Genomic DNA, 57,671 nt, shown 5'->3' with positions numbered 1-57,671 from the left:
GAGGCCAGTTGAATAAAGTTTCTCCTTGATGACATATAGATAATTTTCGATTTACATGTTATACCTTCGGTTCCCAGCCAGGTTCATACTCGCGCCCCCATAATTTCATCGCCTCTTTATCTTGCAGAATATGACCATTCTGCTGGTCGATATGGAGGGTATGCCCCACCCGCTGGGCGATATTACCTAACTGTACCCATAATGTGCTTTTAAATCCCTTTGTAACATCTGCATTGACAGGAGTATTCTGCCTGATGGCGTTTAAAAAATTGTCAATATGTACTGCGTCGAGTCCTTCATTGGGGCTGGCGGTATTACGACCATCTACAACTGCATTTGATTTTATTTCTTTCAACACATTTCCTTTTTCATCAAAAACGGTGTAGCCATCATGCCCCGTGAGCATTACACCTTTGGTACCATAAAACAACACCCCACGGTCGGCATCCTGCACCTTGTAAGGACTGCAGCTTCTTCCTTCCCATAAAACGGTCGCCTCCTTACATTGATACGTAATGAGCTGCGTATCGGGCGTTTGCCAGTCATCGGTAAAGAAATAGCGGCCTCCGGTAGAGTTCACCGTTAACGGATAATCAAGTCCCAGCCCCCAACGCGCCACATCAATTTCATGCGTACCATTATTTAAAGCTTCTCCTGTGCCCCAATGCCAGAACCAGTGCCAATTATAATGGATCAGGTTGTCCTGGTATGGTTTGCGGGGAGCAGGGCCCTGCCAAAGCTCGTAATCCAGTCCGGGCATTACCGCCGTTTGTTTACCTATACCAATGGATTTCCTGTTATTGGTATACCAGCATTTGACCATATAGATCTTCCCAATAGCGCCTGCGTGCAACTGCTCAATACCTTCAGAAAGCAATTTCCACGACCTTCTTTGTGTACCCACCTGGAAAATCCGTTTATACTTTGCTGCTGCTGCAACAGCCAATTCGCCTTCCCGGGGATTGTGCGAAAGGGGTTTTTCACAATACACGTGTTTACCGGCAGCGCAGCTTAAGATAGAGGCAGGTGCATGCCAGTGATCGGGCGTGGCAATGTAAACAGCATCTACATTTTTGTCAGTCAACATCTTTCGGAAATCATTCTCACCCTTAGGGGCCTGCTTTCCAGCTTTTACAACCTCATTGATCCCCTTTTGACGGGCCTTTTCTTCCACATCGCACATATACGCCACATTGGTAAGCGGCTGTTTGGCAAAGATGGCCGCCATACCTGCTCCCCGGCCATTACAGCCAATCACTGCCATTTGAACCGTGTCATTAGCCCCGATAATTCTGCGATAACTTTTGGCCGTAAAACTGCTGGTAATACTCCCTGCAGTCAGCGCAGCTGCAGTGCCTGCCATATTTTTTATAAACTTTCTACGGGATGATTTCATCTCTTTTCGCATAATAGTTCATTATTTTTTTCGCAAAGTCACTACAATATAATCTTTTAGCAGATAGGTCGGCCTGACAATTACAGAATTACCGGGTGTATTATGAGCCCTGTCACAGATGAGTTCCGCATTGTAATTTAATTAACGTTATTTGCTGTAACTTGCGCCCCGATAGATTTTGTGTATTACTTTTTTATTTTCACTCCGGCTTATCAGCGCTTTAGAAATGAAATCAGTTTTCCGCATGTTCTATTTCAAAAATTAACACTATGTGGATGCTGATCATTTTTATTATCATCTGGTATTCTTCTCTTTTTTGTCAAACCTTTTTTCAACACAGGTATGCCGCTCACCAGGCATTTACCATGAATAAATTCTGGGAAAGGGCGTTTTTTATTTTTACTTACCTGACACAAGGCTCATCTTATCTGAGTCCCCGGGCCTATGCTGTCATGCACCGGATGCACCATGCCTATACTGATACCGAAAAAGACCCCCATTCGCCGGAGTATTCAAAAAATATGTTGGAAATGATGGTGCGCACCAGGCAGATCTATAGCAGTATCTATAAAAATGAATATGAAGTAGAAGAGCAGTTTCTTCGTAATCTGCCCGATTGGCCGGCATTTGATAAATGGGCCCACTCTACTTTTTCCCGTGTAATCTGGATACTTGGTTATACAGCATTATTTCTTTGGCTAAGCCCATCCCTCTGGTGGTTGCTGTTATTACCTATTGTAATTGTTATGGGGCCGCTTCATGGCGCTATCATCAACTGGTTTGCCCATAAATATGGGTATACCAATTTCAAACTAAAGAACACCTCCCAAAACCTGTTTTCCGTTGACTTTCTTATGCTTGGCGAATCCTATCATAATAATCATCACAAAAGCCCTACTGCTATTAACTTTGGTAAACGCTGGCATGAAGTAGATCCCGTTTATCCCGTAATCCGGTTATTGGCATCGCTACGGATCATTACTTTACGTGGTGACAAGCATAAAGCAAAAAAAACTTCCGAAGCCAACTAACATCACTATCCCGGTTTTTGCATTTAGCGTACTTGTTGATCTTGGAATTTTATTGGCAAAATACCTTCAGACCCTATGGATTTGAAGGTATTTTAGTTTATTGCCTTAATTCTTTTGTCTTAATTGTAACAAGCACTGACGCCAATGTAAGTAATAACTTATCCCACCTTTGTGACAGGAAACTTTATGCCTGCGCTGTACTTGTTAGCGGCCCATAATAAAGAATAACTGCACCACCGCTAAACGTTTTGGTCTTTATGAGTTTAAGGGTAATTTTTTCGCTGATGTTTTTAAATAACGGTAACCCACTTCCAGCAACAACAGGGTGAACACAAAGCTGGTATTCGTCTATTAAATTAAGTTTCGTTAAAGCTACAATCAAACTCGGACTGCACACAAAAATGTCTTTACCCGATTGTTGTTTGAGTTCCAAAACTTCTTTCTCAAGGTCCTGGCTTGCTAATTTCGCGCTTTTCCAATCTACGCTTTTCAGTGTATGGGAAAAAACAATCTTTGGGGTGTTGTCTATTGCGACAGCAAAGTCGTCCATTGCTTTATCGCCGGTGGGATTTTCCAGCACGGTTCGCCAAAATTCCATAAGCTGATAGGTTATCCTGCCATATAAGGCGGTGCCGGCACTTCTCAACAGGTCAGCGTAATGTTGATGGATCTCTTCGTCAGGGACACCTGAGGTATGGTCACAAAACCCGTCAATCGTCATGTTGATTGCTGCAATTACTTTTTTCATATTTTATTTTTTATCAGGCTGTTTCCTGGGTTGACCTACATAGCATGCAAATAAATAAATTAACAACTGAAGCCAGCCACTACAGCCATTAACATAAAATTAAAGATCGGCCCAAATTTTCGAGCTGTTTCATTTTTAGATCGCCTTCCTTTCGCCGGTGGGTTAGGCAGGCCTGAAGGACTGTCGGATGGTTATTATGTAAATCCAACAGTTTTCTGCGGCGTAACCAATAACATGACGATTGCCCGGGAAGAAATTTTTGGTCCTGTACTGTCGATCATTACATATCGAACTGAAGAAGAAGCTATCTCTATCGCCAACGATACCGTCTATGGCCTTCATGCCTATGTGAGTTCTTCCAATATAGAGCGTGCTAACCAGGTTGCCGCACAGATCAATGCCGGCAGGGTGGCTATCAATACGATTTACCATGATGCATTGGCTCCTTTTGGAGGGTTCAAACAATCAGGGATCGGCAGAGAAGGAGGAATTTATGGGCTGGAAGAGCAATTGGAGACAAAAGTTATTATCGGTTAATGCCTGGCGTTCTTAATGAAAAAGCCTTGAAATTTATATATAAGAATTTCAGGGCTTTTTTAGCCTGCATTAATGTTCATACCCTTCGCCAATCAATCCTCCATTTTCATTGTCCGGTCTTATTTAGACAAAAAATTTCCTGGAAGCCGCAAGCCTTCTTCACTCGACACGACTTTACTCATAACTTTTTGAAGCCCCTTGGGAATCAGGTCGATTTCCAGCTGAGTAAGCGGCTGAAGCAGTTCAATGAATTCATCCTCGTCATCATAGTATCCAAACCACAATACCCATTTGTCATCAGATAGCAGGCGTATCGCCATCTCCTTGTCCTCTTCATAAACATGCACTTTTATTACTGCCCACTGTTCGTCGTCCTCATCTTCAAAGTAAACCTCAACGGTATCTCTGCTCACTACTTCTGTCACGATCTTCTCCACGAGGGAGCCAGGATGCTTTTTTACGAGTTCTTCGTATGTCATTTTGTTTGCCATAGATGCCGCAAAGATAATGCGTGTTGGGCAAATAATATTTTTGATCCATTGTAAGTTCAATTCATCTATCAATAAGAAAACCCCTGAAAATCAGGGGCTTAAATTTCGTGGAGTCGAGGGAGTTCAGCCGAACCCTCTTAGAACGAATACTGCAAACCCAACTGCAGTTGGTGCCTGCTTCCCAGATAATCTACCGAGTATGGCTTTCCTGGCGACAGGAACGTATAAACCGGGTATACCTAAAAAAGAAATGCACCAACCCGAAAGCTGGTGCAGTATTGAAATATTATGGCCGGATTTTAATAATGCCTATAATAACGTGATGGCTCATGGTGTCTATAATGATGATCGTGATAACCTCTTTCCCTGGTTATAATACATCCCGGTAACAGAGATATGCTAATGGCAGCAACAAATAGTATTTTCAAAATTTTTATATTCATAATTACCGTTTTTATATGTACAGTATTTAAAATTAATACCAACATATATAAGACCTTTGTTTGGGGAATAAGTAAAAGGTGGTGCAGTTAAAATAATGTAAAAGGGTTGAATGTGCTAACCGAGGGAGTTCTAAACCAACCTCTCTTACAGTTTCATCAATTTCAAAGGTTGGGAAGTATCACCCCCAGTAAAATGTCCTATGCATGACTGCGCGTTCCCGGTTTGAGAATAGCCCTCTGATGGCATTTTCATTGGCAGGTTTTAGAAAAGGAAGTTATATTTACAAGAATATGGATGAAATAAAAGACAGACGATACATAAAAGAAATAATTAGGGAATATGCTACCCGCTTTGTTTCCTGGGGAGCACCGGAGAGCTGGGACCTGGATCAATTCAAGACACTGGAGAATATGATCCTTGAGTCTACCGATGTTACGGTAAATGCTAATACACTTAAAAGATTTTTTCAACAGCGTACAGGCAATCCCCAACTGGCCACCAGGGATGCCCTTTGTCGCTTTTTAGGATATGCCGGATATACTGATTTTGTGATCAAAAAGACCCGCATAGAAGAGGCAGCTACGGTCACCACTGAAATTAACATACCAGAGCAGGCAACCGGACAAAAAGAAGAGATTACAACTCCCATTTTCAATTCAATACAAACGCCAGCCCAAAAATCGAACAAGATATATATCTACCTGCTTTCCGTGTTGTTATTAATCCTTTCGGGATATCTTTTGTATACTTTGAAGATCAAAGAAATTTATACAAACTACCTGTTGTCGAAAATAAGTTTTACAGCGGCAAATCCCAAAGGTGTCAACCCCCTGACAGTCACATTTTCGTATAGCATTCCTTCATCTTTACTGAAAGATATCAAGCTGGTTTATGAAGAAGCAAATGGCGATACTGCGGAAAAACAATTAAGCAGGCCTGTGGGAAAAGTAAATGCTACTTACATCAATGAGGGAGATGGATATTGCCAGGTACAATACAAAGGACGCACTATAAAAAGCATACTTATTGAAAACCGAAAATCCGGCTGGTCTATTTTCACCCGTAACGAACGAAAAGGTATTTTCAGAACATTGCCTATCTATGAGGCGTATAAAAAAGAAGGATATGTGAGCCTGCCCCTGGATAGTGTAGTACCGGAAGCGCGCCCCGGTCATTTATTTGTGAGTTATGTTTACTATAAAGACAAGCTGGTGGATGGTGATAATTTTATGTTTGAGGCCAGGGTTCGTAATTCGGTAAAAGACTTCGCCATTCCTCGCTCAGACGTTATGATGTACATTCTTTCCAATACAGGCAGACATGGTTTTGCATTGAATGAAGCAGGTTATGCGTATATCAAATTCATCAGCGGTGAAAAGAATATCAAGGGCGACGATTATAATCTGAGCAAATTCAATTTTAACGCTTCCGACTGGCATGTGATGGGTATCAGAGTAGAAAATAAAAGATCCACCTTCTATCTCGATGGACAAAAGATCTACAACATCGATTACACGCAACCCATAGGGTCAGCCAATGAATTGATCCTGCGATTCAAGGGCTGTGGCGCCGTGGATTACGTAAAAGTGAGTAAGCTTAATGGCCAGGTTGTATACGAACAGGACTTCGACTCCCTGCTGCAATAATTATATTTATTGTAGTTCTTCCGGCGTTATCAATGAATGATACAGGGCCGTATAGAAAATTGTTTTGATCTTTTCTGACGCATTGATCCTTATTTTGGCTAATTCCTGTTGCCATTTTAACTGCGTTTGGGTGAGTGTTTCGTTAAAATCCCAATGCGGAATTTCGGTCAACAGGTTCTCCAGCGCATTTTCGATACTTACAGGCGATATACCCACCTTCACCAGCACCATTTCGTTTTTCGACGTCTCAAAATTCAATATGGCTTTTACATTTCTGCCGGCTGCTGTTTTCCCTTTGATAAAATTTTCATCCACTGCAATAGAAGCGTTAAATGGCTTCGACACTTTTATTGCATAAAACAATTGTTGGTGAGCCCGGTATTTTTCACCCGGTTCCCCCCAGCCTTTTGTTTTTCTTTCGCCGGTAATAGTGCAGCTATCCAGCACATTCAGTGTGGTGTATTGCACCGAATCGGTAGCATAATGACGAGAATGGTCCAACACGATATGGGAGGTTGTACTGGCTGGAAAAGTATAACGATGAAAACCGCAACGGGGAGAAACCGTTAATTCAGCAGTAATATCATAGTCCTTCAGTTTTACTTTGTAATAACCAGGTGAGGCAGTTTCTTCATCGTGCGAAAATCGCGAACGGTATCCGTCACCGGGTTTTGAGCTGGTGCCCGCATTCAATTTTATTTTTCCTACAGCAGGCATCAGCATTACATCCATCAGGTCGGAACGTCCAATAGCGGAAAGATGCGTGAGAGAAAAGCCTGTTATGGAACTGTCTGAATAATGATAACCCGAACACCTGTCCCACCCTTCGAGGCCGGTATCGGGGCTCAGTTGTACCATGCCCGAGGGATAAGCGGCGCCTGGAAAGGTGTGGCCATGGCTGCCTGTGCCAATGAATGGGTTCACAAAGGCCAGCACATCTGCATTGTTTTGCTGATCATTTGCCGTCGCACCACACCCCATCACGAAGGGGATGAACAGGATTGAAACTATATATCTGATCATGGTTTGTATTATTTTTCTACACCAAATTCTACTTCATTGGCCCAGTGTTCTTTCCAGTCGGGATGAAAAGCCCGGGAATTTACTTTTGAAACGCTGCGGTCACGGGCCAGCTCCATACAGGCAGCACCGGCAGCATCATCATTGATCCTGGCGGAGAATTTTATTTTCCCGCCCTGGTCAATGATCCGTTTCACGTCGGGAATTTCACTCCAGGGAATGGCGCATTCCGTATACAGTGTATTGCCTTTTCGAACGGTTATCAGTTTGCCATTCTTTACAGCGCCATCAAACGGCGATTTGGGCTGACGCGGGAAGAAGTGTTTACGGGGCATACCGGGCACCAACATTCGCCAGATCTCAAAACCACCGCCATATTCTTCGGCAACTGTGTTTAAAGCATATTCATAGTCGGTGCACTTATAACCGGTATAACGCGGCATTGTGCCTTTTGCAGCCGCCTCCATTCCATCTTCACCAATGGGGATCACGTTGAACGCGATCAGGATGTTGTCAAATTTTTCACCGATCATTCCATCGGGCAGCGTACCTGTTTTGCGATAGGAAAAACGCCGCACTCCTTTGGGCCATACCAGGGGCACCAGGTCGTCTTGTGAAACGGGGGTGCATTGCATGTTTGCGGGTAATGTGGTGGCTGACCCCGGCAGGTAATACCCTGCTTTCCCATAAATACCTATCCAGTTGCCCTGGGTATCGAAATCTTTTGTCACCAGTATGGCTGATGCATTTTTGTTAGTTGTATCGATAAGTTCATTGGTAGTGTCGAAGAAAATGCCTGCCAGCTTTGTAGTATTTCTCCAGCTATCCCAACTTGTAGCGGAACAGCGGATACGCAGCTTTCCAGTCAAATTGAGGTTCAGGTAAGCTCCGTTCCAACAATTCTCAATGGTGGTATTCAATATTTCCTTTCCGCTTTCCCGGTCGTAGATAGTTATTAAAACATTTCTTTGGTTGATGCCGGGAAAATAGAATGCGGTCCGGGTATACCTGTCAACCGGCAGATCGAGATCCATGCCGATAGCACGTGTGGTAGCCGTGTTCTCAAAATAATTCAGCACCCGGCCACCAGCGGGCAATTGCAACGCGCCTTTATTATCAGCCTCAACCGGTTGCTTGATCAATGCCGATCCCATCGCATACATAGTTTGCATGTAGGCGGTATCTGGATAAAAGTATTGGTCATCATCACGGAATTCAAACCGGGGCGCACCCTTGTTCGGAGTATTATCGGCTACCCGGGCAGCAAAATAAAAATAGTTGTCATCATAGGCCATGTAGGTATTGGCCAGTCCTTCAGCTACCCTATCCATCTTTTCATACGGATGCCAGGCCGCGTCTGTCAATGAAATACTGGCTTTGCCTGCTCCTTTTATTGTTTGCGGAATAACACCGGTCCAGTCGTTTAACACGCCATCTACATTAATAGTCTTTTTGGCAATGTAGTTTACGTGCATCTCTTCATAGTGTTGGGCAAAGCCATCATTCCCCGCATCGAAATGTACCTGCAGGGGATAGCTGTTGTCATTACTGGCAGCGCCGCTCTTTACTGTAACGGCGATGGTTTTGCTCTCATTCGGTTTAAACGTAACTGTTTGCGGATAGTTTAATTCCAGGTTCCCAATGGTAACATGTAATTTACCCTTTATGGGCCGGTTTAAAATATTCGTCAATTGCAATTGCATGCCCGGCTTTGTATCAACAGGGGCTGTAAAATCTTTTGGAATGATCTCCAGTGGTTCGTATCCTTCTATTCTTGCATGGCTGACAGCTGCTACCAGTTTGTCGAATGCGCCGCTGCTGCCATTTGCCCGAATAAAATAGCCCTGGTAATTCAGCGGTATGGTAAAGAACCCAATTTGCGGCGCCACCTGGTTACCATAAAAATCATACAGCGAAAAAGAGGGATCGGCTTTCACCGTCATTTTACCATCGGTGATGGGATAATATTGCCCCAGTTCGCCTTCTATATTTTTTCGTGCGGCATCATCCGTTGTAGTTTTTAACTGGTTGAACAAAACCTGTCTTCTTTTGGCTTCGGTGAGGCTTCGCACATTGCGGAAAAGGACATGGGTGGCGCCAAATGCGTCGCCCAGATCGCCGGCGATAACCAGGGTGCCATCTTCTTTGTTATTGTTGTATCCATCAAACACCATTACCCAGGGAAGGCCATTTTGAAACAACAGGCGGTTGAATCCGCGCTCACCGATCAGGTTTTGCACAGCACCCATGGCAGCAGCAGTAGACCAGGTGTTGTGTAATTTCGGGACCGTTTCTGTTCCATTCTTCGTTCTAACCCCCATGCTTTGCACTGAGCGGTGCGGATCGCCGGAATACATATAACCGCCATAAACACCCATTGACCGGTCGTAGCCTGTCGAACGGTTCGCAGCCACTACCAGCCCTATACGATCATCTGTATTACCCACCCAGCTTTCCGTATCCCAGATCTTCACTTTTCCTTTATACTCTTTGCGGTTGTTCCATTCGGGATACAATACCGGCGATTCCATTCCCTGATAGTGGATGGAAAGGAAATCAAAAATGGGCAACATTTTCAAAGTACCATCGGAAAAGAACTTATCCCATACATTGGAATTGGAATCACCGCCGCCTACCAGCACATCCCTGTTTTCCTTTCGTGCTTCCAGTACAGCTTCGGCCATTTTAGTATAGATCTCGCGATACCGGAGCATATCTGCCTGCCAGCCGGAGATTGAAGTACCTTCCCAGGGTTCATTCCACAAACAGACCGCGGTAACCGGTCCATTGGGCCAGCCATAATCGAGGCATAACTCTTTTACATATTTTTTGAAATCCGCATCCATGTCCGGCATCCAGGCAAGGTCCTGTTTGGTGCGAAGCATTTTTCCGCTGCTGTCAAGGTGTGGCCGGCTAATGCCAAGCGGCATGGATTGCGCAGTTTGTCCCTCCCCAAACATCAGCATTACCGTAATGTTGTTGTCCTTAAAGTTCTTCATCTGGCGCTTCAACTCCTGCATATATGTTTGGTAGTTCGGATTGGTGGTTGCGATATAGGGCACCCCAAAACGAATGGCCTGCACCCCTACCCGCCGCAGGAAATCAACCCCCAGGTAATCGAGCGATTGTTTGGGATATTGCATTTTCACCGGCGAAGGTTTCATGCTCAGCACAAAGCTGGTGCCCAGCCTGCGCCCGTACTTACCCAGATCAAAAACTACGGCATAGCCGCCATATTCTTTAATATCATCAATGGTCAAATCAGTATTGAGGTAGCCGTTAGCCGCAATATTCAGGGTAACAGGCACCGCCTTTTGATAATCCAGTTTTACCATTTTGGGTAGCCAGGTATCGTTGGGGATCCCTTTTGTTCCATAACGGATCACATACATCTTCCCTTCCACCCCGATGGGCTGGTTAGTATTATTGATCAACTGAAATTTCAACCGGATCTTATCGCCCGGCCAGAATACGTTGGCCGGCGCCGATGACTCAATCAGGTTCACCTCATAGTTATAACTTCTCAATCCGTTCTTTACACCCAGTACTTCTTCGTAACCTGCCCAGTCCTGCGGCTCTTTCATTTGGCTGATGGCCAGCTGCGCACACAAAAGGGATAAGACGCCCAGTATAAAATGTTTTACCTGCATAATTATTTAGGATCGGTTTCGAAATCGTTTTTTATTCTGAATTCATCGTTTGGCCTTTTCAGGGCACGAACTGCCAGACCACTACCCGATAACCGGAGATAGTTGCTATCTGTAGTTGCCGTTATCTCCGGCACTTTTGATTCTTCTTTACCAGTTAACACAGAAAGGAATAACCCGGTTACTGCTTCCTGCATGGCAGCCAGGTTGACTATTTTTTTACTGCCCGAATAAATGACATAGTCTGCCCATTTCTTATCTGCCGAACCGCCCAGTTCCCAATGTCCCTGCAGTTCACCCCAATTACTATAAGGAATTTGAATTGCCATGCTGATTGGACCAGAGGTGAACAATAATTCATTTTTCTTTTTATCGATGATTGAAAAAACAGCAGTACTAATATCACCACCGGTCTCTATGCGCAGGCGCAGATCGGCAGCAGTAATGGCTGAATCCTTTATACGATCAATATTCGGGTGCTTATCGCCGCCGTTATATGCTACATTCAGAATGGATAGTACGTTTTCAGCATCCTGCACGCTCTTAATGTGTACGGCAGAAAAGTCATACAGATCGTGCAAAAAACGCACGCGCAAATAAGAAGGTGTTTCCGGTGTGCCCCAATGCGCTATCAATGGCCGGCATTGGTTCCAGCAATAACCCTGGTTAACAGAGGCAAGCGCATATTGAGGATGTGCATATAATTTCCCTACAATATCTTTTGCCTGCCTGTCTCCATCACCATACCCCGCATGATCCCGGGCCAGGTAATTTCCTGCAATAAAGGTGTCGATTGTTATACGGGGTAAAGTTTGATGTAGGAATTGGGGAATTATATTGGAAGGGATCTCATGCGGCTCCAGTACATGCGGTTCTCTTGGATAAACGCCAGGCAGCTCAATCTGACCGTGGGAGGCATAATAAAATAATTGTTTCAGTTCCGGTGTCAGCAGGTCATTGTAGGCCCTCAGGTTAGGGCCGCACCATTGGCCGGAAGGCTGGTGAAAATGCCGCGCGATCATGCTCCAGCACAGCGCATACAATTCATCAACCATTTTCTTATCCATGGGGTTGATGATTGCCTGTTTCATTCGCAGCAGTTCATTCATGGCCACTACGGTGTAGGTGGGGCTGTTGTATTCGGTGAAACCCTTGCTGTTCTTTGTATAATTATAAAAATAATGCAGCTTATTCATTCCATACCTGCCTATGTCCGGCACCTCATATAAATTCCCCACCACATAACAAACATAGGTGCCCATGATGCAGATATTGGTATAGTCTGCTTTCACATCTCTTTTCATGATGGAGCGTGCCGCAAGAATAAGGGCTTCTTTTATTTGCGCTTTCAGTGCTGCATTAAGATGCGCTGGTGCAGTCAGTAAGATATCAATTAAGTATACCGATATAAAATCGGCCCAGTTGTAATCAACGGGTGCTTTACGGCCTTTTAACGGGTCTTCGGGATAATATGGCCATACCCCGCAATATGGTTGACTTGTATCCTTTTCCTGCAAGGGCAATATTGCTTTTACAATATCAATTCCACGTTGTATGCACGCCGCATCGTCGGTATGCATCAACGCAGCCGCATATTGTATGGAGCTGCGCGTGTCATGCACTTTTACCCCGCTGTCCAGGTCGCTGTGGTAATGCTTTTCCTTTGTGATGGACCAGATCATTTTTTTGCCATCATCATATTTCGCTTCGCTTGCAACCAGTTCTTTTTTAAGCAAAGCAATTGCTTCTTTATTTAAACGGGATGGCCTTGTTTGAATGTTGCTGTTGTGCGTACTACATCCAACCCAAAATAAAAAGCAGGTGGTTGCAACAACCAGGATCGTTAGTTTTTTCAATTGTTCACTTTTTTTGCTGGTCCAACATTTTCTGTACTTCCATCCCTGCAAAGATCACGGCAAAAGAGCCGTGGGTATCGTCGTCATAAAATGGCCGTGTCATATAGTAGTTCACATCTTCTGAGCACATAGTGCCTACACAGATCTTATGCACAGTACCGTCGTCTTCAATTTCAGAAGCGGTGGCCTTCCATCCTTTTTCAACAATGGGGGTGAACTTTTTTGCATCCAGCCAGCCGAGTCGTACCCCTCTTGCCATTGCCATGGTAAAGATGGCTGTACCAGACACTTCTACGGGCGAATCGTCGCGGTTGATCACGTTGTGCCAAAATCCCTCGGGACTTTGGTAACGGGACAATGAATTGGAAAAATCGCGGTAGAGGTTCAGAATGGCTTTGTATTTGGGATGGTCGTTGGGCAACGCCATCAACACCTCGGTCATGGCCCAAATAGCCCAGCCATTGGCCCGAGACCAGTAAGGCAATTTCACCTGTGGGCGCGATGAATAACTGGCATGCATGAAAAGCCGTGCCTCCCTATCCCACACATGTTTTGAAAAATCCAGGATCTGGCTGGCAGCATCATCAAAAAATAATTTCCTTTGTTCGGGATCACTGGTATATAACCCTGCCTGCATTAAGAATGGAATACCCATAAACATATCATCCACCCATACGGTGTATTCCTCCGGTGTGGTGCGCGTGTAGTTCGTATAGCCTTTACTTCTTATCTGGCCAACCCGCGCATACTCCATCATCCTATCGATGTAGGTTTTATAGATGGATTCATTTTTAAAGTTCTTTTCTTTTCGCAGGCGATAGATAAGTGGTAATGAAGGGGCCAATGTAAAATCAAGAAGCCTGGAATTGATGACCATGGCATTTGCCGAGTTATACGACCTGAGTTTATTTACCTGGTAATCAACAAAAGGCATTCCTTCCATTTGGAAATCGCAGAAATTGCCGGCCCACTGATCGTATTTTTTTTCGCCGGTCAGCTCGCTCAGTTGTTCCATTGCCCAGGCTACGCCGCCATTGTGATAATTCCATTGGTACGTGGTACCCCAAGCTTTGGCATCAATAACATCGCCCAGCACTTCTGTTTTGGGAACCGTCCAGGTTATGGGGCCGGCAAGCCCGGGATACATGGTGCCGAACCGGCATTCCTTTTCCGGCTCATGTTCAGTATCTATGCCCGCTGCAAATGGACCGATCACCAGCCAGTTACTGAGGGAGGCCACACTGCTGTCTACATGCTGTACGTGTTTCAATCCTATTGCCGGATACGCGCGCGGGCCATCGAGCACGGCATCTTTTTCGCTGGGCGGCTGTAAAAACACACACCATTCTTTTCCTGTGGTAGCTGATTTTATTAAAAGACTGTTGCTTCCCTTTTTGAGGTGTACGGGAAAAGCAGCCGACATGCTCATGCTTCTTTCATCCCGTTTTATTTCAATATCCCGTCCCCCTTTTTTCTCGTACACAAGCGTTCCATTGCACCAGACCTTGCAGGCATCATTGTGCGCTATTTCTATGGTGAACAGGGTATCTTTTAAAACTGTCAGCTGCGTAAAGCCATAAGCTACGGCTTCTTTTCCTTTGCCGAACGTTCTTCCAAAATCAACAAAGTTCAGTCCATTGAACACCTGAGTATGTATTGGCAATATCAGCTTGTAGGCAAAAGGTGTTTCGCGGATCAGTTTATCGCCGATCTTTTTTATTTTATTTACAGGTTGAAGGTCATCTTTACCTGTCTGGGCTTCACTGTTGGTGATCAATAAAAGAACAAAGAACAATACACTTATACATTTCTTCCTTATCACTATCATGTCTGTTAATCTTTTTAATGCTACCTGCCTGGTTAATTTCCTGAAAGTGCCTGCAGCCACTTCGTCAATGCGGCCGTCCATTCTTTTTTAAAGAGAAAGTTGTCGTTCAACGCCCAGCCATGCCCGCCTTTTGGATATACATGCAGCTCGGCCGGTACTTTATTTTTATGTAATGCTTCATAATAGTAAATACTGTTAAGAGAGGATACCGTTTTATCGTCATCGCTCACCACTATGAATGCCCGCGGCGTTTGTTCTGTTACCTGCAATTCATTGGAATATTCCTTTACCAGGCGGCGCTTTGGTTTTTCGCCCAACAGCGATTTGCGCGAACCGGGATGCGTAAGCCCTTCTTTCATGGAGATAACCGGGTAGAGCAGGATCTGGAAAGCGGGTCGCTCACTGGCGGCCCCATGCGTACTTAAGGTGGCAGCCAAATGCCCCCCTGCAGAGGCACCCATGATGCCCAGTTTATTGGTATCTATATGCCATTCCGCCGCATGTTCCTTTACCAGTTGCATGGCTTTTTTTGCATCACTCAACGGAACGGTGGTACGGCCTTTGGGCAACCGGTACTTCAATACAATACAGGCAATTCCCTGTTCATTGAACCAGGGCCCAAATTTTGTTCCTTCTTTTTCCAGGGCCAACCCGGAATACCCCCCACCCGGACAAGCGATCACCGCCACCCCATTTCCTTTCTCGGGTATAAACACTTTAAGCAATGCATCGGCATAATCTTCCACCCCGGCTTTTTCGGGCCATAAGGGTAACTCTCTGTACTGCTGGCCTATGGCGAGTGTAACGGAGGTGCTTGCCAGCAAGAACAATAGGGCTGCTTTAAAACAGAGCTGGTTCTTCATGTTAATCGACAGGTTTAATTTTCATAAATAATACGCCATGCGAGGGTACCTGGGCATCATAGCTGTTTTCATGTACGCCTTCATCAATTTGTTTCCATAGGTTACGGATTGTTTGCGGGCCCCTGATACCTAATTGATCCCACGCAATGGTGATCTCCTGTTTGTTGTCTGACAAATTGAACAACCCAACAGCCAGGGAGCCATCGTGTAAAGGTTTGGCCCATATTTCGGTTTTTCTTTCTTTATCGTAACTGATCCTTTTTCCCTGTATGCCTGCCGGGTCCTGGTCAACCGCAATCACTTCGTTGTTGGTTAACAGGCGTAGGGTGAATGAGTCTACCTGTTTCAGATCGCAGCCGATCAATAATGGTGCGGCCAGTATGCTCCAAAGGGTGACGTGTGTATACTGTTCATCAGGTGAAAGATGGGTGGCATGAAGGTCTTTTCCCCACCCTACTTTTCCAACAACCAGCATATCCGGATCGTTCCAGCTACCCGGTTTGGCATATGGCTGCCATTTGCTTTGCATGAATCCGATCGTGGTCATGCTGCACCAGGAGTCGTGAATGTCGCCGGTGGTGCGCCAGGCATTGGTAAGGCGGCTCCAGTCTGCAGCCCCTTCAAACGGGGCTGCATTGGAAATACTGTATACGATATCCCTGCCCGAATTTTGCAACAGGTAATTGAGCTCTGCGGTATGGGCAATATCATTGGTAACCCAATCATATTTTACATAATCGAAGCCCCATTCGGCCCATTGCTGCACATCATTCTTTACAAAAGAAAAGGCGCCATATCTGCGTGAGGAATTGATCACCTTTCCATCTCTTGTATCTGCCCCGCCGCCAATATAACCAGCATAGGTTTGTACCCAGGGTGATGAATAGATCCCGATCCTGATGCCCTTGCTGTGTACATAATTCACGAGGGCTTTCATGTCAGGAAACTTTTCATTCGGCATAATGGCATTGAATTGTCCGCCACGCTGGCCCTGCCACCCATCATCGATATTAATATAGGCATAGCCGTAATTGATCAGGCCCAGGTTTACCATGGCATCTGCCATGTCCCGGATCTTTTTATCATCGATGCCGGCGCCAAAAACATTCCAGCTGTTCCAACCCATCGGTGGGGTGAGCGCTATTGTCTCTCCTATTACCAGATCCAGTTCTTTTGTATCGGATCCATATTTGTTTTGTACGGTGATGGCTACTTTATAGGTTCCGTTCTTTATGGCTTTACCTGTGATAGTGCCTGTGTGGTTATCTATCACCAATCCTTCTGGCAAACCGGTTGCATTAACAACGATAGGGCGTTCACCTGCTACCGGAACGGTAAACAAAAAAGGATGGCCTGCACGGGCGCCATATACATAGGGGGCGTTGATCACCGGCATCTTTGCAGGTGCAGGCGTTGTTATGTAGGCAGCCTCGCTTGTTCTTTTTGTGGAAACAGGGTCGGCACCTTCCACTTCAAAGCAGGCATTTACCCAATCCGCACGATCGCCTGCAATTCCATCACCGGTATGGTCTACGCGTAAAATGAGTGATCTTATCCCCTTCGTTGAAACGGTTACCTGCTTTGCTTTTTCATTTCCATGCATGATACCACTACGCCAGAGGAGTTTACCATCACCGGTGATGATAAACTCGGCGCTTGCCTGCTTCCATTCATGTTCGGGTGGCGAATCATCCAAACCTACACGGGCTTTGAATGAAATGGTCTTTCCATCGAGATCTATTCTGAATACGCTTTCGGCATGTGTACCAACACCCCTGTTGAATTTCTCCCCGGAAATTGACAGGGGTGTCTTCCACATTGACTGATTAGCCATTGCTTTCCCTGCCGACTGGTCTACGTTGGATAGATCCAGTTCATCGAGCCATACAATGCGGGTGGTAGCCCGATAGCCCAAACAAAGCAGGGTCAGCAGCATGGCTGCCATCAGCATCAGTATACTAGTAACCCTTATTCTGTACACAATTGGCATTCCTGTCTCTTTCGGTTTGATAAATCGGTAATGCATATTGGTTATCGGAGTTCCAGGTAATGGCTCCGGCCCTGCTCGTTTCATATGACTTTGCCTCATTTGGCCCAAGCCCCCATCTTCTTACATTGAACCACCATTTTGCTTCGCCAAATGTTTCGGCCCATGTTTCATAATACAGCGCATTCAATGCCAGTTGGTCCTGGAAAGCAGGATCGGATGTATTGGGATGGAGTGCTGCTTTGGTGATCTTTGCGGCTGATGACACTACAGTATAATCCACGCCCGGTTGAACCGCGCCATTTGGCAGGTTCCATGCCCTGCGATGTACCTTGTTGATATACTCCAGTGCATTCGCATCTGCATTATTGCCGGTCAATTTCCAATAACATTCGGCCAGGTTCAGGTATACTTCAGGCAGGCGGGTAAAATAAAAATCAGCACCATGCATACGCGGGTTCTGGCTTGCCTGCACATCATATAAATTGAATTTCCGGAGCGTCCAGCCATGTTTGATGATGTCGCTGCTTTGCGGCGCATTTACCTGGTATTCTGTTTCAGTTGTAGCGCCATAAGGTAATACAGCGACTTTAGCGGCACCGTTCATTACAGAATCTACCCAGGGTTGGTAAGCACCTACCCATAAGCGGGGATCAGGATCTACGTCATACCGTTTCAACGTTTTCATATGGCGGCATGAATCGATATAGGACGTTTCAACAGTGCGGCCGGCTGTACCCAGGTTCTTCATAACCGGGTAATAATTTTGCGGGAATCCAAACCGGCCCAAATTTCTATCGTGCATATACATATTGCCATAGCCCGGGGTGGCGCCGCCAGGTATGCCATTGTCAAAGAAGGGTGTAAAGATCAGGCTTACGGCTGAAGCCGTTGAGGGGCCGGCCATGGCATTGTCGCCCGATCGTACGATCGTGATCTGGTGCAGTGCTTCTGTATTGTTGTTCTCGGTATAGGCATATTGCGGATTGCCGTTCCACATATTATAATAGTCCTGGAAGTTCATCAATGATTTACCTCCGTTTTGAACAATGTCCAGGAAAGCATCGCGGGCTTCATCCCAACGTTCTTCATACATCAATACCCGGCCCAGCAATGCTTCAACGGCAAAATAATCGATGCGGCCTTTGTCTACACCGGTCCAGCTTTTTTTGGCGCCGGTAGCCGGTTCTGTCAATTGTGCCATGGCAGTTTTCAGATCGGCTATTACATAATCCCAGCATTGTTTTACGGTACTGCGTGGCCGCATTTCATCCTGGCGGTCACCGATCTTTACATCCGACGTGTACAGGATAACACCTGGCTCCGTATTATCGCCGTTTCCTTTCACTACCACTTCCTGTGCATATAAATTCATGAGAAAGAAATAATGCCAGGCACGCAGGTAATACGCTTCACCGAGTTTATATCTCAATGCCAGGGTATCGGCTGCAGCTATGGCAGCGCCCTTCTTTTCTTTGAAGTTGGGAACTATCTGGTCGATGAAGGTGCGCGCCTGTTGCACCCCCCGGTACAACCCTCTCCAGGGTGCGCCTGAATAACTGTTAGCCGAATTTATCCGCAGTACCTGCAATTCATTCCACTCGCTGGTACCCAGCCAGGCCACATCACCGGTATGATCGATGTTATAAAAGAACCGGCCCAAGCCTGAAAAGCCAAACAATTCCAGGCAATGCGTGTTGGCATAGGGTGAGTTGAGGAAGTAATCCACCTGAGCCATGGTCTCCGGAAAAATATCCGGGTTCAATACATTGTATGGCTTTGAGTCGTCTACAAAATCTTTCTTACATCCAAAAAGCGAAACGCTTAAACCCAGGATGATGGAAAACTTTATAATGTTTCGTTTCATTAATTGTAATTTTTTGTTTGAAAGAATGATCAGAACCCGAATTCAATTCCGAATGAATGCAATCTTGTTTTCGGATACACTTCGGCAGAAATAATTCCCTGCGACAGGGCGCTGTTGTTGGCACCGGCATATCCAACTTCGGGATCAACATTTTTCACTTTCGTCAGCACAAATAAATTCTGTCCGCTGTAGTATACTCTCACGTGTGACATTTTGAGTCGGTTCAACAATTTTTCAGGAAGGTTGTAACCGATCTGTAAATTCTGCAGACGCAGGAATGATCCTTTCTGGATATGATAATCGGAGATCCTTTTATAGTTGCCATTGGGATCATACTGGAAGGCATTATTACTTAAATAACCCCACCTGGGTTGACCGGTAAGTCCGTTGCCATACATAAAGGAACTGTTGAATACCTGCGACGTTGTATTGAAATCGTTATATACACTCCCATAATAACCGTTCATTCCATTGTATACATCATTACCATATACTCCATTGAATAAACAGGCCAGGTCAAAGTTTTCATAGGACAGCCCAATGTTAAAACCATAGGTCATTTTGGGAAGCGGGTTGCCGATAACGGTCCGGTCCAGATCATTGATCACATTATCACCATTAATATCTGCATACCAGATATCGCCAGGCCCCGTTCCACTTGCATAATAGAATGCATTGCCGCTGCTTTGGGCTTTTGCGTTCAGCTCATCGATGGTTTTCTGATCGGGTATCAGTCCGTTTGTTTTAAATCCATAGAATTGAGAAATGGGTGAGTTCAGTTGCGTACGGGCAACTGTGCCTGACCAGTATTCGCCGGCGGTACCTGCATCCAATGGCAGTTGTTCGCCACCGAAAGACAGTATTTTATTGCGGTTGAAGGCTGCATTAAATCCGAGTTCTACGCCCAGTTTTCCAAAATTATCCTTGTAGTTAACAGTCAGTTCCAGCCCTTTATTCCGCATTTTACCCAGGTTCATATCAAGGGCATAGGTGTCAGAAGCAGAGTGGCCGCCGCCCATACCCGAGCTCAGTGGCAGCTTACGTTGATACAGCATGTCTTTTGTATCACGGATATAATAATCCACGGTAAGGCCCAGTTTGTTCTTGAACAGGCCAACATCCAAACCAATGTTAGCGGTGGTTACCGTTTCCCACTTAATGCTTTCATTGGCAACGCGGCCAATGCCCCAGCCATTTACAGTACCCGTTCCCGGCAATTCGTTGAATTGTGTTTTATCATAGTTTGCGAGCGAAGGAATGTATACATAGCTGCCTACTCCGTCATTGCCCAGGCTTCCATAGGAAACCCGCAGTTTAAGATCAGACAGCTGGCTTATTTTATCTTTAATGAAATCTTCTTCTATCATTCGCCAGCCTACTGCAGCAGAAGGGAAATTGCCTTTTCGGTAACGGGGTGCAAAGCGGTCGCTTATATCCTGGCGAAGATTGGCCTCTAACAGGTATTTATTTTTAAAAGCGTAGTTAATTCTGCCAAAATAACTTTCCATGCGGGAGATGCCATAGTTCATATCAGAACTACGTCCGCTGGTATTTGCCGGTACGTTGCTCAATGCAGCTGATTCTGAAAAACCAACAGGGAAGGCATCGGAAATAACCGGAACAGAATAGGCAGAGTTCACGGCATAGATCGATCCGGAAAGGTCATCTGAAGAAGATTTTCTTCCTTCCATCCCGGCCAGCAATTTAAACTCATGCTCACCGATCTTTTTATCATAGGAAGCCACAATGTTCCCAACATAAGCCATCGTAAGGTTGCTTTGTTTGCGAAGATTGTCCTGCGGTTGATTGGATTGACCAGATACATACCATTTGGGTTCAAACTGACGGGCCATGCTGGTACTCCAGTTTCCGCCACCCGTAGCGCGTACATGTAATCCGGTGAGGGGTTCAACATCTATGTACAGGTTTCCTTCGGCTTCCAGTGAATTGTATCTTCTGTTGGTGGTGTTTACATAAGCAGCCCAGTTGCCACCATTGTAATTGCCCGGTGAAGGCAGGCCGCCCCAGGTGCCATCGTCGTTTTTAGGCCGCATCATAGGCGACGATCTGAAGGGCAACGCATAGGCATTGGCCGCTGCGCCGGTGATCACCGGTGGATTATCCGAATAATTATACAGGTTAAGTCGTTCACCCACCTTTATTCTTTTTCCCAGATCGTAATCACTGTTTACACGCAGGCTGTATCTTTCTGACCAGGTATTGGTAACAATCCCATCTACACGCCGGTAGCCGGCTGAAATGTAATAGTTCTGCTTTTGACTTCCGCCGCTGATAGAAGCGGTGTAGTTCTGCTCTTTTCCGGTGCGGTATAAATAATCTATCCAATCGGTATTTACCGATTCATCCCAATTAACAGCGGAGGGAATAATTGCAGACCATGCTCTTTTATAATCGGGCGTTCCCAATAATTTGGGCAGAAAAGTACCGTTGCTGAATCCCTGCATCCCAGAGATATCGATAGCCATTTTTTCTTTACGAGCGCCTTTTTTTGTAGTGATAAGAATAACACCGCCTGCTGCCCGGGACCCGTAAATTGCGGCAGAGGAGGCATCGCGTAACACCTGGATGTCTGCAATATCACGGGGGTTGATATTGAAACCTGTATTTCCAACGGCGGGCACGCCATCGATCACATATAATGGCGACATGCCACGGATGTTCCCCACACCCCTGATCACCACCGTTCCGGTATTTCGCGGATCACCGCTGGCATTGGTAACCTGCACACCGGCTGCACGTCCCTGTAGCATGTTGGCAACACCGGTAACCGCCATTTTGGAAATGTCTTTGGTGTTTACAGATGAAACGGCGCCTAACAGATTGGCTTTTTTCTGCACACTGTAACCGATCACCACCACATCATTCAGTTGTTTTGATGTGGACGTTAATATTACCTGAATGGAGGTGGTTTGACTGTTGACAGTAAGTGTGCGGTCTAAATACCCGACACTGCTGACAGTGAGTTTTGATGAGGATTTGATCAGGTTAATAGAAAACTTTCCGTTGGCATCCGTGATCGCCACGTTTTGGGTCCCGCTCTCGGTGGCGGTAGCGCCAGCCAGTGGTTCGTTTTGATCCGACACAACCACTCCTTTTACTGATGTGTTTTGTGCATCCACTTCCTGCACCCTGGCAAAAAGGGTCATCAGAAGCAATACAATACTAAAGAATTGCTGCATTTTCATATGACTTGCAATAAATTTTGGTTTTAAAATATCGACGTAAATGTATTGGTACTGTACCAATGACACTAATTAAAATCCGATAATAACAGGAACAATTCGTGAACAAACTGCCCACAAGATTTAATTCCCCCATTCATAGGCGCCCATCGTTGGGTTTTGTGCGTTGGAAACCAGGTTTCCGAAGAAATCCTTTCCACCGTTATTATTTATCAAAAGCCCTGCGTGGATAGCCGGAGAAGTGGCCGGTACTTTATATCCATCCACGGTATTGATGCCATCCCCGCCAGTACCTGGTCCTGCCAGCAAGGGATTTGTTACCAGCGCATTGTTATCACTGGCTGCTTTTTGTCCCTGGTAATAGGCGTTGTGGTCATATACGATATTGGCCTGATCATCGAACTGGAAGCTGGTTGCATAGAAAAGATTATTGTGGAATTCGATGCCGGGATGAACACCCGTTCCCCCGTCTCTATCCAGCACGCCGATCTTTGTATCGTCATAGAAGGTGTTGTTATAAATAGAAATGGGAACTATTTTTCCATTGGGGTGGCTATGCAATTCAAACGTTCTGTTACCAAAAGCATGTCCATCGTTTTGACTGATGTTGTAACGTACAATTCCATAAGTAAAATCAGGGCCAGGATCGCCCATGTGCAGAAAGAACCCGCCTTCATTATCGTGAGAATAATTGTATTGAATAATCGTATAGCCGGGGCTGCCGAGATCGATATCGAAAGCTTCGGAATCCATAGAGGAATAAGGACTCGGGTTGGTGAGTTTCGTATAGGCAACCTCATTGTATTGAATGATCATGTTCTTTCCTCTGCCCCATAAACCCGCCAGCACAATATTCATATTCACGCCAAGCGTGTAAGCACCTGCGTTTAAAACCTTGTTGTACTCTATGAGCACATTCTTTGAAGTATAAACAATGATGCCTTCCAAAGCTGTTCTGTTGATCGTATTGCTTCGGATGATCACATTATTATTATAGTAGGTGGTATCCTTATTGCTGCCGTCGCCCATCATAATGCCCCGTGACGAACAACGTTCCAGTTTGTTTCCTTCGATCAGCAGACTATCGAAATAAGCTTGCGCCGAATTAGAACGCACAAAAATGCCAGCCTGCAAATGCCGGTTGGTGATGGGCGTGCCTTCTACATCGTGCACATCGTTATTTTTTATAGCTATGCCGGGATAAACGCCGGTGGTGGCCAGGGCAACATAAATTCCGCATAAAGATCTGTCGGGTGGACGCACCGCGCGCGGATTGCTTACATCAAAGTTTTCAAATGTCAGGTACCTGGTATCCTGGATCAATACCGCTGAAAGGGTGCTGTTGTCACCGACAATTTTGGGTTTATCACCCGATCCATAGGTTCCAAACGTAATTCTTGCCGAAGCGGAACCCGAACTTTTGATCACCAGGGTGCCCGTCCAGGAATTCCCTCTTTTGAACAATATAGAATCGCCAGGCTGAAAGGTTACCGAATTTACTTTAGCGAGCGACTTCCAGGCAGTTGCCGGCGTTAGGCCATTGGCCGAGTCGGACCCGTCGTTGTCGATATAATACCGGGTAGTGGTAACCACGGGGTCGGCAGGATGATGTGGATCATGGGGGTTATTTACAGGTAGTTCTTTGCAGCAGGAACTGAAAAAGCCGATTTGCAGGAACATAATTCCAAGCAGGAAAGACAGCTCCTTAAGACCGGACGGCTTACATTTTTTCATATAGCAATAGTTGAGGTTAACTGAATACAATCGTTCCGGTCAAAAATATTTGGAGCCACAGGCAGGAGCAAGATAAACCATTAAAAAAGCAGGAACAAAGTGGAAACAAAGTACGATCAAAATTGTAATATGCTACAATTCAACTAGATATACTAAGTACACAACTAATAAGATATTGATTAGACAAAAAAAGCGAATGATCAGATCTGACCATTCGCTTTAGCGGCGGTGAATTCTAATTTGAAAAATGGAATTGTAACCCTTAATTAAGGTTGCGGTAATCGCTCGGCGAGTAGCCTGTCTTTTGCCTGAACAACCGGGTAAAATGCGGCGGATTTTCAAAGCCAAGCATATAAGCGATCTCACTCACCGGTTTATCCGTACTCCAAAGTAATGCTTTCGCCTTGTTGATCAGATGCAAATGGATGTGTTCCTGCGTTGTCTTACCGGTAAATTTTTGCAGCAGATCGGAAAGATAATTGGGTGACAGGTTCAACTGTTCAGCAAACTTTTTCACTCCGGGAAGGCCGCTGTTGATCAACGTATCCTGGGCGAAATGATCCTTCAGCAATTTTTCAAAAGCCTGCACAACATCGGTGTTGACTTTGGCACGGGTATAAAACTGACGATCGTAAAACCGGCTGCAATAATTCAGCAGCAATTCTATATTGTTTTGAATGAGGGTTTTTGTGTGCTTGTCTACGTTTTGACCACATTCCTGTTCGATCTTTCTGACACAATCATACAAGGCGAGTTTTTCCTCTTCTGAAACATGCAGCGCTTCGTTCGATTCGTAATTAAAATAGGAATACTGACCTATCGTTTGACCTAAGGTAGAATGATGGATCAGGTCAGGATGAAAAAACAGCGCCCAGCCTTCTTCCAGTGATGGTGCTGGCGTAGGCGTGGTGGCCTGGCCGGGTGCAGTAAACATGAGCGAACCCTCGCTAAAGTCATAATATGACCGACCATAACGTAGTACACCATTGAATTTTTTGCAGAAAATTGTATAAAAGTTGAGCCGGTAGGAAAGTCCATTCCTGTCCCCACGAAAATGATACTTGGTGAGGTCGATCACCGCCACCAATGGGTGCCGCGGTTTACCGCAATCCCATAATTCGTGTATTTCGCCGATGGTTTCAATATCAACATACTTTTTCTGTGTCATAACTCAATTTGTCCGCAAGTCGATAACCATTTACTAATTTACGAACCGGTCACGCATTATTTTTACAAATTCAGAATCGCTATTTTCATATTTGGTATCAATGTAAAACTGGGCATCCTTACCGATAACGTAGCGCAATTGTGCTTTGTTGTCGGTTGCAGCATCGTAAATTGTTTGCGCAACATCCCCAGGTGTGGCTTTGGGTAAATGTGCGGTCGTTGACTGATAACGCCCGAAGAAGCCGCCCATGATCGGGTTATATTCCGGTACTCCGTTTTGGATCATTTCTATCCCATTTCTGAAATTGGTGTTAACACCGCCAGGTTCAATGACCTTTACAAATATCCCAAATGAGGAAACCTCATGAGATAACGATTCCGAAAAGCCTTCCACTGCAAACTTGCTGCTATTGTATAAACTGCCGAAAGGTAAACCTACCTGGCCTCCGAAAGATGAAATGTTGATGATTGTACCATGCCCCTGCTTACGCATTATAGGTAATACCGCACTGGTAACATTCATCAAACCGAATACATTCACTTCGTATTGCTTGCGGATCTGTTCAGGTTTGGCAGACTCGAAGACACCCATCAGACCGAAGCCTGCATTATTCACCAATACGTCGATACTGCCGAAGTGGCCAATCGCCGCTTCTACAGCATGCTGGATAGAATCAGAATCCTGCACATCCAAACGCGTAACCAGTACATTTTCCAGTTCTGTCAGTTCCTGCTCTTTTCCAGGTGAACGCATCGTTGCAACAACGTTCCATCCTTCTTTTTGAAATATTTTAGCCGTTTCCCTGCCGAAGCCTGATGAGGCCCCTGTGATAATTACTGTTTTGCTCATTTGATATACCTTTTATTGATACAAAGGTGCGGTCAATGCGTAAATTGGACTTACCCGATTCTACGGATCACTTACCAGTTTTACGGATTATCATTTTGTTGGAATAAGCAAAAACTTTACCCGTATTTATCTTTCGTTGGGCGAGGTGTTTTAAGCAGCTTTCAATCTATGACCCTTTTTAAGTTCAGGTTGGCAAGGCATTTAAAGATGGGCGCAAAATATTAATTATGCTTTATTTGGCCGATTTTTTTACTTTATTATCCATTGTTATTTCAAACCTGTAAGGTATATATAGCTCGACACCTGTTGTGTCACGTCCCATATATCTAGCTTTGATCTCAGCTCCACTCTTATTAATCTGAATTAAATATTCCGGCGTACTTAATCTGTCATTGTCTGGCTTTTTCTTTTCTTCTTCAGGATTTGAATGTTTAAGAAGGAACCTATTTGATATCAGCACATCATCAAGGCCGGATCTATCAAGCTCTATAATACTATCGTATAAATGGTATTTCCCATAGAAGTGTTTCTTTGAACCCCAGGAACCACTCCTGATAAAATAAGTTCCATTAGTTTTAAAATCAGCATAAACGCCGTGCCTATCGGCTTGCAAAAGTGAAGGCACATTCAGCCTGGATTCAAAATAATTAAAAATAATGATCGCCGGAACTAAAGAAAATAAACTAATGAAAGTTTTCCAAAAGCTAAGAAACTTGCGTTTTGTTCTATAGTTAATAACACCTTCTTTAATTATCTTTCCAAAACAATAAAGCCAAATTGCACCCAAAATGCAATAAAGAATCAGGGCAAAAATATTATCCCGCTGATAAGAATTATATAGAACTTTAGAGATGAAATAACTGCAAACAATCAGTATTATAAATTCCCGATATTTAACCATTCGTATTGTCGTTTATTGAATCAATTGAAAGTGTAACCATATCGGCTTTAAACTGCTTTTCTGCTTTTTCCAGATCCCCACTTACACTCTCAATCAAAACTAAGCCATCACAAAGCCCAATGGGAATTCGTTGCCGCAGGATTATTAATTTATTTTTATATATCTCGTTCATTTTCAAAGGAACATTAACGTTCGTTTGTAATTATATGAAAAATAGCTCAATTTGAATACCTAACCCACACTACTAAATTATGACGACAAATTGTAAAAATGTGTTCAATGGGTCGGCTGATTTGAGGTTTTCTTAACAATCTCGTTCTTATATTTATTGCCACTGTAACCCGCACCCTATGAATGAAGTAAAATTCATTGAAAAAGAATTTGCAGACAGGTTCGAATACCACTTACCTGCCACGCATACAAGATTTTTAAATAAGTCTGTATTTGATGATAGTTTTGAAATGGAAGAACCGTTACTAGAGGATTTCGGTACCTTTTTAAAAAAGAATGGGGTATTATCGTTGGCGTCCCGCGAAAACTCGCTTTTATATTATCTTATCTTAAATAGTCTCTCCCTGAACAATACGTGTTATCTGATTTATTTTGACCATGAGCATGCCGCACAACTTTTAACCCCTGGCGTACAGGCAAATAAATGTGAATGGCGATACTCAATTGAGTACGTAAAAGATAACGAGCTTTGTACTGTATTTGGCTTTCAAAACCCCATCGAATTTTTAGAAGCTGTTAATTATTCAAATCAAGATCTGTCAAACAGGTATTTTTATATTGTTGAAATTAACCAGGCCAACCTGATCAAATATGTAAATTTATATTCGAGCGATGTAACCAATTGGAGCTTTGCATTTTGCCCTTTGGAAAGCAGGGAAATAGTATTACAATTATTCACTGATCCTGCTCCTTCCACACAAGCGCCTGTTGGCAAAACCATCTGGTTGCAGGGTAACACAGGTCAGTATGTGAGCTCTAAAGGCGGTGTGAATCCTATGTTCTGTAACGCGACTGTTGTAGCGGGCTGGAACCAATTCCTGGTGGTAGATGCCGGTAATGGTAAAATTGCGCTGCAGAATGGCGGTTTGTATGTATCCTCAGAAAACGGTACACAGGCTATGACCTGTAACCGTTTTGCTTTCCAGGGCTGGGAAACTTTTGACTGGATTGTGAACAGCAATGGTACTGTTTCACTGCGTGGCAGCAATGGCGACTATATGTCTTCTGAAAATGCAGCACAGGCTATGACCTGTAACAGGCCTGCGGCACAGGGTTGGGAGCAGTTTAATTATGGTATTGTATCCAGTGCGTCGTTGGCAGCAAGAAGCGTTGCGGCAGAAACAGCCATAGTGCAACCGGTAAAATCATTGGTTGTTTATCCGAATCCTGTAACCGGTAACACCCTGCAGTTAGCAATCAACGCTGGCAGCAACGCTAAACTGGTGATTGCCTTGGTAGATGCACAAACCGGTCGTGTGGCTGCACAGCAGGTGTATCAACCCACCGGCAAACACCCGCAGCAGGTACATCTGAATATCAGTCGTGTACCGGAAGGGGTATTTATTCTGAAAGTGAACAGTGAGCATGGAGAGCAGCTAGGTACTACCAAGGTGGTAAGAGCAAAATAGTTGTAATCTTAATTCTAATTTTATCCTCGCGTCTCCTGGCGCGAGGATTTTTTATTAATAGGAAAAATTAGAAAAGCCTTGAATAAGCAAAAGCTTTACCCGTATTTATCTTTCGTTGGGCGAGGTGTTTTAAGCAGCTTTCAATCAGTCACCCTTTTTAAGTTCAGGTCAAGGTTGCCGTTGGTACCCAAAACACCTTTCTCAGAAAATTGCCAGATGTGCCATTGGTTCCAACCTTTGGCCGGTACTGCGTTGTTTTGATCGTCTGTATACCTTGACAGCCATAATTTATACCGGGTGCCCAGTGTATGAGTGGGTGGTAATTTTCTTTCCAGGTATTCTTTTCTGCTATAGATCAATGGATTTGTGGAAGGATTAGCAGGATCAAAGAAAAAACTCAGGAATGTTTCAACCCATGTCAGGTATTCATTGGGTGCCAATGACGAATCAAAACTGGTGGTATCTTCCAGATCGAGCATTAGAGGTAGATCGGCAGCTGGTAAATCTGTGAGCAGGATTTTAACTTCTGCGGCTTCGGCGGTAGCATCAAGCTCAATGGTGTTGTCATTCTTTTTATCGGGTCTTCCAAAATGATAATACCCTATTTGAAGCCCATTTTCTTTGGCAGCAAGCGCATTCGCTTTTGCCTTTTCATCGGGGGTACCTACGCCTTCAGAGATTTTTATATATACGAACTGTACATTAGCTTTTTTTATCGCAGTCCAATCGGTAATGGCATTATAATGCGAGATATCAATTCCCCTGATAAAATTTGCCGGGCTGCCAGGAACATTCCGAAGATCATCAAAGTGGTTGGGTTGTGTTGCGGTGAGTGTAGGAGGTGAAACAGGCATTGTTGCACGAAGACGGGTTACTAGATCAATATTTTTTTTCATGGCGTGTAAGCTAAATAATTTTTATTAGAAAAGTCTTCCGAACATATTACATTACTGGAGTGAAAATTGCCGAGGGGAGTTCTATCGAACCCCTACTCTCCTTTTTTGTCGTTTTATCCAATCAATTAAATATATCTAAAAGGTATAATTATGCGTTCCCCTTTATTTGGAGAATTGTCCTGTCCTGTCGCCGCCTTATAAAAATGAAGCAGAATTAATGTTTTTACAAGAATATGGCCTCTAATCATTTTGTTTGGGTGCCAGGGATAGCAGTAATTGTTCTACATTTATTGTAGCTTAAAGAATATATGGAATTATGACACCGATCTTCGTATTAATAATAATTGCCTTGGTTGTAGTTGTTTTGGCATTGTATAAAGGTCCGATTAAGAAGGCCGATCTGCCAGCCGACTATAAAAAAATCTTGTCTGAGCACGTTGCTTTTTACCGCACACTTGATGATAAAGGGAAAATTCGTTTTGAAGAAAAAATAAAAGAGTTCCTTGGCTATATCCGTATTACAGGGGTTGATACAAATGTAGATGACCTTGATACCTTGTTAGTTGCCTCCAGTGGAGTAATTCCAATATTTGGGTTTCCCGAATGGCGTTATTATAACTTGAGTGAAGTGCTTCTTTATCCTAATTCTTTTAATGAAATTAGTTTTCTATCAAAAGGTGCAGATCGTCATGTATTAGGAATGGTTGGAGATGGGGCTATGCAAAGGACTATGATTTTGTCTAAACTCGCATTACGCAACGGTTTTGCAAATGTATCTGGAAAAGAAAACACCGGCATTCATGAATTTGTTCATTTACTTGATAAAGAAGATGGCGCTGTTGATGGAATACCGGAGGCCTTGCTGAATAGACAATTCACTATACCCTGGCTACAATTGATTGCAAAAAATATTGTAGCAATCAAAGCCGGCAAATCAGATATTAATATTTATGGCTCAAAAAATAAAGCTGAGTTTTTTGCTGTCGCATCTGAATACTTTTTCGAAGATCCTGAAAGGTTTAAGCAAAAACATCCCGAATTGTATAATCTAATGACACAGATGTTTCAACAGTCGCCTGCACATTAAAATATTCAATAAAATTCCTGCTCCTGACATGGAGCATGTTCCGTATCAACCAAATAAAAAAGCGCATGATCAGATCTGACCATTCGCAATTATCTTAGTTCGTTTGCATGAAAGCGACAGCAATAGGCGCAGCCGTTTATTTGAGAAACCCGTAATTCTGCTAGTACAATCAGTGAATTATCTAGTCCTGATTGTCTGATACTGCTGTGCGACTGGTATAAGAAGTCAATTACTTCTCCGGAAATTTTTTTGAAATCCATATGTTTATCTGCTTATTGTTTTTGTTGTATGCTGGTTGTTTGCCGGATTGCAAAACTTGATAATCTGCCGGGAAATAAGCGGTAATAAAATGGGTAAAACCAGTAATATTATTGGATGAAGGCCATAGAGGGAGCAAGAGCCTTTTCGTTATATGGCAGCTCGTTATACAGGCTTACTAATTTACAACTTTCTATTGCAAGCTATGAGATATCCAAATTAAACAATCGAAAAAAGCAAGCTATCCTGTACTATTCTGAAAGGGAGGCTGAACTTAATAAAAAGAATATATATACATCATACTTACTAATACTTAAATTTATGTTGAACAAAAAAGCCCTCTCCTTTTTTCCATTGAACCATGCCGCTCCTGTTGAGATATTTGTACGCGCGAAATACAGTGGCTCTCGACAAGCCTAACGTCCGGTTACATCTATAAACCGACGGCAGTGGTTTATTACAATCAAATTGCCCATCCTCTATTCCCTGCTGCAGTTGAATGGCTAATTGGAGATAAACGGGTGTAACATCCCCCGCATTGATACTGAACTTTTCAATTTCGATGTCAAGGCGACTGGCGTATTGGCGGGGCTTATCCTCAAGGGTCAGACCTGGGTACATACTTAGTGTTTATTTTAATAGAAGACCCAATATTGAGGCAGACATGGGGGTGGGAAAATAAAAAATTATTTGGCCCAATACCTCATCACCTGGGTTATACCTATTCTATACAACAGCATAGTGCAGGATACAACAGGAAGGTAATTTTGCATAATTATTGTTATAATTGTATAACAAACAATTGCAAGCCAATGATGCCTAAAACGCTTATGAAAGAGCATAGCCTTATAATGCTCTTTATTCTATTAACTACTGTTACTGCATTTGCTCAAAAGAAAACTAAACTTCCACAGGAAAAAAATATGGCCGCCTACCTGATGGTTTATTTCAGAGATGCCGATCACGATCTGCATTTCGCCTTGAGTAAGGATGGTTATAGCTTTACGGATGTAAACAACGGACAGGCGGTAATTAAAGGCGATACCATTGCGGAACAAAAAGGCATTCGTGACCCCTACATTTTTCGTGCACCTGATGGCATGTTCTATATGGCACTGACCGACCTGCACATTTATGCACAGCAGGCGGGTTATCGCACAACGGAATGGGAACGGGAAAAAAACAAGTTCGGCTGGGGAAACAACCGTGGCCTGGTGCTCATGAAATCCAAAGACCTGGTGCATTGGTCACATACAGTATTACGTGTGGACCAGGTTTCGCCTGAATTGGCCGACATTGGCTGTGCCTGGGCTCCTGAGTTGATCTATGATGAGCAGCAAAATAAGACTATGATCTATTTTAGTATGCGGCATGGCACCGAAAAGGAACAGGTTTATTATGCTTATATGAATCCGGATTTCACCCAAATGGAAACTGCACCTAAAGTGTTGTTCGCTTATCCTCGCCCGGCTGCTTACATCGATGCAGATATTACCAAAGTGGGAAATAAATTTCATTTGTTCTTTGCATCTCACGACGGTGGATCACATATCGAACATGCGGTTTCGGATTCTATCAATACAGGTTATCAATACGAAGGTCGCCGCATAGACCCCGAACCGCGTGGCTGCGAAGCACCAACTATTTATAAGCTGATTGGCGAAAACAAATGGATATTGGTCTATGACATTTACAGTATCAAGCCACATAACTTCGGTTTCAGTGAAACGACTGATTTTGTCAAATTCACTAACCTGGGACATTTTAACGAAGGCATAATGAAGGCTACCAATTTTACAATACCTAAACATCCAGGCATTATACAGATCACAAAAAAAGAAGCGCAACGTATTGCTGACAACTGGAAAATGTCGATGATTTTTTAAATCCTTACCTATGAAGCAACTGATCTATCAAATAAGCGCCTTGTGTGGTTTGTTTTTTTATTTTACCGATTGCGTAGGACAGACTTATCCAAAAGTAGCTTTGGCTGGCGATTATCCTGATCCTACTATTGTCAGGGATGGCAAAGACTATTACATGACTCACTCGCCATTCCTAAATGCGCCGGGTCTGCTCATCTGGCACTCCACAGACCTGGAGCATTGGGAACCGGTTTGTCGCGCCCTGCCAGATGTACCAGGACTAGGTTATGCGCCCGACCTGGTGGAATATAAAGGACGTTTCTATATTTACTTCCCGGCCTCGGGTACGAATTACGTGATTTGGGCTGATAAGATCACCGGTCCCTGGAGCAAGCCCATCGACCTGAAGGTAGGCAAAATAGATCCTGGCCATGCTGTTGGTGAAGACGGCAAACGTTACCTGTTTTCATCTGGCGGTAACCGTATTAAATTAACGGATGACGGTTTGGCTACAGAGGGTATTATGGAAAATGTTTATACAGGTTGGGATTTTCCTAAAAAGTGGCAAACAGAAGGGAAATGGCTGGAATCACCAAAAATCATAAAGCATGGCGAATACTTTTACCTAACCTGCGCTGAGGGTGGCACAGCCGGGCCGCCAACCAGTCATATGGTAATATCGGCCCGCTCCAAAAACATAAATGGCCCCTGGGAAAATTCACCCTACAATCCTATTGTGCATACTTATTCTGCTGATGAGCCGTGGTGGTCAAAAGGACACGGCACCCTCATTGACGATGTAAACGGAAATTGGTGGATCGTTTACCATGCTTATAAAAAGGGATTTTATACGCTTGGAAGATATACGTTAGTGGAACCGATTGAATGGACAAAAGAAGGCTGGTTTAAATTAGCCTCCAGGCCGTCAAAAAAACTTTCTTCTAAATTGCAGCACAGTGGTTTTAATCTGTCTGACCCGTTTGCGGGTAAAGACCCCGGACTGCAATGGACATTGTGGCGACAGCGTAATACCCTGGGTGTACAGCTAAGTAATAACAGCCTATATATGGAAGGAAAAGGGACCAGTCCGGCTAATGGCCGTATATTGCTTTGCATCCCCACAGACACCAGTTACCGCACCGAGGTGACGATAGCCACCCAACCTGGTAGTACTGGCGGCCTGCTTCTCTTTTACAACGATAAGGCATTTACCGGCATTACAGCGGATACCCAACAGATCACGTTTTATGATCCGTCAGGGATAACTAAAACATTCCCACGAAGTGTTGCCGGTCCAATCAGGTTAAGGATAGATAACCACCAGGAACATTGCAGCTTTTCATTGAGCGATGATGGGCGAAACTGGCGCATCGTAGCCGATAATATAGTCGTGTCTGCGTTACAGCACAACAACTATAAAGGTTTTCTGGCACTGAGGATCGGTTTGTTCGCTAGCGGACAGGCCCAGGTGAAATTCAATGACTTTAGTTATTCATCAAATAAAGCGCAATAGGTAATAATTCAGGTCGTTGCAAATAATCCAATTCGCATAGTAATGACACAAAATACATCACTAAATACTTCAAATCAAACTATTCCTAAAACAACAAAAGCGAACGATCAGATTTGACCATTCGCTTAATTATTCGTCCAAAATAAAAGTCTCAATTACGCTTTCTATACTCGTTTGGCGATACTCCGGTTCTCTGCTTAAATAAACGGGTGAAATGTTGAGGATATTTAAACCCCAGATCGAAGGCAATTTCGTTAACTGTTATGCTTGGGTCAAAAATTTTTTCTTTCGCAACTTCAATAATTTTTGATTGAATATATTCTTGCGCTGTCTTGCCAGTTTCTTTTTTTATAAGATCTCCAAAATAATTTGCCGATATATTCAATTCATTAGCGAAATAAGCTACCGCAGGCAAACCAATTGTTTGTGGTTTGTCAGAATGAAAATAATCGTTCAATAGATGCTCAAACTTTTCGAAAGTCCCTTTATGCACATTTTCGCGGGTAATAAATTGCCGATCATAAAATCGGACACAATAATCCAGGAAGAGTTCTACGTTTGATACAATTAGCCTTTTACTGTGTTTGTCCACAGCGTGCTCCAATTCATATTCAATTTTGGAAAAACAATCCAAAACAATATTTCTTTCACGCTCCGATAAATGAAGTGCTTCATTTGATTGATAGCCAAAAAATGAAAAGTCCTGAATACGTCTTAAAAGTGGAGTTCCATGTAATAAATCTGCATGAAATATCAGTGCATAGCCTTTGGGTTGATAAATTTCTCCATTGCTATTGATGCCAGCTACTTGTCCAGGAGCAAGAAAAACCAATGTACCTTCCTGATAATCGTACGTATGCCGACCGTAAACCATATCACCACATTTCACATCTTTTAGGAATATGGTATAAAAGCCGAAATACATTTTTGAGCCACTTCTTGGATTGGCTTTAGACAAATCTACCACACTGACTAATGGGTGCAATGTTTCGTTATTATTGAATGCATTGTACTGACCTATAGTCTCAAAACGACGCATATTATCCATAAATGTCCGGTTTAAAACAATCTAAAATTACCGCTTTATCAAAGGTTTAAGGTGTTCAGGAACCGAAATCCGGAATATTGGTAGATAAAACCGGAATATAGATACCAGTAGTGCAGGAAAATCATGGAACTTTAGTATACAAGACAATCTAAACGGTTTCACTGGAGAGTCAATGGCCGAAATATTGCATTGATTATGTTTTGCTTAAATTAACAACCGCTAAAAAATGGAACAATCCAGGTCTATTCTCAACAGGCGTTCCTTTCTAAAGTCTTCATTACTCGCAGGTGGCGGTCTTATGATCAGCTTCGCCTGGTTTCCCGGACCAGGACTCGCAGATCCATCAAAAGTGAGCGACCTTCCGGAGCAATGGAGTGAATTAAATGGCTATATAAAAATTACTCCTGAAAATATCATAAAAATACTTAATCCCAACCCGGAATTTGGGCAGAACGTGATGACCTCACTTCCTATGATCATTGCCGAAGAGTTGGAAGCAGACTGGCAAACGGTAGTGGTAGAAATGGGGCCGCACGATAGTGTAAAATTAGGGCCGCAGTTTACAGGAGGAAGCAATTCAGTGCGGATGTATTGGAAACCACTTCGCGAAGCAGGAGCCGCAGCACGCCATATGTTGATTGAGGCGGCAGCGCAAACCTGGAGCGTGCCTGTGGAAGAAGTAACCACTAAAGCAGGGATGCTTTATCATGGAAAAACCGGTAAATCCGGAACGTATGGCTCCTTTGCATCAAAAGCTTCAGGCATTCCTATTCCCCAAAATGTTACGCTAAAAAATGTAAAGGATTTTAAAGTAGTGCGAACCTCTCAGAAGAATGTCGAGAGTTTGAAAATCGTTTCTGGCAAACCTCTCTTTGGGTTAGATTATAAACACGAAGGGATGCTGATTGCCATGATCCAACATCCCCCAGCCTTCGGGATGAAACTTAAATCTTTTGATGCAGCTGAAGCCTTGAAAATGCCGGGCATTATCGACGTTTTTAGCCAACAATTATATGAAGATGGTTATGAGCAGGCCGGCTTTGATACACGAACATTCAATGAACTGCTAGTGGTGGTGGGAAATACTACCTGGGAAGTGATGAATGCCCGTAAAAAACTAAAAGTAACCTGGGAGCCTATCGTGGACTCTAAAGAAACTATAGCTGGCCGGGGTGGCAAGAAAGAGGTTGTAATACCAGGTGGACTTGAAAGCACCAGTACGCAATTGGAAAAAATGCAGGAGTATGCAAAGAAACCAGCTCAACAACTAAGAAGGGACGGAGACCCGGAAACAGCTTTTAAAAATGCGGCTCAGGTCATTGAACGCACTTATAATGCACCGTTTTTGGCGCACAACTGCATGGAGCCAATGAATTTTTTCGCATATGTTACAGATGAAAAGGCTTTAGTGGTAGGTCCATTGCAGGCACCTGGTTGGACAGAACCTACGCTGTCGAAGATTTTACAATTACCTGCTGACAAAATAGAAATTCAAATGACGCGTATGGGTGGAGGCTTTGGCCGCCGGGCATATGCACATTATCTGATAGAAGCGGCCCTGATCTCTAAAAAAGTAAAATCCCCAGTCAAACTAATATATACACGTGAAGATGATATGACTTATGGCATCTATCGCCCCATGTATACGGCAACTTACAGGGCTGCTTTGGATGTAAACAAAAATTTGATCGCCTTTCATGTTAAGGGCGGTGGTATTCCTGAACATGCCATTCATGCCAATAGATTTCCTGCCGGGGCAATTGACAATTATCTGGCTGAAGGTTGGGAAATACCCTCCAATATTACAATTGGTGCATTCCGGGCGCCGAGATCAAATTTCAATGCCGCAGCAGAACAATCATTTTTAGATGAACTGGCAGAAGTGATGGGTAAAGATCCGATTGATTTCAGATTGGAACTTTTGAAAAGAGCCAAAGAAAAACCGGTTGGGAAAAACAATGAGTATGATGCTGACAGATATGCAGGTGTGTTAAATTTGGTTAAAGAAAAATCAGGATGGAATAATGCTGAAAATAAAAAATACAGTCGTGGTGTCGCTGCTTACTTCTGCCATAATTCGTATGCGGCCCATGTAGTTGACATCATTATGCAAAACGGCCGTCCTTATGTTGAACGGGTTTTTAGCGCAATTGATTGTGGTATTGTTGTAAACCCTGATGCAGCGACTAACATGGTAGAAGGAGCTGTTGTTGATGGCATCGGCAATTCATTTTATGGGAAGCTAAGCCACAAAGATGGCGCAGCAGAACAAAACAACTTTAACCGGTACAGGATGATCCGGCATAGTGAAGTGCCAAAGAAAATTGAAGTACATTTTATTCAAAACGATATTGATCCTACCGGCCTGGGCGAACCACCGTTTCCGCCGGTATTTGGCGCTGTGGCTAATGCACTGTATAGGAGTACAAATAAAAGGTATTACAACCAGCCGTACTTTGACGAGTTTTTAAGGCAAGCTGGTAAGCCGGAAAACAAAAGGTCATTCTAATTATATGCTTACTGTCAATTTCCAAATATGATCAAATTAAATATCAATAATAAAAATTACGAACTCGATATAGATCCTGATACTCCGTTGCTATGGGTACTCAGAGATATAATTGGTTTGGTAGGAACAAAATACGGATGTGGCGTGGCACAATGTGGCGCCTGCGTAGTTCATTTGAATGGCGAGGCTGTTCGTTCCTGCGTGACAAAAATCAGCAGGGCTGCCGGACAAAATGTAATAACGATAGAAGGATTATCAGAAAACAATGACCATCCTTTGCAAAAGGCTTGGGTGGAATTGGATGTTGTTCAGTGTGGATACTGTCAGGCGGGCCAGATCATGTCAGCGGCGGTACTGCTAAGAGAAAATAAGAACCCGACAGATAAGGATATAGAGTTAGCTATGGAGGGAAATATCTGTAGATGTGGCACCTACCTGCGGATCAAAAAGGCAATTCATTTGGCAGCCGAAATGCAGCGCAATGGTTCTTAGTAAGAATAACATTTTCTGAGAGTTTAAATCAGATCAGCATGGAAATCAAACCTGGGAAAAAAAGGCTTAATATTCGACATGCAAAATTTGCTATTATTATAATATTTATTGTAACTGTAAGTGGGCTGTTGACCAGCGGGTTCAGGAGTAATACAAGTCATGAAAAGGCATGGGTCGTAGAAGTTAATAATAAAGACAGCATCGCATCTGTAGACGCCTTTATGAAGGTATACCAGGTACTAAAAAGTCCCCGATGTATGAATTGCCATCCTGCCGGTGATATACCGCTACAAGGAGATGACAGCCATTTACACACCATGTCACCAATAAGAGGGAAAGACGGTAAAGGAGTTTACGCAATGAAATGTTCAAATTGCCATCAACCTAACAATTCCGCCGGATTAAACACACCGCCTGGTAATCCCAAATGGGCACTTCCTCCCGAAGATATGAAAATGGTTTTTGAAGGTAAATCGCCTCGTGAACTTGCGTTACAAATTATGGACTACAAGCGTAACGGGCATAAGAATAAAGCGCAATTATTAGAACACGCCAGGGACACCCTGGTAAAGGCCGGATGGAATATGGGCGCGGGCCGCAAACCGCCCCCATTGTCGTATAAGGAATTTGTAGCAGCATGGGACAAGTGGAATAATAATGGAGGAGTAGCGCCTAAATAACACAATATACCTTATCTCCTGTACCCGGAACATTGGTAGAGAAATCCGTAATATATATACTATAGGGCAAGAATATTGACCGCACCTTTGCATAACTAAATAAATAAGTATGCAGAACGTGACATTGAACAATGGCGTAGTAATGCCCATTCTGGGGTTCGGAGTTTTCCAGGTAACTGACCTGGCAGAATGCGAACGGAGCGTATTAGATGCAATAACTACAGGTTACCGCTTAATTGATACTGCTCAGTCTTATGGCAACGAAGAAGCAGTAGGAAAGGCCATTAAAAAAAGTGGTGTACTCAGAGAGGACCTGTTTATTACTACAAAACTTTGGATACAATCAAATGGCTATGACGGAACAAAGAAGGCTTTTGAAAATTCGCTAAAGCGATTACAATTAGATTACCTCGACTTGTATCTTATTCATCAGCCATTCGGAGATGTATATGGAGAATGGAGAGCCATACAGGATTTGTATAAAGAGGGCCGGATAAGAGCAATAGGTGTAAGCAACTTTCATCCCGACAGGCTTATTGATTTGATTATTCACAATGAAATTGTTCCGGCAGTCAATCAAATAGAAACCCACCCATTTCATCAGCAAATTGAAACACAAAAATTCTTACTGGAAAATAATGTTCGAATAGAGTCGTGGGGGCCATTTGCAGAAGGCAAAAACAACATTTTTGGAAATGATATACTTCTTTCAATTGGAAAGAAACACAACAAATCAATTGCACAGGTTATTCTTCGCTGGCTCACTCAAAGAGGTGTGATTGCGATTCCAAAATCAGTTCGCAAAGAAAGGATGGAAGAGAACTTCAACATTTTTGATTTTGAGTTGAGTTCGGACGACATGGAAGCCATAAAAACACTTGATACAAAAGCCAGCCTTTTCTTTGATCATCGTGATCCGGCCATGGTAAAATGGCTCGGCGAAAGAAAACTGAATGTTTAAATCTTCACTTGTATGATAAACATAAGTATAAAGTAAAAGGCAGTCTCATTAACCAAGTAAGAAGCCAGGATAATCCGTAATGGATGAAATAATGAAAAACAAAAAAATAAACAACATGAAAGCAAAAATTATCGGACTGTTTCTAGTATTTATGAGTGTGCAATTGTGCTACGCACAACAGCCACCAACCGAAACAATTAAAACTGCTACGAATAACACGCCAGAACAACAGGCAATCATCAACCTTTCAAAACAGAAATGGAATTGGATGGCTGAAAAAAACGTAGATTCTTTAAATCTGCTCTTTGATAACAAATCGATGTTTATTCACATGGGAGGAACATGGGGAAAAGCCCAGGAATTGAATACCATTAAAAGCGGGGGTATCTGGTACAAGAAAGCTGAAGTTTACGCTGTCGTAGTCAATATGTTTGGTAACACTGCTATCCTACTGAATGATATTGACCTGGTGGCGGTAGTGGGCGGAAATGAAGTGACCAACCCTTTTATGGTGACCGAGGTGTATATTAAAGAGGGCGGCAAATGGAAGATGGGCTCACTCACCTTCTCACATCTTCGTAGACCCGTTAAAACGAATAATAATAACCAATGACCGAATTGATATTTACTCTCATGCAATTAAAAATAAATAAGATGAGACAAATATTTTACCTAATGATTGTATTATTTGTCGCCGTGTCTAATCAGGCAGAGGCTCAGGATACGTCCATTTTCCCCAAAGGAGAAAAAGCGCCTGCAGATCGTTTTACAGGCACTGTTTGGATTTTTCCATTGATACAACCTCAAGACTCGCTGGATTGTGTCAGTTCAAGTGTAACGTTTGAACCAGGCGCAAGAACCAATTGGCATATGCATCCAGGTGGCCAGGCTTTGCTGGTTATAGAAGGAAAAGGTTATTATCAGGAAAGAGGTATGCGAGTGAGAATAATACAAAAAGGAGATGTTGTAAAATGTCCTCCCAGAGTGGAGCATTGGCATGGAGCCTCTCCTGATACTAAACTTACTCATATTGCCATCGTCACCAATGCTGAAAAAGGAAATTCGGTGTGGCTGCAAAAGGTGACTGATAAGCAATATAAGGATCTTGAATAATTGTTTAAATGGGAATGCCTAGTAACACTTGTATGACGCACCTATTTCTGGCAATTTATCTTCTCATTTCAGCTTGTTCTACACCTGAGAAGAAGGCACAATTAAACAAGCCAAAGAAACTATCAACTTTTCAAAAGGATTGCAGAATTCTCCTTACGAGTCATTGACATCTATTAAACATTAGTTCGGTGGATTATACTTTTTATTAGATTTTGAAAACCCGCAATACTTCGATAAACTTTTAAACAAAAGACGGGGAAAACGCCCGAAATCGGCGTTCCAACTGGCTTTATGTTATTTTCTTCCCCTCTGACAAAATAATAAAGCTGCAAGACCGTTACATCTGCGTTATTTCTTAAAAAATTGCACAGCCCAAACTAATGCGTACATGAAAAACCCCTTAGCAGGAAACCGCAGGCCTGAAAACCCATTAATTGTAGCCTTTTGCCTCAACCGTCCCGTCCGATTTCTTTTTCTTACTTCTATTTGTCTGGTTACGTTCTTCCTGAGCCATGCACAAATTGCTGTCGATGACGCAACTGAAGCCGACCGGTTGGCCCGGGTTTACAAGGATGACAATGTGATCTGCCGTTCCTCGCACCGTTTGTTCACCTTCGACAAAGGAGTGAACACCTTAAAAGATAAAGTGGTGACCGTTCAGGAAGATGCTGTTATGGAATTTCTCTCTCTGAAGAAATATTCAAGTCTTACATACCCGGAGTTTTACAATAAATTCATTCGTTTAAAGGCCTTTCAGAAGGCTGTTAAATACGGTTCTAAATTTGTCACTTCTGACAGGGCCGGCATTGACCGCTCACTGACCGATGAAAATATTTTCTTTGACGACAGCCGTGTTCAATATTATCCCATCCGGTTTGCCGATAAAGGCAGTGTGTCCCGCATTACAGTAAAAAAAGAATACACTGATGCCAAATACCTGCCCCGCTTATTCTTTCACCTCCCCTATCCTGTTACTGAACAGGTATTTGAATTTAAGGTGCCGGAGTGGTTATCGGTAGAATTTAAAACCTACTGTTTTGATGGGTATAAGATAGAAAAGAAAGAAACAAAAAAGGGTGGCTACACCAACTATGCGTTTACCCTTCATGAACTTCCGGCGCATAAAAAAGAATTTAAACAAATAAGCCGCGACTATACCGACCCACACATTGTGGTACTGGTTAAATCGTTCCAGGTTAAAGGTGAATCCATACAGGGCTTTGATAAAACAGCCGATGTATACAACTGGAATAACCGGTTGTACAAAATGTGCAATAACGAACCCGAAAAGCTGAAAGCTACCCTGGCAAAAATTACTGCTGGCACTAGCAACGACCTTGACAAAATAAAAGCTATTTACTATTGGTTACAGGATAAAATCAGGTACATCGCATACGAAGATGGGTACTCGGGTTATATTCCCGCATCGGCCCAGGAAGTATTGAACAACAAATATGGCGATTGCAAAGGAATGGCCAACCTGCTTACCGAATTGCTAAAGCAGGCTGGTTACGATGCCCACTTTACCTGGATTGGCACCAGACATTTGCCTTACCCACAATCGCTGCCGGCCTTATGCGTAAACAACCACGCCATTACTACCCTGAATTATAAAGGCAAGGAATACTTTTTAGATGCTACAGAAAAATATATACCTCTTGGCGAAAACGCTTACCGCATACAAGGCAAAGAAGCGCTGGTAGCCGATGGTGATAAATTTGAGATAAAGACAGTACCATCAACAACCGGCAACGAGCATAAAATTTATACTAAAGCCGATTTCACCCTTACTAATGATTTGCTCAATGGTTATGTAAACGTAAAGCTTACCGGCAATGAGCGCAAGGATTTTCATCAGCTCTATCAGGCCCTGCCCATCTCAGGCCGCGACAAATTCCTGAACGGTTATCTTGAATTTAATAACGACAATGTGGAGGCATCGGACATAAAAACAAGTGACCTCACCAATAGAGATATCCCCGTGACCATTTCAGGCAACATTGTTTTAAACAACACAGTACAAAGTATCTCGGGTAATAAATACATCAACCTCGACTTCTTTCCCAAAACACTGGAAAGATATATGCCTGATGAAAAAAGAAAAAGCGGGTACGATTTCGACTATGTATTGAGCTTTGAAGACGAGTTCTCATTAACAATATCTGACGGCCAGCAATTTGCTGACGTTCCGGAAAAGATTGAGCTGAAACAAAATGGTTACGAATTTACCGGCGAATATGTGGTATCGGGCAATAAGATCACCCTTAAAAAAACGCTCGTTTTAAAGAATAGTACCATAAATTTTTCAGACTTTGACAACTGGAAAAAATTCCTTGAATCAATCAAAACGTTCAGTAGCTACTTTTTCAGTGTTACCACTAAATAACCAGCGCCATGAATAACAATAAATCGCATGCAACAGTTGCTTTTATTATAGCCTTGTTGTGTATTTGCCAAACATCCCGCACATTGGCCCAAAGTTATATTGATGAAGACTTTCTGGATGTGATCGAAAAAAATGCCAGCCTCATGCTGACAGAACAACCCCAGGTTTTTAATAATAACACAACACCCGCTAAATGGAATAATAATTCGGCTGTTGTTATAGGATACTCCCGTAACATCTTGTTCGACAGAAAAAGCAGCGGTGGTTTTTTCTCCCGCCGCGAACGTAGCCTGTATTTTTTTGAGAAAACACATTTTAAGATCAGGTTGAACGACAACAACGCCGTAAACGCTTTTTCTGAGATCTACTTCCGTTATGGTTCAAAAGAAGATGGCTTTATTGCCCGTATAACCAAACCTGGAGATACTGCAATTAATATCGATCTGAAAAATGCAGTGGGTGTGGAAGGTAACGCCGATATTCCTGAATACTTCAAAAGCTATTTCGATCAGGAAGTAGGCCGTTCAAGTTACCAGTATTACAAAGTGCCTGTAAGCAACCTGGAACCCGGCGACATACTGGAATACGTAACTACTACAAAAAGTAAACTCGATGTAACCACTTCAGGTTACATTGAATTCAGCCCCAATTATGAAGTTTGTAACAAGGAATATCCAATACTGTACAATGAGATTGCTATAGAAACGGATGATAAGGCCTTTTTTAAATCACTTTCCCTGAATGGCGCACCGGTCTTTAAGAAAGAAAGTACTACTGAAGGTTTTTTTCGGTATGTATTTATAGACAAAGACAGGGATATAGAAAAAGATGTAAATTTTGTCAGTCCATTTTTACAATACCCGCTGGTTAAATTCCAGGTTATCTATTCCAATCGCGATGATGTAAAAGGGGCGTTGGTAGGCGTAAAAGGCGAAGTGAAAACCGGTTTTAGTAAAGAAGAACTGGCTCGCAAAGCATGGGAAGATTATGAAATGGTTGGTGACCAGCCTTTTTCAAGTTACTATTATACCACCCAGTTGTATATTGACCAACTGTGGAGCGAGTTGGTTAAACTGGATGGCAAAAAAATGCCAGAACAGCAATATATCGATATGGCCTATTACCTGTTGCGGAATAAGGTGGTATTTATGCGCGACTATTTGAGCGATAAAAAATTCGCATACATCTTTGGCTCCTTGTTGTATCAGCGTGACATTAAATCAGACCTTATCATAACCATCAATAACAATATTGGTCAGCTGAACCAGGTGTTGTTTGAACAAGAGATCAGGTACATAATTAAAAGAGGGGACAAACTTTACTTTAACCTGACTGATTATTCAAACCCAGCCGAGTTGGAAGAAAACCTGTTGAACAACGAAGCATACATTATTAATAAACCGGCCAAAAAGAACGGTATTCCGGAGATAAAACCATTTACATTGCCCGGAACAAATACAGCCGACAATACTATCGAATACAACATCAGCGCTGAGTTGTTAGCAGATATGAAAAAGATGCAGATCACCCGCACCTCTTCCTACAGGGGCATTCAAAAATCAAAGAACATTTCCGCAGCATTAAAATACACCACCTACATGTTAGATGATTATAAGAATTATGGCGGTGCAGACCCAACAGAAAAGATGAAAAGCAAACAGGTTGACGAATACAACAACTCCGTACGCTCTTTAAAAGAGGAGTACAATACACAGAAGCCCGAATATGTAAAAGAATCGCTGGAGCGCGAGTTCAATCAGCCGGTTTCCAATGTGCGTTTTACGGTAGTGAACGACGGACGCACCCAAAAGAAAAATATACTAACCTGTAAAGAAGAATTCGAGTTGACGGATTTTACCAGAAAAGCAGGTAAAAAATACCTGGTGAATCTCTCAGGTTTAACAGGCTCGCAGTTACAGATCAAAAAAGAGGAAAGAGTACGTAAATATGATATCGATGTACGTTCCCCCAAAACCTATACCTGGAACATTCAGTTTAAAATACCAGCCGGTTATACAGCCGAAGGATTGACTGAATTAAATAAAAAGGTAGATAATGAAGCCGGCAGCTTTATCTGCAATGCAAAGGAAGAGAACGGAACGGTGAATATCAATATCATAAAATGTTATAAAGCAAAAAATATACCAGCAGCCAAATGGAATGATATGCTGGCGTTTATTGACGCAGGTTATAACAGTACCTTCAAATACATCCTCTTAAAAGCCAAATAATAACAACCCTACAAACGATGAAAAAGATCAATTTAACCCTGTTAATCCTGATTATTGGTATCAATAGCTTCGCACAATATAAAAAGGCCAATTACTTTGGAAAAGAAGGCCGGACTTATGGTGTAGGCACCCGCTTTTACGCCATGGGCGAAGGCATTGGAACGAAAATGGGATATTCCCTCTCTGTTGGAAGCGAAACAGAAGGCAAACGCTTCATTGGCGGATATGAGCTGCAATATATTCCCAAACATGAATTTCAATTCTGGACCTTAGATCATAATAATTTAGATGCACTCGTTGATGGCACAACAAAACCGACATTCATTTTTCAAATAAATCTCGGTTCATATTTATTATCAAATGATGCAGACCGAAAAATAAAACCCTATGTAATAGCCAATATCATTTTTCAGTTCGCGGGTGGCGTTAAAGAATCGACCAGTGAAGATACAGATGCCAAGTATGCAGCACCTACGCAATTCGGTGTTGGCGTTGGCGCCGGCGCCGGGTCATTGTTTTATCTCAACAGCTGGCTGGCATTAAAAGGTGAAGTTGGTTATGCTTATACGGTTGGTACCGGAAACAACACAAGCAATGGTCTCTATTATATATTTCCCAAGCATGCCAATGCAAGTGCAGGTTTCGTTTTCCGAGTGGGTGGGAAGAAATAAAAGCTAATTAATAGATTCATAGGTTCACGTTACCAAATAAAAAAGCCTCTCAAAAATTGAGGGGCTTTTTATAACCGCTCCACTTAAGAGAATTATCGAACCAAGAGATGGAGGATTAACAATTAAGTTTCTGTAGACCTGGCTGTTCGAATATTAAACCGGAATGGAATTCAGGTTACCCAGATCACCAGGAACGGTGGCGCAGGTCGGCTTTGACCTGACCGCATACAAATTGTTTTTCGTATCTTGTCAGACAAATACCCTGCCTCAATGCGTTTATTTCATACCCTATGCCTGTTAGTGGTGGCTACCGGTGTGCTTATCGCTGGTTGTAAAAAGAGCGATCACCACGACCCCTCCTCATCTGTTTATATTATCAAAGCTTTTACTTTTACCCGCACCCTTAATACGGGGCTCACCGTGGATGTCGATGGAGTGATAGGCAAAGACACTATCAGTGTACTGGTGCCTCCGGGCATCCAGCTCACGCGTCTTGTGCCTACGATCACGTACCAGGGCGCCAGCCTGTCGCCAGCAGACAAAACGCCGCAGGATTTTTCGACGCCCGTGCGCTATACCGTGACAGCCCAAAATGGCATGCTCCACACCTGGGTGGTGGTGGTACGGAATCAGTCCACTGACAAGTCGATCATTTCCTTTCAACTGCGACCTCAGGAGAACCCGGGACTTAGTACAACCATCAACGGCATCATTACCAACGATACGATCACCGTCCCTTATAGCGGTCCGCTACCGTTGAGTGGCCTTACTCCCTATGTTACCTATACCGGCGTGCGGCTTAGTCCCAACTCAGGCGAAAAAAAAGATTTTACACAGCCGGTATTTTATAATGTTACCGCAGAAGATGGCTCTATAAAAGAATACAGGGTTAGTGTTGTCCAGAATAAGCTGCTATATATTGGGTCAGACGACGGCAATCTTTATGCGATCGATGCTTCAACGGGCGTACAATGCTGGAAGTTCAGCATGGGCGGATCCATCCGCAGCAGTCCCACGCTGGCTGCTGGCACCGTCTATGTAGGAAGTGGCAACGGCTATCTCTATGCGGTCGATTCGGCTACAGGTTCGCTGAAATGGAGGCATGGGTTCAGCCAGCCGGTGTATTCCTGTCCAACGGTGAGTGGCGGTTCAGTGTTTGTTTATTGCGCCGCCAACCTCGTGTCCCTTGATACGGCAACAGGCAACGTGAACTGGCAATATTATACGAACGACCTGGTGAACGTTGTCGAGAGTCCAACAGTCGCCAACGGTATGGTATACGTGTCTACCTACCTTGGTTCCTTTTCTGTCGGCGCTATCAATGTAACCACGGGTAAATTGGTATGGGGCTATCAGAGTGGTGGGCTTGGTCGGTCGAACCCTGCGGTGGTGAACGGTGTGGTTTATGCAGGGCAGGAAGGGTATACTGTGGTGGCGCTGGATGCCTTCAACGGTGCGGAAAAATGGCACTATTACAATCGCGAGCATGGTGGCAGTACTTCGCCGACCGTTGCTGCCGGTAAAGTCTTCAGCGGTGACTTTGATGGCTCTATTTATGCTCTTGACAGTGCAACGGGTGCACTCCAATGGAATTTCGCCTCTAATGGCATTCAATATATGGGTTACCAGAGTGCAACCGGCATCACCGTTGGACTGTGGTCCAGTCCCGTATATGCCAATGGCATCGTCTTCGCGGGGAATAATGATGGCGAGAACTATGCCATTAATGCGGCCACAGGCAGGTCGGCATGGATCTGGTATCTTGATGGCCTTTCCGCGAACCCCGCTGCCACGCAAGCCACGGTGGCCAATGGCACTGTGTTTTTTGGAACAACGGGCGGCCAGGTGATGGCCATGGATGCTGCAAGCGGCGTGGTGAAATGGACATTCCAGACGAATCGCGCCGTATATTCCGGAGCTTGCGTCGTTGGGATCGATGGCACAGTATATCATCCGGGTGAGTCGGGAGATACACAATAGATTGATAAGAATATGCATCAACAATTGAGATGTGGCCATGGGCTCACGGCCACATCTCACACCACTCATACGTACGGTTCCGTATACGGCGGCTTGTTAGAATAACCGGATCAGACAAGCAGGCAAAATAAAATTTAATTAGCGTAATATTCTCGTCCCTTCTTATCGATAAAAAACCAGTCACCCGCCTTGTTCCTCACCCACGCAAAACCTTCTACAGCGGGTGCAACGCCGAATGCTTTGGCGTTGAGATAATTGAAAGGAATAACGATCTTACCATCGCCATTGAGATAGCCAAATGAATTATTATAAGACGCCAGTATTAACCCGTTGCTGTAAACAGCATCGTAAATTTCGGTTGGATAAACCCCTTTATTGTTGATATCAATAAGATTGAAGACAAAGTTCATCTTTACAAGGAAGTGGGTTCTCTGCTCATTAACCGGCTCGATCTTTTCCCATACAAACGGAACCATTTGTTTGTTGCCGAGTGAGATAATGCCGTACTTGCCATTCTTCTTCAGCTTAACATATTGCTGTTTATCGCCAATGACTTCGACATTACCTTCATATTCAAATGGGATGAGGATATTACCACTCTTGTCAACAGCGCCAATCTTCTGAGTGCTTTTCAGGCTAACAAACGCGCAATTGTCCATATTGAAAAAATGATAAAATATCTCATACACCGGTGACGACACTAAAGTGTACGTTTTCCTGTTGAACCTGAAACCATGCAAACCATTCCTGTCGAGAGAAGGGTCGTCCTGCTTTTCATAGTTTTCACCGTTATCAAAAACCATCATTTCACCCATATGCATGTTAGAGGCAGGCGTATCGTCTTCCATAAATTTTCCATCAGATGAAATAATTACTTTTTTGCCATTGATCTTCCCTTCGGCAAAGTAGAGGTTATCTTCCTGTTTGAAAAAACCGGCTTCCGTAAATTGGGGTTGAATAATCATTTTCCCGGTTGTGTCGCTATATCCCCACAGCCCCCCTTTTCGAAAGGGAACCAGCAACGGCGTTGTTTGTGCGACGCCAAGGAGAGGCACTTGAATGATAATCAGGACCACGAGGCAAACGGTATTTAAAGAACTAATTTTCATAAACTTTCTTTAATGATGATCTTTACTCCCGGCAGGTGTTGTTTGAATGCCATGATCTCTTCCATTGATAGTTTGGTGCTTACCACGCTGATAGATTGAAGGTCTTTTAACAGGTTCAGGCTTTCGGGAAGATGTTGAACATTTGTGTAATCCAATTTCAGGTTCTTCAGATGAACCAATTTGCCGATATCTTCCGGGATATCAGATAGACCGCTGTAAGAAAGGTCCAGGTCTTCCAGGTCAGTCATTTTAAGAATAGCCGGAGGAAAAACAAACGACCTGTCGGTCACTGACAATCTTAATTGTACAAGAGCTGCTTTATTAAGGAATGGCTCCACGTCCTTCAAGGTATAATGCCAGTTCATCACACCGAGTAATGCGTGTTTTATTCCCGGGAATTCACTTTCAGGTAAAGCTTTCAAATTGGTGATGATCCTTTTGTCTGCAGCAGGTTGCCAGATGGTATGGAAATTATAGTCCAGGTATTTATAATTATTCGTTTGCACTGTATATCCTGCAAACGATGTTTCCGTGGTAATTACGATCATGTCTGGCCCGAACCAGGCATCTTCAAAAAAGCCTTCGTATACTACTTTACCGTGCGTATCGATGATCTGCTTTTTTTCTAGCGTTTTGTCGTTCGAAATTACGGCATAACCATTGCTGAAATCACCGCCCGACAAGTATCTTCCCGGAAACGCCATTTTTCCTTTGGTATTGATATAATAAACGAATGCTTTATCATCACTTCTGGCGCGAGCCAATCCGCAGGAGAAGTTGGTAATATAAGTGTGCGCTTTATTAAAAGGGAGCACAAACTTTCCATCTTTATTTACATACCCGCAGGTATCCTTTTTGATTGCATATGCCATGCCGTTATGAAAAGGTTCCAGAAAATCAAATATGGGGGCAGTTTTATTTTTTCCATTCTTGTCCATTATCCCAAACTTTCCCTCGCCGGCATAAGCAACTAATCCTTCTGAAACAGTGTTAGAATAAGTAGTCTGTTTGTCACCTGTGCTATCCTTGCTGGATAAAGCATGGTCCATTGGGATAGTTTCGATGCCCTGTTCATCGATCAGGGTATAATAGTTGTCCAATTCAGCCGTAGCCAGTCCTTCGGAATAAGGTCTGATAAAATCATACTTAAACGGGGTTAAGGGTGTAAAGTCTGTCTTCCAAATAGCCATTTTCCTCAACTTTTGCTGTTGTACAATTACGCGGTTACCACTCGTATATACTACCCTTATGTCTGGGGGAAAGGGTTTCAGGTTGCCTTTGCGATCAGTAATAAAATATTCGTCATTCCCTGATTTTGCCGATTTAACAAGGACCATGTATTCCCCTTCAAATACATTCTTTTTTGCTTGGCCTTTATCTAACAGTGTGTAGATAGAGTCGAAAGCCAGCTTTACCCGGCCCTTACTGTCGATAAATGCGGGGGACGAAGCGTATAGATCAAGAAATACAGGATACCATTTTTCGTATTGGGGAGCTTCTAACGGTGTGGCCGGTCCTGATTTGTTCTGTGCAAAGGTGGTTTGTTGTGCAAATTGCTGTAATAAAAGAAATAAAAAGGCCGATAAACATTTTTTCACAGTACGGTTTGATTAAGCTTTTTAGATTGGGAATTTATGGCGACCAAAGTAGTTTAAAATTCAGTCACTTGCAAGCATGGAACCAATACAAATCATTTTTTCTCAAACTATTAACGACTGCGGCTTCGGCGGTAGCATCAAGCTCAATGGTGTTGTCATTCTTTTTATCGGGTCTTCCAAAATGATAATACCCTATGCATTGGAGGGGGCTGTCTTTCGTTAGGAGATAAATCAGACATTCATTCCCTACAACAACTCCTGTGGCCGCATAAGCTTAATATTCAGCGGTACGACTTCTTCAGTCAATTCAGTAATTGAAGGATTATCCAGGCCTATAACCGCAAAAGCTTGCTTGAATTTCTTAACTTTACCGAATGGGTAAAGTAAAAGTGCGTTCCGTTTCTTCATTCAATAATGAACTTAAATTAAAAGGCTTCAACGTATATCAAATTGAAAGTGACAGCAACGCCACTCGTATATACAGCAGAAAAGACTTTTATAAGATCTGCCTTACAACAGGCAAAAGCAGGATCCATTATGCCGAAAGAAGTTTTGAGATGGACGGCACTCTCCTGTTCTTTGGCAACCCGCACATTCCTTATTCCTGGGAAACCATTTCAAGAACCTGCTCAGGCTACACCTGTCTTTTTTCGGAAGAGTTTTTAAAAACGTCTGTTCGCTCAGAAATTCTGCAACAATCACCTTTATTCAAATTGGGGGGCACCCCTATTTTGAAGATCAGTGAAGAACGACGAGAGTTTTTGAATACCATTTACCGGAAAATGATCGATGAGCAAAAGACCAGCTACATTTACAAAGACGATCTTATTCGCAACTATATTAATCTTATCATCCACGAAGCTTTAAAGCTGCAGCCTTCTGAAAATTACGACCAGCATAAAAACGCAGCCTCTCGTATTACCGCTGTATTCCTGGAGCTTTTAGAAAGACAGTTTGTGATTGAAAGTGCCGATCGGCCGATTCAGTTAAGAACAGCACACGATTATGCAAAGGCCCTCAATGTTCATGTAAACCATTTAAACCGTTCTGTTAAAGAAGTAACCGGAAAACCAACCACTGTACATATTGCTGAACGTATTGTTACAGAAGCAAAAGCGCTGCTTCAACATACCGACTGGACGGTTGCAGAAATTGCCTATGCGCTTGGTTTTATATACCCTACCTACTTTAATAACTTCTTTAAGCGCATGACTGGAATGGCCCCTTCCACGTTGCGTACTGAAATTATTTGAAAATCTTAATCATTGGTTTGATAGTCATTACCATCCTCAATAAAGGATGAATGACCTTTGTATTGAACAAAGCTGAAAAGAACCACCTAATTTTTATCCAATTCAAAAAACTTCTTAAATGGAAGCAGTAAAAACAACAGCGGAAGGCACAAAGATCCAAACAAAAGCGGTGAAAGCATTTGGCGCAGCAGCGGCAGATGCACAGTTGCAACAGATGAGCATACAGCGAAGAACCCCCACGCCCCATGATGTAGAAATTGAAATATTATATTGCGGCGTTTGCCACTCGGATCTGCATACGGCAAGAAACGAATGGCACGGCACAATATATCCCTGTGTACCTGGTCATGAAATTGTTGGAAGGGTTGTAAGTGTGGGCAGTCATGTAACAAAATTTAAACCCGGCGATATGGCAGCCGTTGGCTGTTTGGTGGATAGTTGCCGGGAATGTGAGTATTGCAAGGAAGGGTTGGAACAATATTGTGAACCAGGCCACACGCAAACATATAACGCGCCCGACAAACACCTTGGCAAGCAAACCTTTGGCGGATATTCAGAGAGCATTGTGGTAACTGAAGGTTTTGTATTACGGGTACCTGAAAATCTTGATCTGGCGGCCGTGGCGCCATTGTTGTGCGCGGGCATCACTACCTACTCGCCGCTGAAACACTGGAACGTAGGCCCCGGCAAAAAAGTAGGTATTGTTGGCATTGGCGGTTTGGGGCACATGGGCGTTAAACTGGCTAAAGCTATGGGTGCAGAAGTGATTGTATTTACCACATCCCCATCGAAGGTAGCAGATGCAAAACGCCTGGGTGCCGATGATGTAGTGTTGTCAACAGATGAGGCGCAAATGGCAAAGTATGCAGGTAAGCTTCATTTTGTGATAGATGCCGTTTCGGCAGCGCACAACATCAATGCTTACCTGAACCTGTTACGGATTGATGGTTCGCTGGCTTTGGTGGGCGCGCCTGAGCATCCGCTTAAGGTAGAAGCATTCAGCCTGATCCCTTACCGTAGAAGTTTTGCAGGTTCAATGATCGGCGGTATTGCAGAAACGCAGGAAATGCTTGATTTCTGTGGCAAACACAATATCGTATCCGACATAGAAATGATCAACATTCAGCAGATCAACGAAGCGTATGAGCGCTTGCTGAAAGGCGATGTAAAATACAGATTCGTGATTAATATGGCTTCGTTAAAAAAGTAATCAATCAAATAAATGCTTACAATAGAAAAGCCACGGCTCGTAAAAACCGTGGCTTTTCTATTGTAAACGTTGCCTTCAACTACACAAACTTTACATACAAGGTACGTTTTAGAATTATTAGCCTTTGGATGTAATATTATCGGGGGGAATGTAAAATTTATTGCGGCAACGTTTGTTTTTCGTCACGAGCCACTTCATTCCTTTCCTGCATAAGTTTATAAGAATAGTAATACTTCATAATATTTCGAACGTAGGTAGTAGTTTCCAGGCCTATCTTTTCTGAAACTACAATCTCAACGTTATTGAGCCATACATCAGGATTGAGCCCACGTTCCGCAGCTATCTTTCGTAATCTTACTATTCTATTAGGACCTGCATTGTAGGATGCAAACGCAAACAGAGATCTGTTAAATTGGTCAAAATGCGCATCCTTAAAATACGTCGTCATGAGTAAATCCATATACTTGGCCCCCGCGTGTATGTTATGCTCGGTGATGGCGATGTCACCCACCTTCATTTGTTTGCCTGTACTGGGCATTACCTGCATAACACCAATCGCTCCTACCTGACTTCGGGTTTTCTGGTCAAGTTTGGACTCCTGGAATCCTATAGCTGCAAGCATTAAGGGATCGAAGTCAAATTTGTCCCCATATTTTTCGAGCAAACGAACGATCTCTTTATAGCGTTTTGCATTGTCGGAGTTTGTCGGGTCCTGCAGCAGTTTAACCTGCCGGTAATACTTCTTAAGGCGATATGGCATACTGGCTAGTTGCTTCTCATACCGGTAGTAAAAATCTTTCAATTCGGCTGTAAGTAAGGGGCTGCTTTTACGAAAAGCACAACCGATGTACCCTTCACTCCGCACAGCAACATCATTCACTCTAATATTAGGCAGTACCTGTGCCCACATTTTTGCCATCCAGTCATCCACTACAATGGTTGAAATAATGCCCGCGTCGAGCATTTCCATTAGGTCCTCATCTTCGAGGTTTTCAGACACAATGGTTAGCTTAACAGGCATTTTACCTTTCGCAGTGAGCGTTTTATTAAGCGCTTGCAGGCTTTCAAAGTAACTCGAAGATTTTCGCACATCAACCGTTCTGCCCGACAATTGCTCTACGCCCGTAATAGGAGGATCCTGTTTGCGGGTAAGTACAAGTTCTGATACCCTTCCTTGCTCCTTTGGCGCCACGAAGTCAACCTGCTGCAAGCGCATGGTTGTCGCGGTGAGATTCCCGGCAGCAATGTCACCCTGTCCCTCAACAACGCCAGGAATCAAACGATCGCGTGGCGTTGGAATGAAAGCAACTGTGAAAGGTATTTTGTGGGGCTTCTTGTAATATTTTTTGTTTAAATATCCCTCGAATTCCCTGAAGTTGTCTGCAGTGATGCCACGTTCCCTACCCATATCATTAAAAAAGAGCGTGCGGCTATAGGGAACGAGTACACGGATGATACGGCGCTTCAGCATGGTGTCGAAGTCGCCAACATAGGGCTTTTGAGCTTTGCGAAGCATAGTGAGAAAGCTATCCTGCAGTTTAGCTGTTTTATCTTGTAACGCTGTTGTATCCGATCCTGTTGTGTCCAATGCTGTTACCTGCTTTGTGGTATCTGAAACATCATTTTTATTGCCTTCCTTTTCTGCTGAGTCATTACAGGAATTAAAAATAAAAAGGAACAGGAATGCAAGCTCCCTGGCATTCATACTATATGCTCGTGCTGAATGAGTACCAGGTGTATTGTTATAAAATTTGTTCATTGTTATATTGCCTTTTATTCCATTAAACGTTCCTAACAGATGGGGATACAGAGCCAAACAGGCAGTACAAATTTCAGTATTAGAATAGAGATTGTTTTTTTACCTATAACAATATTATAAATAAAAGTTTCTAAGGGATGGAATAACCAACTTTTTTATGCATCAATTTACCAAAACAGGCAATATGAGTCCTATGTGCCTGGTTTTGCGTGCATTTATAAAAGGAAGCAAAGGACCGCTTAACTCTATTCTGCTCACTTAAATAAACTAATATTATAATTACCCGTCACAACAACTTAATCAACTATCATTCTTATTGTATAAGGGCATTCCGATTGAATGTTCTTTGAAGGCACTATCAATTGCCAAAAAAATATCACTTTTTACTGCTTCCGAATCGTTTATATTTTTTACCCAAAAAAATAATTGAATATTAATTGAACTACCCGTAAACTGCCTGATCATTACAGTAGGCTCCGGAATAGCAAGAATCCTTTCATCCTTCCCAGGTAGCGCTTTTAATATCTTAATTGCCTGCTCAAGGTTGGTGCTATATGCTACAGCTACAGTTATATTAACCGCTCTGGAAGGGTTTTCCTGCGTCCAGTTAACGAGGTGCTGGTTTAGCAAATCCCCGTTAGGTATTATTACATTAGCCCCGTCGGATGTTGTGATAATGCTACTTCGAAATCCAACTGATTTTACTACTCCCGATTGCTTACCTATCTCTACAATATCGCCAACGCTGACCGGTTTTTCAAATGAAATAATAAGACCACTTACCAGATTGTTGACCAGGGTTTGTAACCCAAAGCCAACACCAACACTTAATGCACTTAAAATGATGGTAAGCCTGTCCATTGGTACGCCAACTGCGGCTAAAGCTGTTAATAAGCCAATACTTATAATTGAAATTCGAATAATCAATAGCCAACTGCCTAATCCACGTTTCCTGCCAGTGCTCTCCTGCGTAGTGGTTTCCCCTGCAGCGAAAAATGCAACTGTCCTTGAGATTATTCCTGACACATAGAGAATCAGAATAAACTCAAACAAACTTCCAATAGTATAGGAAAATTCGCCAATTGTTCTTTTCTCCAAAATGAAATTCTTTATTGGGTCAGAGATAAATTTTGAAGCGTAAAAATTCCGGGCAAATAAAGCAAACCATCCTACAAAAAGGAGCACATAGAATATTGGGGGAGCTTTACCACTTACAGGATCAAAATTTATATTGAATAACTGTCTGTCTGGCTTGTTATACACACGGGCAGTGAGAGCAAGCCCCCGGATTATAAACTGCAGCGCCCAGTAAAATAATATCGCCAGCACTACATTAAAAAAGCCGGCTGTGAGAAATGTTTTGGATAGATTATACCTCCCGTATACGTTTGATAGAATAGCCGCTACTTGCATGAGCACTGCAAAGCCAAGAAACCAGATCAGTAATTTTTCCTTGAGCTGAATCCTTGGCCCATTTACTATTACCGTAGTACAAGAAATTACACCAACGCCTGACAGCACTACCATTATCCACCTTTCAGATCTTGTCGCCTGTAAAATGAGGTTATCAAAGCATGCAAAAAGAAAAAGAACGAATAGGATCAACCAGGCAACAAGCCAATACCTGGCAATACTATTTTTTAGCAGGAAGGTCATTGACAGGCCAGTTAGTATCCATATCAATACAGAAAAAATAAATGGTGGGTCAATGAAGAAGAACTGGAAAATATTCAAGACAATGAATAAAGCCGATAGAAAGGGGTGTTTCAGCACCAGGTTCTCCGGAGCATTGCTGTTCAGCAGATTTCGCCTTTGCACGTTTCTTTTTAAATTGAACAGGAAAACCGAGCACACAATAACAAGTATACACAGCTGCACGATCTTCCCCATTTCATTTTTCACATAAAATACAAACGACAACTTTGCTTTGATCATTGAAAAAGTAATGATCTCGTTAAATGGGCGACTGTATGTCACGGGACCACCCAGATTATTGGATGAACGTTTGAATGTATTGGCGGAAAGCCTTTGTTGAAAGAGCTCGATCTGTTCAATACTTGCAGCCAATTTAGTCACTAGTAAATTTACGGTTGGTTGCAACTCTGATATATTTATTAAGGTCTTTTTTAAGGAACTGTCGATTGGTTTGATCTCCTGCGAAACAACAGTCAACCTTTCCACATAACGCATTAACAC

The 57,671-nt window shown here is 43.2% G+C and carries 45 protein-coding genes (2 of these 45 running past the window's edge); 20 read left to right on the top strand and 25 right to left on the bottom strand.

Annotated elements, in window-relative coordinates; translation table 11 throughout:
- Together BMX95_RS21960 and BMX95_RS21955 are read right to left on the bottom strand one after the other, a co-directional pair.
- A protein-coding gene (locus BMX95_RS21960; protein WP_081197810.1) for a sugar phosphate isomerase/epimerase family protein crosses the window boundary here: on the bottom strand, positions 1 to 35 show its start. The gene continues 799 nt to the left of window position 1, outside the view; 35 of the gene's 834 nt are visible here — the first part of the coding sequence; the start codon lies at positions 33 to 35; the stop codon falls past the left edge of the window.
- A 23-nt stretch (positions 36 to 58) separates the two neighbouring features.
- Complete coding sequence (locus BMX95_RS21955) at positions 59 to 1,408, bottom strand: Gfo/Idh/MocA family protein (RefSeq protein WP_242672998.1); 1,350 nt, start codon at positions 1,406 to 1,408, stop codon at positions 59 to 61.
- Between the two features lie 257 nt (positions 1,409 to 1,665).
- On the opposite strand from BMX95_RS21955, the gene BMX95_RS21950 reads away from it, so the two are divergent.
- Positions 1,666 to 2,427 (top strand): acyl-CoA desaturase, encoded by a 762-nt coding sequence (locus tag BMX95_RS21950; RefSeq protein WP_081197812.1) that lies wholly within the window; start codon positions 1,666 to 1,668, stop codon positions 2,425 to 2,427.
- Between the two features lie 184 nt (positions 2,428 to 2,611).
- Here BMX95_RS21950 and BMX95_RS21945 read toward each other — a convergent pair whose 3' ends face one another.
- The gene (locus BMX95_RS21945; protein WP_081197813.1) at positions 2,612 to 3,175 is read right to left on the bottom strand and encodes a dihydrofolate reductase family protein; all 564 of its coding nucleotides are present in this window, start codon (positions 3,173 to 3,175) and stop codon (positions 2,612 to 2,614) included.
- A 66-nt stretch (positions 3,176 to 3,241) separates the two neighbouring features.
- On the opposite strand from BMX95_RS21945, the gene BMX95_RS21940 reads away from it, so the two are divergent.
- On the top strand, positions 3,242 to 3,712 hold the full coding sequence (locus tag BMX95_RS21940; RefSeq protein ID WP_081197814.1) for an aldehyde dehydrogenase family protein: 471 nt from the start codon (positions 3,242 to 3,244) through the stop codon (positions 3,710 to 3,712).
- 119 nt (positions 3,713 to 3,831) lie between these two features.
- On the opposite strand, the gene BMX95_RS21935 is transcribed toward BMX95_RS21940, so the two are convergent.
- Entirely contained in the window at positions 3,832 to 4,203 is a 372-nt protein-coding gene (locus BMX95_RS21935; protein ID WP_081197815.1) for a hypothetical protein, read from the bottom strand.
- Between the two features lie 199 nt (positions 4,204 to 4,402).
- Here BMX95_RS21935 and BMX95_RS35035 point away from each other — a divergent pair, with 199 nt between their 5' ends.
- Both BMX95_RS35035 and BMX95_RS21925 read left to right on the top strand, forming a co-directional pair.
- Positions 4,403 to 4,579 carry a hypothetical protein gene (locus BMX95_RS35035; RefSeq protein ID WP_165758821.1) on the top strand — a complete coding sequence of 59 codons (177 nt, stop codon included), beginning with the start codon at positions 4,403 to 4,405 and terminating at the stop codon, positions 4,577 to 4,579.
- 271 nt (positions 4,580 to 4,850) lie between these two features.
- Positions 4,851 to 6,293, top strand: coding sequence for a hypothetical protein (locus BMX95_RS21925; RefSeq protein WP_207631492.1), 1,443 nt, complete (start codon positions 4,851 to 4,853; stop codon positions 6,291 to 6,293).
- A 6-nt stretch (positions 6,294 to 6,299) separates the two neighbouring features.
- Here BMX95_RS21925 and BMX95_RS21920 read toward each other — a convergent pair whose 3' ends face one another.
- From BMX95_RS21920 to BMX95_RS35030, 13 genes are all read right to left on the bottom strand, one after another.
- Positions 6,300 to 7,316, bottom strand: coding sequence for a glycoside hydrolase domain-containing protein (locus BMX95_RS21920; RefSeq protein ID WP_207631494.1), 1,017 nt, complete (start codon positions 7,314 to 7,316; stop codon positions 6,300 to 6,302).
- An 8-nt stretch (positions 7,317 to 7,324) separates the two neighbouring features.
- Complete coding sequence (locus BMX95_RS21915; RefSeq protein WP_081197817.1) at positions 7,325 to 10,963, bottom strand: DOMON domain-containing protein; 3,639 nt, start codon at positions 10,961 to 10,963, stop codon at positions 7,325 to 7,327.
- Positions 10,964 to 10,965: 2 nt separating this feature from the next.
- Positions 10,966 to 12,816 carry a hypothetical protein gene (locus BMX95_RS21910; protein WP_090519561.1) on the bottom strand — a complete coding sequence of 617 codons (1,851 nt, stop codon included), beginning with the start codon at positions 12,814 to 12,816 and terminating at the stop codon, positions 10,966 to 10,968.
- Positions 12,817 to 12,820: 4 nt separating this feature from the next.
- Positions 12,821 to 14,725 (bottom strand): glycoside hydrolase family 88/105 protein, encoded by a 1,905-nt coding sequence (locus tag BMX95_RS21905; protein ID WP_207631496.1) that lies wholly within the window; start codon positions 14,723 to 14,725, stop codon positions 12,821 to 12,823.
- Positions 14,677 to 15,507, bottom strand: coding sequence for an alpha/beta hydrolase (locus BMX95_RS21900; RefSeq protein WP_081197819.1), 831 nt, complete (start codon positions 15,505 to 15,507; stop codon positions 14,677 to 14,679). Before BMX95_RS21900 ends, BMX95_RS21905 begins: the two co-directional genes overlap by 49 nt.
- Position 15,508: 1 nt before the next feature.
- A complete protein-coding gene (locus BMX95_RS21895; protein ID WP_207631498.1) occupies positions 15,509 to 17,452 on the bottom strand; it encodes an NPCBM/NEW2 domain-containing protein in 1,944 nt (647 codons plus the stop codon).
- Between the two features lie 13 nt (positions 17,453 to 17,465).
- Entirely contained in the window at positions 17,466 to 19,361 is a 1,896-nt protein-coding gene (locus BMX95_RS21890; RefSeq protein WP_081197821.1) for a RagB/SusD family nutrient uptake outer membrane protein, read from the bottom strand.
- A 29-nt stretch (positions 19,362 to 19,390) separates the two neighbouring features.
- On the bottom strand, positions 19,391 to 22,567 hold the full coding sequence (locus BMX95_RS21885) for a SusC/RagA family TonB-linked outer membrane protein (protein WP_090519559.1): 3,177 nt from the start codon (positions 22,565 to 22,567) through the stop codon (positions 19,391 to 19,393).
- Positions 22,568 to 22,687: 120 nt separating this feature from the next.
- Positions 22,688 to 24,298 carry a right-handed parallel beta-helix repeat-containing protein gene (locus tag BMX95_RS21880; protein ID WP_081197823.1) on the bottom strand — a complete coding sequence of 537 codons (1,611 nt, stop codon included), beginning with the start codon at positions 24,296 to 24,298 and terminating at the stop codon, positions 22,688 to 22,690.
- A 262-nt stretch (positions 24,299 to 24,560) separates the two neighbouring features.
- Positions 24,561 to 25,466, bottom strand: a complete 906-nt coding sequence (locus BMX95_RS21875; RefSeq protein WP_081197824.1) for a helix-turn-helix domain-containing protein — start codon at positions 25,464 to 25,466, stop codon at positions 24,561 to 24,563.
- A gap of 33 nt (positions 25,467 to 25,499) precedes the next feature.
- The gene (locus tag BMX95_RS21870; protein ID WP_081197825.1) at positions 25,500 to 26,315 is read right to left on the bottom strand and encodes an SDR family oxidoreductase; all 816 of its coding nucleotides are present in this window, start codon (positions 26,313 to 26,315) and stop codon (positions 25,500 to 25,502) included.
- Between the two features lie 232 nt (positions 26,316 to 26,547).
- On the bottom strand, positions 26,548 to 27,216 hold the full coding sequence (locus BMX95_RS21865; protein ID WP_081197826.1) for a hypothetical protein: 669 nt from the start codon (positions 27,214 to 27,216) through the stop codon (positions 26,548 to 26,550).
- Positions 27,209 to 27,388 carry a hypothetical protein gene (locus BMX95_RS35030; protein ID WP_081197827.1) on the bottom strand — a complete coding sequence of 60 codons (180 nt, stop codon included), beginning with the start codon at positions 27,386 to 27,388 and terminating at the stop codon, positions 27,209 to 27,211. Before BMX95_RS35030 ends, BMX95_RS21865 begins: the two co-directional genes overlap by 8 nt.
- 178 nt (positions 27,389 to 27,566) lie before the next feature.
- On the opposite strand from BMX95_RS35030, the gene BMX95_RS21855 reads away from it, so the two are divergent.
- Positions 27,567 to 28,856: a T9SS type A sorting domain-containing protein gene (locus BMX95_RS21855; RefSeq protein ID WP_090519557.1), complete on the top strand. Its 1,290-nt coding sequence runs from the start codon at positions 27,567 to 27,569 to the stop codon at positions 28,854 to 28,856.
- A gap of 140 nt (positions 28,857 to 28,996) precedes the next feature.
- Here BMX95_RS21855 and BMX95_RS21850 read toward each other — a convergent pair whose 3' ends face one another.
- The gene (locus BMX95_RS21850; RefSeq protein WP_081200532.1) at positions 28,997 to 29,752 is read right to left on the bottom strand and encodes a glycoside hydrolase family 25 protein; all 756 of its coding nucleotides are present in this window, start codon (positions 29,750 to 29,752) and stop codon (positions 28,997 to 28,999) included.
- A gap of 316 nt (positions 29,753 to 30,068) precedes the next feature.
- Here BMX95_RS21850 and BMX95_RS21845 point away from each other — a divergent pair, with 316 nt between their 5' ends.
- Positions 30,069 to 30,839: a M90 family metallopeptidase gene (locus tag BMX95_RS21845; RefSeq protein ID WP_081200531.1), complete on the top strand. Its 771-nt coding sequence runs from the start codon at positions 30,069 to 30,071 to the stop codon at positions 30,837 to 30,839.
- 89 nt (positions 30,840 to 30,928) lie between these two features.
- Here the strand turns inward: BMX95_RS21845 and BMX95_RS35865 are convergent, their stop codons facing one another.
- Positions 30,929 to 31,099, bottom strand: a complete 171-nt coding sequence (locus tag BMX95_RS35865) for a carboxymuconolactone decarboxylase family protein (RefSeq protein WP_081200530.1) — start codon at positions 31,097 to 31,099, stop codon at positions 30,929 to 30,931.
- Between the two features lie 304 nt (positions 31,100 to 31,403).
- Positions 31,404 to 31,718 (bottom strand): GntR family transcriptional regulator, encoded by a 315-nt coding sequence (locus tag BMX95_RS21835; RefSeq protein ID WP_081200529.1) that lies wholly within the window; start codon positions 31,716 to 31,718, stop codon positions 31,404 to 31,406.
- Between the two features lie 209 nt (positions 31,719 to 31,927).
- On the opposite strand from BMX95_RS21835, the gene BMX95_RS21830 reads away from it, so the two are divergent.
- Together BMX95_RS21830 and BMX95_RS21825 are read left to right on the top strand one after the other, a co-directional pair.
- On the top strand, positions 31,928 to 32,983 hold the full coding sequence (locus BMX95_RS21830) for a glycoside hydrolase family 43 protein (protein ID WP_081200538.1): 1,056 nt from the start codon (positions 31,928 to 31,930) through the stop codon (positions 32,981 to 32,983).
- A gap of 10 nt (positions 32,984 to 32,993) precedes the next feature.
- A complete protein-coding gene (locus BMX95_RS21825; RefSeq protein ID WP_081200528.1) occupies positions 32,994 to 34,475 on the top strand; it encodes a family 43 glycosylhydrolase in 1,482 nt (493 codons plus the stop codon).
- A 151-nt stretch (positions 34,476 to 34,626) separates the two neighbouring features.
- Here BMX95_RS21825 and BMX95_RS21820 read toward each other — a convergent pair whose 3' ends face one another.
- Positions 34,627 to 35,523: a helix-turn-helix domain-containing protein gene (locus BMX95_RS21820; RefSeq protein ID WP_081200527.1), complete on the bottom strand. Its 897-nt coding sequence runs from the start codon at positions 35,521 to 35,523 to the stop codon at positions 34,627 to 34,629.
- A gap of 226 nt (positions 35,524 to 35,749) precedes the next feature.
- Between BMX95_RS21820 and BMX95_RS21815 the strand changes: the two genes are divergently transcribed.
- The 10 genes from BMX95_RS21815 (at position 35,750) to BMX95_RS21770 (ending at position 48,546) form a co-directional block, all read left to right on the top strand.
- Positions 35,750 to 38,032, top strand: coding sequence for a xanthine dehydrogenase family protein molybdopterin-binding subunit (locus BMX95_RS21815; RefSeq protein ID WP_081200526.1), 2,283 nt, complete (start codon positions 35,750 to 35,752; stop codon positions 38,030 to 38,032).
- 27 nt (positions 38,033 to 38,059) lie between these two features.
- Positions 38,060 to 38,524 carry a (2Fe-2S)-binding protein gene (locus BMX95_RS21810; RefSeq protein ID WP_081200525.1) on the top strand — a complete coding sequence of 155 codons (465 nt, stop codon included), beginning with the start codon at positions 38,060 to 38,062 and terminating at the stop codon, positions 38,522 to 38,524.
- Positions 38,525 to 38,562: 38 nt separating this feature from the next.
- Positions 38,563 to 39,204, top strand: coding sequence for a cytochrome c family protein (locus tag BMX95_RS21805; protein ID WP_081200524.1), 642 nt, complete (start codon positions 38,563 to 38,565; stop codon positions 39,202 to 39,204).
- Positions 39,205 to 39,313: 109 nt separating this feature from the next.
- Positions 39,314 to 40,165 carry an aldo/keto reductase gene (locus tag BMX95_RS21800; protein ID WP_081200523.1) on the top strand — a complete coding sequence of 284 codons (852 nt, stop codon included), beginning with the start codon at positions 39,314 to 39,316 and terminating at the stop codon, positions 40,163 to 40,165.
- 115 nt (positions 40,166 to 40,280) lie between these two features.
- Positions 40,281 to 40,778 carry a nuclear transport factor 2 family protein gene (locus tag BMX95_RS21795; RefSeq protein WP_081200537.1) on the top strand — a complete coding sequence of 166 codons (498 nt, stop codon included), beginning with the start codon at positions 40,281 to 40,283 and terminating at the stop codon, positions 40,776 to 40,778.
- On the top strand, positions 40,775 to 41,278 hold the full coding sequence (locus BMX95_RS21790) for a (R)-mandelonitrile lyase (RefSeq protein WP_242673127.1): 504 nt from the start codon (positions 40,775 to 40,777) through the stop codon (positions 41,276 to 41,278). The genes BMX95_RS21795 and BMX95_RS21790 overlap by 4 nt, the downstream gene beginning before the upstream one ends.
- A 388-nt stretch (positions 41,279 to 41,666) precedes the next feature.
- Entirely contained in the window at positions 41,667 to 43,664 is a 1,998-nt protein-coding gene (locus tag BMX95_RS21785) for a transglutaminase-like domain-containing protein (protein ID WP_081200522.1), read from the top strand.
- An 8-nt stretch (positions 43,665 to 43,672) separates the two neighbouring features.
- A complete protein-coding gene (locus BMX95_RS21780) occupies positions 43,673 to 45,895 on the top strand; it encodes a hypothetical protein (RefSeq protein ID WP_081200521.1) in 2,223 nt (740 codons plus the stop codon).
- 17 nt (positions 45,896 to 45,912) lie between these two features.
- Complete coding sequence (locus tag BMX95_RS21775) at positions 45,913 to 46,566, top strand: hypothetical protein (protein WP_081200520.1); 654 nt, start codon at positions 45,913 to 45,915, stop codon at positions 46,564 to 46,566.
- A 270-nt stretch (positions 46,567 to 46,836) separates the two neighbouring features.
- Positions 46,837 to 48,546, top strand: coding sequence for an outer membrane protein assembly factor BamB family protein (locus BMX95_RS21770; protein WP_081200519.1), 1,710 nt, complete (start codon positions 46,837 to 46,839; stop codon positions 48,544 to 48,546).
- Between the two features lie 134 nt (positions 48,547 to 48,680).
- On the opposite strand, the gene BMX95_RS21765 is transcribed toward BMX95_RS21770, so the two are convergent.
- Positions 48,681 to 49,655: a WG repeat-containing protein gene (locus BMX95_RS21765; protein WP_081200518.1), complete on the bottom strand. Its 975-nt coding sequence runs from the start codon at positions 49,653 to 49,655 to the stop codon at positions 48,681 to 48,683.
- The gene (locus BMX95_RS21760; protein ID WP_081200517.1) at positions 49,652 to 51,253 is read right to left on the bottom strand and encodes a WG repeat-containing protein; all 1,602 of its coding nucleotides are present in this window, start codon (positions 51,251 to 51,253) and stop codon (positions 49,652 to 49,654) included. Before BMX95_RS21760 ends, BMX95_RS21765 begins: the two co-directional genes overlap by 4 nt.
- A 374-nt stretch (positions 51,254 to 51,627) precedes the next feature.
- On the opposite strand from BMX95_RS21760, the gene BMX95_RS21755 reads away from it, so the two are divergent.
- The gene (locus BMX95_RS21755; protein ID WP_081200516.1) at positions 51,628 to 52,506 is read left to right on the top strand and encodes a helix-turn-helix domain-containing protein; all 879 of its coding nucleotides are present in this window, start codon (positions 51,628 to 51,630) and stop codon (positions 52,504 to 52,506) included.
- A 118-nt stretch (positions 52,507 to 52,624) separates the two neighbouring features.
- Complete coding sequence (locus BMX95_RS21750; protein WP_177193709.1) at positions 52,625 to 53,716, top strand: NAD(P)-dependent alcohol dehydrogenase; 1,092 nt, start codon at positions 52,625 to 52,627, stop codon at positions 53,714 to 53,716.
- 157 nt (positions 53,717 to 53,873) lie between these two features.
- On the opposite strand, the gene BMX95_RS21745 is transcribed toward BMX95_RS21750, so the two are convergent.
- Both BMX95_RS21745 and BMX95_RS21740 read right to left on the bottom strand, forming a co-directional pair.
- A complete protein-coding gene (locus BMX95_RS21745; RefSeq protein WP_207631584.1) occupies positions 53,874 to 55,475 on the bottom strand; it encodes an MltF family protein in 1,602 nt (533 codons plus the stop codon).
- Positions 55,476 to 55,775: 300 nt separating this feature from the next.
- Positions 55,776 to 57,671: the 3' portion of a mechanosensitive ion channel family protein gene (locus tag BMX95_RS21740; RefSeq protein ID WP_081200515.1), read on the bottom strand. 579 nt of this gene lie beyond the right edge of the window; the window shows 1,896 of its 2,475 coding nt (coding positions 580-2,475); its start codon lies beyond the right edge, outside the window — the gene reads right to left on this strand; its stop codon occupies positions 55,776 to 55,778.

Origin of the sequence: Niastella yeongjuensis (genome assembly GCF_900110245.1) — a bacterium.
GTDB lineage: Bacteria > Bacteroidota > Bacteroidia > Chitinophagales > Chitinophagaceae > Niastella > Niastella yeongjuensis.
Note: the sequence above shows the minus strand (reverse complement) of the source record. Positions and strands in the feature narration are given on the sequence as shown.

Coding starts and splice junctions, on each gene's coding strand:
- BMX95_RS21875 (WP_081197824.1), bottom strand. CDS start 25,466: ATGACACAGAAAAAGTATGTTGATATTGAAACCATCGGCGAAATACAC.
- BMX95_RS21790 (WP_242673127.1), top strand. CDS start 40,775: ATGACCGAATTGATATTTACTCTCATGCAATTAAAAATAAATAAGATG.
- BMX95_RS21870 (WP_081197825.1), bottom strand. CDS start 26,315: ATGAGCAAAACAGTAATTATCACAGGGGCCTCATCAGGCTTCGGCAGG.
- BMX95_RS21955 (WP_242672998.1), bottom strand. CDS start 1,408: ATGCGAAAAGAGATGAAATCATCCCGTAGAAAGTTTATAAAAAATATG.
- BMX95_RS21905 (WP_207631496.1), bottom strand. CDS start 14,725: ATGGACGGCCGCATTGACGAAGTGGCTGCAGGCACTTTCAGGAAATTA.
- BMX95_RS21785 (WP_081200522.1), top strand. CDS start 41,667: ATGAAAAACCCCTTAGCAGGAAACCGCAGGCCTGAAAACCCATTAATT.
- BMX95_RS21820 (WP_081200527.1), bottom strand. CDS start 35,523: ATGGATAATATGCGTCGTTTTGAGACTATAGGTCAGTACAATGCATTC.
- BMX95_RS21775 (WP_081200520.1), top strand. CDS start 45,913: ATGAAAAAGATCAATTTAACCCTGTTAATCCTGATTATTGGTATCAAT.
- BMX95_RS21890 (WP_081197821.1), bottom strand. CDS start 19,361: ATGAAACGAAACATTATAAAGTTTTCCATCATCCTGGGTTTAAGCGTT.
- BMX95_RS21800 (WP_081200523.1), top strand. CDS start 39,314: ATGCAGAACGTGACATTGAACAATGGCGTAGTAATGCCCATTCTGGGG.
- BMX95_RS21835 (WP_081200529.1), bottom strand. CDS start 31,718: ATGTACCCAGGTCTGACCCTTGAGGATAAGCCCCGCCAATACGCCAGT.
- BMX95_RS21830 (WP_081200538.1), top strand. CDS start 31,928: ATGAAAGAGCATAGCCTTATAATGCTCTTTATTCTATTAACTACTGTT.
- BMX95_RS21880 (WP_081197823.1), bottom strand. CDS start 24,298: ATGAAAAAATGTAAGCCGTCCGGTCTTAAGGAGCTGTCTTTCCTGCTT.
- BMX95_RS21770 (WP_081200519.1), top strand. CDS start 46,837: ATGCGTTTATTTCATACCCTATGCCTGTTAGTGGTGGCTACCGGTGTG.
- BMX95_RS21900 (WP_081197819.1), bottom strand. CDS start 15,507: ATGAAGAACCAGCTCTGTTTTAAAGCAGCCCTATTGTTCTTGCTGGCA.
- BMX95_RS21950 (WP_081197812.1), top strand. CDS start 1,666: ATGTGGATGCTGATCATTTTTATTATCATCTGGTATTCTTCTCTTTTT.
- BMX95_RS21925 (WP_207631492.1), top strand. CDS start 4,851: ATGACTGCGCGTTCCCGGTTTGAGAATAGCCCTCTGATGGCATTTTCA.
- BMX95_RS21935 (WP_081197815.1), bottom strand. CDS start 4,203: ATGGCAAACAAAATGACATACGAAGAACTCGTAAAAAAGCATCCTGGC.
- BMX95_RS21805 (WP_081200524.1), top strand. CDS start 38,563: ATGGAAATCAAACCTGGGAAAAAAAGGCTTAATATTCGACATGCAAAA.
- BMX95_RS21810 (WP_081200525.1), top strand. CDS start 38,060: ATGATCAAATTAAATATCAATAATAAAAATTACGAACTCGATATAGAT.
- BMX95_RS21885 (WP_090519559.1), bottom strand. CDS start 22,567: ATGAAAATGCAGCAATTCTTTAGTATTGTATTGCTTCTGATGACCCTT.
- BMX95_RS21825 (WP_081200528.1), top strand. CDS start 32,994: ATGAAGCAACTGATCTATCAAATAAGCGCCTTGTGTGGTTTGTTTTTT.
- BMX95_RS21865 (WP_081197826.1), bottom strand. CDS start 27,216: ATGGTTAAATATCGGGAATTTATAATACTGATTGTTTGCAGTTATTTC.
- BMX95_RS35030 (WP_081197827.1), bottom strand. CDS start 27,388: ATGAACGAGATATATAAAAATAAATTAATAATCCTGCGGCAACGAATT.
- BMX95_RS21755 (WP_081200516.1), top strand. CDS start 51,628: ATGGGTAAAGTAAAAGTGCGTTCCGTTTCTTCATTCAATAATGAACTT.
- BMX95_RS21850 (WP_081200532.1), bottom strand. CDS start 29,752: ATGAAAAAAAATATTGATCTAGTAACCCGTCTTCGTGCAACAATGCCT.
- BMX95_RS21845 (WP_081200531.1), top strand. CDS start 30,069: ATGACACCGATCTTCGTATTAATAATAATTGCCTTGGTTGTAGTTGTT.
- BMX95_RS21795 (WP_081200537.1), top strand. CDS start 40,281: ATGAAAGCAAAAATTATCGGACTGTTTCTAGTATTTATGAGTGTGCAA.
- BMX95_RS21780 (WP_081200521.1), top strand. CDS start 43,673: ATGAATAACAATAAATCGCATGCAACAGTTGCTTTTATTATAGCCTTG.
- BMX95_RS21745 (WP_207631584.1), bottom strand. CDS start 55,475: ATGAACAAATTTTATAACAATACACCTGGTACTCATTCAGCACGAGCA.
- BMX95_RS35035 (WP_165758821.1), top strand. CDS start 4,403: ATGGCTTTCCTGGCGACAGGAACGTATAAACCGGGTATACCTAAAAAA.
- BMX95_RS21945 (WP_081197813.1), bottom strand. CDS start 3,175: ATGAAAAAAGTAATTGCAGCAATCAACATGACGATTGACGGGTTTTGT.
- BMX95_RS21815 (WP_081200526.1), top strand. CDS start 35,750: ATGGAACAATCCAGGTCTATTCTCAACAGGCGTTCCTTTCTAAAGTCT.
- BMX95_RS21895 (WP_207631498.1), bottom strand. CDS start 17,452: ATGGCAGCCATGCTGCTGACCCTGCTTTGTTTGGGCTATCGGGCTACC.
- BMX95_RS21765 (WP_081200518.1), bottom strand. CDS start 49,655: ATGAAAATTAGTTCTTTAAATACCGTTTGCCTCGTGGTCCTGATTATC.
- BMX95_RS21855 (WP_090519557.1), top strand. CDS start 27,567: ATGAATGAAGTAAAATTCATTGAAAAAGAATTTGCAGACAGGTTCGAA.
- BMX95_RS35865 (WP_081200530.1), bottom strand. CDS start 31,099: ATGGATTTCAAAAAAATTTCCGGAGAAGTAATTGACTTCTTATACCAG.
- BMX95_RS21750 (WP_177193709.1), top strand. CDS start 52,625: ATGGAAGCAGTAAAAACAACAGCGGAAGGCACAAAGATCCAAACAAAA.
- BMX95_RS21915 (WP_081197817.1), bottom strand. CDS start 10,963: ATGCAGGTAAAACATTTTATACTGGGCGTCTTATCCCTTTTGTGTGCG.
- BMX95_RS21920 (WP_207631494.1), bottom strand. CDS start 7,316: ATGATCAGATATATAGTTTCAATCCTGTTCATCCCCTTCGTGATGGGG.